At 39.3% G+C, this 56828-nt stretch carries 50 protein-coding genes; all 50 read right to left on the minus strand.

The window, feature by feature from the left end; genetic code table 11:
* Nucleotides 1-77: 77 nt before the first annotated feature.
* The 50 genes from V7161_RS23230 to topA all read right to left on the minus strand — a co-directional run bounded on the left by V7161_RS23230 (nt 78) and on the right by topA (nt 56552).
* Nucleotides 78-1328 carry a competence/damage-inducible protein A gene (locus V7161_RS23230; protein WP_335715210.1) on the minus strand — a complete coding sequence of 417 codons (1251 nt, stop codon included), beginning with the start codon at nt 1326-1328 and terminating at the stop codon, nt 78-80.
* A gap of 18 nt (nt 1329-1346) precedes the next feature.
* The gene (gene pgsA / locus V7161_RS23235; protein WP_223588449.1) at nt 1347-1931 is read right to left on the minus strand and encodes a CDP-diacylglycerol--glycerol-3-phosphate 3-phosphatidyltransferase; all 585 of its coding nucleotides are present in this window, start codon (nt 1929-1931) and stop codon (nt 1347-1349) included.
* Between the two features lie 69 nt (nt 1932-2000).
* Nucleotides 2001-2891, minus strand: coding sequence for a helix-turn-helix domain-containing protein (locus tag V7161_RS23240; RefSeq protein WP_335715211.1), 891 nt, complete (start codon nt 2889-2891; stop codon nt 2001-2003).
* A 21-nt stretch (nt 2892-2912) separates the two neighbouring features.
* The gene (locus tag V7161_RS23245) at nt 2913-3701 is read right to left on the minus strand and encodes a DUF3388 domain-containing protein (protein WP_223588453.1); all 789 of its coding nucleotides are present in this window, start codon (nt 3699-3701) and stop codon (nt 2913-2915) included.
* A gap of 153 nt (nt 3702-3854) precedes the next feature.
* Nucleotides 3855-4106: a DUF3243 domain-containing protein gene (locus tag V7161_RS23250; protein WP_223588455.1), complete on the minus strand. Its 252-nt coding sequence runs from the start codon at nt 4104-4106 to the stop codon at nt 3855-3857.
* A gap of 80 nt (nt 4107-4186) precedes the next feature.
* Nucleotides 4187-4909, minus strand: coding sequence for an elongation factor P 5-aminopentanone reductase (gene ymfI / locus V7161_RS23255; protein WP_335715212.1), 723 nt, complete (start codon nt 4907-4909; stop codon nt 4187-4189).
* A 68-nt stretch (nt 4910-4977) separates the two neighbouring features.
* Nucleotides 4978-6273, minus strand: a complete 1296-nt coding sequence (yfmH, locus tag V7161_RS23260; protein WP_335715213.1) for an EF-P 5-aminopentanol modification-associated protein YfmH — start codon at nt 6271-6273, stop codon at nt 4978-4980.
* Nucleotides 6273-7553: an EF-P 5-aminopentanol modification-associated protein YfmF gene (gene yfmF / locus V7161_RS23265; protein WP_335715214.1), complete on the minus strand. Its 1281-nt coding sequence runs from the start codon at nt 7551-7553 to the stop codon at nt 6273-6275. Before yfmF ends, yfmH begins: the two co-directional genes overlap by 1 nt.
* 406 nt (nt 7554-7959) lie before the next feature.
* Nucleotides 7960-8919, minus strand: a complete 960-nt coding sequence (locus V7161_RS23270; RefSeq protein WP_335715216.1) for an ABC transporter permease — start codon at nt 8917-8919, stop codon at nt 7960-7962.
* 1 nt (nt 8920) lies between these two features.
* Complete coding sequence (locus V7161_RS23275; RefSeq protein WP_335715217.1) at nt 8921-9970, minus strand: ABC transporter permease; 1050 nt, start codon at nt 9968-9970, stop codon at nt 8921-8923.
* Complete coding sequence (locus tag V7161_RS23280; protein ID WP_335715218.1) at nt 9963-11498, minus strand: ABC transporter ATP-binding protein; 1536 nt, start codon at nt 11496-11498, stop codon at nt 9963-9965. Before V7161_RS23280 ends, V7161_RS23275 begins: the two co-directional genes overlap by 8 nt.
* Nucleotides 11499-11710: 212 nt before the next feature.
* Nucleotides 11711-12796, minus strand: coding sequence for a BMP family lipoprotein (locus V7161_RS23285; RefSeq protein WP_335715219.1), 1086 nt, complete (start codon nt 12794-12796; stop codon nt 11711-11713).
* Between the two features lie 93 nt (nt 12797-12889).
* Complete coding sequence (locus tag V7161_RS23290) at nt 12890-13615, minus strand: GntR family transcriptional regulator (RefSeq protein WP_223588467.1); 726 nt, start codon at nt 13613-13615, stop codon at nt 12890-12892.
* A gap of 324 nt (nt 13616-13939) precedes the next feature.
* The gene (locus V7161_RS23295; protein WP_335715220.1) at nt 13940-16285 is read right to left on the minus strand and encodes an FtsK/SpoIIIE family DNA translocase; all 2346 of its coding nucleotides are present in this window, start codon (nt 16283-16285) and stop codon (nt 13940-13942) included.
* A gap of 106 nt (nt 16286-16391) precedes the next feature.
* Nucleotides 16392-16628 carry a YlzJ-like family protein gene (locus tag V7161_RS23300; protein WP_335715221.1) on the minus strand — a complete coding sequence of 79 codons (237 nt, stop codon included), beginning with the start codon at nt 16626-16628 and terminating at the stop codon, nt 16392-16394.
* A complete protein-coding gene (locus V7161_RS23305; protein ID WP_335715222.1) occupies nt 16625-17380 on the minus strand; it encodes a ClpP family protease in 756 nt (251 codons plus the stop codon). Before V7161_RS23305 ends, V7161_RS23300 begins: the two co-directional genes overlap by 4 nt.
* Nucleotides 17381-17500: 120 nt before the next feature.
* Nucleotides 17501-19168, minus strand: coding sequence for a ribonuclease J (locus V7161_RS23310; protein ID WP_335715223.1), 1668 nt, complete (start codon nt 19166-19168; stop codon nt 17501-17503).
* A 131-nt stretch (nt 19169-19299) separates the two neighbouring features.
* Nucleotides 19300-20172, minus strand: coding sequence for a 4-hydroxy-tetrahydrodipicolinate synthase (gene dapA, locus V7161_RS23315; protein ID WP_335715224.1), 873 nt, complete (start codon nt 20170-20172; stop codon nt 19300-19302).
* Nucleotides 20173-20204: 32 nt separating this feature from the next.
* Nucleotides 20205-21449 carry an aspartate kinase gene (gene dapG, locus V7161_RS23320; protein ID WP_335715225.1) on the minus strand — a complete coding sequence of 415 codons (1245 nt, stop codon included), beginning with the start codon at nt 21447-21449 and terminating at the stop codon, nt 20205-20207.
* Between the two features lie 34 nt (nt 21450-21483).
* Complete coding sequence (asd, locus tag V7161_RS23325) at nt 21484-22530, minus strand: aspartate-semialdehyde dehydrogenase (RefSeq protein ID WP_335715226.1); 1047 nt, start codon at nt 22528-22530, stop codon at nt 21484-21486.
* Nucleotides 22531-22717: 187 nt separating this feature from the next.
* A complete protein-coding gene (gene dpaB, locus V7161_RS23330) occupies nt 22718-23317 on the minus strand; it encodes a dipicolinate synthase subunit B (protein WP_335715227.1) in 600 nt (199 codons plus the stop codon).
* Nucleotides 23314-24216: a dipicolinic acid synthetase subunit A gene (gene dpaA, locus V7161_RS23335; protein ID WP_335715228.1), complete on the minus strand. Its 903-nt coding sequence runs from the start codon at nt 24214-24216 to the stop codon at nt 23314-23316. Before dpaA ends, dpaB begins: the two co-directional genes overlap by 4 nt.
* A 160-nt stretch (nt 24217-24376) precedes the next feature.
* A complete protein-coding gene (locus V7161_RS23340) occupies nt 24377-24619 on the minus strand; it encodes a YlmC/YmxH family sporulation protein (RefSeq protein WP_223588482.1) in 243 nt (80 codons plus the stop codon).
* Nucleotides 24620-24715: 96 nt separating this feature from the next.
* Nucleotides 24716-25954 carry a M16 family metallopeptidase gene (locus V7161_RS23345; RefSeq protein WP_335715229.1) on the minus strand — a complete coding sequence of 413 codons (1239 nt, stop codon included), beginning with the start codon at nt 25952-25954 and terminating at the stop codon, nt 24716-24718.
* 98 nt (nt 25955-26052) lie between these two features.
* Entirely contained in the window at nt 26053-27000 is a 948-nt protein-coding gene (locus V7161_RS23350) for a polysaccharide deacetylase family protein (protein ID WP_335715230.1), read from the minus strand.
* A 172-nt stretch (nt 27001-27172) separates the two neighbouring features.
* Nucleotides 27173-29290, minus strand: coding sequence for a polyribonucleotide nucleotidyltransferase (gene pnp, locus V7161_RS23355; protein ID WP_335715231.1), 2118 nt, complete (start codon nt 29288-29290; stop codon nt 27173-27175).
* Between the two features lie 242 nt (nt 29291-29532).
* Nucleotides 29533-29802 carry a 30S ribosomal protein S15 gene (gene rpsO, locus V7161_RS23360; RefSeq protein WP_308172179.1) on the minus strand — a complete coding sequence of 90 codons (270 nt, stop codon included), beginning with the start codon at nt 29800-29802 and terminating at the stop codon, nt 29533-29535.
* Nucleotides 29803-29972: 170 nt separating this feature from the next.
* The gene (ribF, locus tag V7161_RS23365; RefSeq protein WP_335715232.1) at nt 29973-30926 is read right to left on the minus strand and encodes a bifunctional riboflavin kinase/FAD synthetase; all 954 of its coding nucleotides are present in this window, start codon (nt 30924-30926) and stop codon (nt 29973-29975) included.
* A 31-nt stretch (nt 30927-30957) separates the two neighbouring features.
* A complete protein-coding gene (truB, locus tag V7161_RS23370) occupies nt 30958-31878 on the minus strand; it encodes a tRNA pseudouridine(55) synthase TruB (protein ID WP_335715233.1) in 921 nt (306 codons plus the stop codon).
* A gap of 208 nt (nt 31879-32086) precedes the next feature.
* Nucleotides 32087-32458: a 30S ribosome-binding factor RbfA gene (gene rbfA, locus V7161_RS23375; protein WP_289982268.1), complete on the minus strand. Its 372-nt coding sequence runs from the start codon at nt 32456-32458 to the stop codon at nt 32087-32089.
* A gap of 17 nt (nt 32459-32475) precedes the next feature.
* Nucleotides 32476-32757, minus strand: a complete 282-nt coding sequence (locus tag V7161_RS23380; RefSeq protein WP_335715234.1) for a DUF503 domain-containing protein — start codon at nt 32755-32757, stop codon at nt 32476-32478.
* A complete protein-coding gene (gene infB, locus V7161_RS23385; protein ID WP_335715235.1) occupies nt 32754-35081 on the minus strand; it encodes a translation initiation factor IF-2 in 2328 nt (775 codons plus the stop codon). The genes V7161_RS23380 and infB overlap by 4 nt, the downstream gene beginning before the upstream one ends.
* Nucleotides 35082-35103: 22 nt before the next feature.
* Nucleotides 35104-35406, minus strand: coding sequence for a YlxQ family RNA-binding protein (locus V7161_RS23390; protein WP_335715249.1), 303 nt, complete (start codon nt 35404-35406; stop codon nt 35104-35106).
* A gap of 8 nt (nt 35407-35414) precedes the next feature.
* On the minus strand, nt 35415-35687 hold the full coding sequence (gene rnpM / locus V7161_RS23395) for an RNase P modulator RnpM (protein ID WP_335715236.1): 273 nt from the start codon (nt 35685-35687) through the stop codon (nt 35415-35417).
* Between the two features lie 17 nt (nt 35688-35704).
* Complete coding sequence (nusA, locus tag V7161_RS23400) at nt 35705-36826, minus strand: transcription termination factor NusA (protein ID WP_223588502.1); 1122 nt, start codon at nt 36824-36826, stop codon at nt 35705-35707.
* Nucleotides 36827-36861: 35 nt separating this feature from the next.
* Nucleotides 36862-37332, minus strand: coding sequence for a ribosome maturation factor RimP (gene rimP / locus V7161_RS23405; RefSeq protein ID WP_335715237.1), 471 nt, complete (start codon nt 37330-37332; stop codon nt 36862-36864).
* A 377-nt stretch (nt 37333-37709) separates the two neighbouring features.
* Nucleotides 37710-42035, minus strand: a complete 4326-nt coding sequence (locus V7161_RS23410) for a PolC-type DNA polymerase III (protein ID WP_335715238.1) — start codon at nt 42033-42035, stop codon at nt 37710-37712.
* A gap of 330 nt (nt 42036-42365) precedes the next feature.
* Nucleotides 42366-43628: an RIP metalloprotease RseP gene (gene rseP / locus V7161_RS23415; protein WP_335715239.1), complete on the minus strand. Its 1263-nt coding sequence runs from the start codon at nt 43626-43628 to the stop codon at nt 42366-42368.
* 17 nt (nt 43629-43645) lie between these two features.
* The gene (gene dxr, locus V7161_RS23420; RefSeq protein WP_335715240.1) at nt 43646-44788 is read right to left on the minus strand and encodes a 1-deoxy-D-xylulose-5-phosphate reductoisomerase; all 1143 of its coding nucleotides are present in this window, start codon (nt 44786-44788) and stop codon (nt 43646-43648) included.
* Nucleotides 44789-44807: 19 nt separating this feature from the next.
* Entirely contained in the window at nt 44808-45602 is a 795-nt protein-coding gene (locus V7161_RS23425; RefSeq protein ID WP_335715241.1) for a phosphatidate cytidylyltransferase, read from the minus strand.
* 33 nt (nt 45603-45635) lie between these two features.
* Complete coding sequence (locus V7161_RS23430) at nt 45636-46415, minus strand: isoprenyl transferase (RefSeq protein WP_335715242.1); 780 nt, start codon at nt 46413-46415, stop codon at nt 45636-45638.
* Between the two features lie 217 nt (nt 46416-46632).
* Nucleotides 46633-47190 carry a ribosome recycling factor gene (gene frr, locus V7161_RS23435; RefSeq protein WP_223588514.1) on the minus strand — a complete coding sequence of 186 codons (558 nt, stop codon included), beginning with the start codon at nt 47188-47190 and terminating at the stop codon, nt 46633-46635.
* A complete protein-coding gene (gene pyrH, locus V7161_RS23440) occupies nt 47190-47915 on the minus strand; it encodes a UMP kinase (RefSeq protein WP_335715243.1) in 726 nt (241 codons plus the stop codon). The genes frr and pyrH overlap by 1 nt, the downstream gene beginning before the upstream one ends.
* A 91-nt stretch (nt 47916-48006) precedes the next feature.
* Nucleotides 48007-48891, minus strand: coding sequence for a translation elongation factor Ts (tsf, locus tag V7161_RS23445; protein ID WP_223588517.1), 885 nt, complete (start codon nt 48889-48891; stop codon nt 48007-48009).
* A gap of 133 nt (nt 48892-49024) precedes the next feature.
* Nucleotides 49025-49729: a 30S ribosomal protein S2 gene (rpsB, locus tag V7161_RS23450; RefSeq protein WP_289982282.1), complete on the minus strand. Its 705-nt coding sequence runs from the start codon at nt 49727-49729 to the stop codon at nt 49025-49027.
* 200 nt (nt 49730-49929) lie between these two features.
* Complete coding sequence (gene codY / locus V7161_RS23455; protein ID WP_335715244.1) at nt 49930-50709, minus strand: GTP-sensing pleiotropic transcriptional regulator CodY; 780 nt, start codon at nt 50707-50709, stop codon at nt 49930-49932.
* Between the two features lie 80 nt (nt 50710-50789).
* Nucleotides 50790-52193: an HslU--HslV peptidase ATPase subunit gene (gene hslU / locus V7161_RS23460; protein ID WP_335715245.1), complete on the minus strand. Its 1404-nt coding sequence runs from the start codon at nt 52191-52193 to the stop codon at nt 50790-50792.
* A gap of 21 nt (nt 52194-52214) precedes the next feature.
* Nucleotides 52215-52757, minus strand: a complete 543-nt coding sequence (hslV, locus tag V7161_RS23465) for an ATP-dependent protease subunit HslV (protein WP_335715246.1) — start codon at nt 52755-52757, stop codon at nt 52215-52217.
* 262 nt (nt 52758-53019) lie between these two features.
* The gene (trmFO, locus tag V7161_RS23470) at nt 53020-54327 is read right to left on the minus strand and encodes an FADH(2)-oxidizing methylenetetrahydrofolate--tRNA-(uracil(54)-C(5))-methyltransferase TrmFO (protein WP_335715247.1); all 1308 of its coding nucleotides are present in this window, start codon (nt 54325-54327) and stop codon (nt 53020-53022) included.
* A 146-nt stretch (nt 54328-54473) separates the two neighbouring features.
* Nucleotides 54474-56552 carry a type I DNA topoisomerase gene (gene topA, locus V7161_RS23475; protein WP_335715248.1) on the minus strand — a complete coding sequence of 693 codons (2079 nt, stop codon included), beginning with the start codon at nt 56550-56552 and terminating at the stop codon, nt 54474-54476.
* Between the last annotated feature and the right edge of the window lie 276 nt (nt 56553-56828).

Below are 56828 nucleotides of genomic sequence, written 5' to 3' on the forward strand. Positions count from 1 at the left end.
TTACCTTCCGAATGCTTTTTCCACTCACACGGGCAATGAAACGCCAAATTTATCCATAAAAAAATCACAGAACCTTATTAAGCATTCTGTGATTCTTTCAACTTCTTTATTAAATAATAGCATCCATACTTAACAGCACGGACCCTGTTTGCTTCCCGAGTGCCAGCAAGCACAAGCTTTTCAACCGCTGTTGGCATTCCTTTTATCGAGATTCCAATGTAAACCGTACCTACCGGCTTACCCTCTAACTCATCAGGACCGGCCACACCGGTAAAACTAATCCCAATATCCGCACCAAAAATCGACGCTGCGTTTTCCGCCAATTCCAAAGCACATTGTTCACTTACGGCACCAAACTTATCAAGTGTCTCAGCCGAAACCTTCATAACCTGATGCTTTACTTCGTTTGAATAGCAGACTACACCGCCGTTAAAAACAGAGCTAGCTCCTGAAACCGAGGTAATTTCCTTTTGGAACATCCCGCCTGTTAAACTCTCAGCAGCCGTTATCGTTAATTTCTTATCTTTTAACATTTTGGTCAATTCATTTAAAAGAGAAGTTTTGTCATAGCCATATAAAAACTCGCCAACGCGCTGATTTATCTTACGTTCCACATCATCAAGCATTGAACCTGCAACAGTTTCATCCACATGCTTAGCTGTTAGCCTTAAGGTAACCTCTCCATCTCCTGCAAGAGGAGCAATCGTTGGATTGCTTTGCGCGTCAATTAAATCCAATATCTCCGTTTCCAATGCCGCTTCACCTATACCGAAAAACCGCAAAACTCGCGAAACAATCTTCTCATTGGAATCCCCATCAGGAGAAAGTGCTTTCCTTCCATAATGAAGGAACATCGGCTCCAATTCCTTTGGAGGCCCTGGCAGCAGCATATAAATATGTGCGTCCTGCTCGAGTACCATCCCAGGCGCCATCCCATGGTCATTCGGTAAAATATGCGACCCCGCTAATACAAGAGCCTGCTTTCGGTTGTTTTCAGTCATTACCCGGTTTGTCCGCTTGAAATAATCCTCAATCGAAGCTAAAGCCGTTTCATCCATTGCCAGTTCTTTGCCTAGATGGCGGGCAATCGTTTCCTTCGTCAAATCATCTTTAGTGGGTCCGAGACCGCCAGTAAAAATAATGATTTGCGAACGCTTTTCAGCAATTTCAATCGCGCTTTTAAGCCTGTCCGGATTATCACCAACGACTGTATGAAAATAAACATCCACACCGAGCCCAGCTAATTGCTGAGACAAAAAGCGCGCATTCGTATTCACAATTTGACCGAGCAGCAGCTCTGAACCAACCGCGATAATCTCAGCATTCATTATAAACCGCCCCCAAGTCTATTTAGAATTTTTTAAAACATGACTGTTTTTAGCAAAATAGTCCCAGCCGGACCAAATCGTAAATATCATTGCAACCCATAACGCAACGATATCAAAACGAAATGGAATCATAGCAAAAATAATATTATGTAATAAAAGCGAAGAAATCGCGATAATCTGCGTCCAGGTTTTAATTTTTCCAAGCATATTCGCTGCCACTACTTCCCCTTCTCCTGCAAGCAAGAGGCGTAGGCCTGTTACAGCAAATTCCCTGCTGATAATAATGATGACAATCCACGATGGTGCATAGATATCATTAAGCTCAACGAGAACAATAAGTGCCGCTGAAACAAGTAATTTATCAGCAAGCGGATCAAGAAATTTCCCCATATTAGTGACAAGGTTCAATTTACGGGCATAATGACCATCAACCCAGTCGGTTGTCGACGCAATGATAAAAATCAAAGCTCCAACAAAATGAGTTACAGGCATGTCTGCTCCAAGAAAAGTCATGTCACCCCAATCAAAAGGGACAAGCATGATAATCAAGAACAATGGAATAAGCAATATTCTTGAAACCGTAATTTTATTAGGTAAATTCATTTGTGTATCCTCCTATATAAGCAACCGCAACAACCATTAGGCACGCCAAAAATAGTCATCATTTGATGACTATTGGGTTTTGGGAACATATTGAATCGTAATGTTCTGTACATTTTGCGTCGGTGCGATAGCGTACTCGAGTTTTTGGTCATTCACATAGATTTCAACGCCCGATGCGTTCCCAACCCGAATAACAGCATTGCTTTCTGCTGTCAAATCTACTGTTTGGCTTGGAAGCTTATCTTTATCAAGAGTCCATTGATAAACCATTTTCCCCGTGCTATTTTTAACACCAACCCAAGATTTCCCGGTTGCTACCAATTTCACAATAAACTTTTCTGCATTTTTCAAAGAATAAGTAGAATTCCTTCCACTGCTTTGAACAACTGATAATTCCTGCTTAGGTGCTTCAACGACTGGGGGCTTCTCTTCTTCTTTTTTCGTTCCCTTTACTTTTTCAGAATCTTTCTTCTCAAGCTCATTGGCTTTTGCTTTTTCGAGATTCTCTGATTTAACGAATTTAACTTGTTCGTTATCTTTGCTTAACGATTCATTGGAATTCTTACCAGCATGATTATAAAGAAAATAATATAATAGACCAGCAACGCCAAGGACAAAAACACCAATTAATACTTTCGGAAGGATATCAAAGATTTTTGAATTCCCTTCCGAAATAGCTTTATGGGTTTTAACCCTAGAAAGTTGAGGGATTTCATCATTTAAGCTTGCAGGAATTTCACTTTTATATGTTTCAAAAATTTCATCAGGATTTAGGTTAAGTGCCTCTGCATACTGCTTAATGAAAGCACGGACATAAAAATTCCCTGGCATACTTGAATAGTTGCCTTCTTCAATGCCGATTAAATATCGTTTTTGAATTTTCGTCATTGTTTGTAAATCATCTAAACTAAATCCTTTTTCTATTCGGGCTTCTTTTAGTCGATTCCCTAGTTCAGTCACTTTATTAACACCTTCCAATTTTTAAAAATCAAAATCTCCAAAATCAGATCCGGAGAATAAATTATTCTGGTCCACTACTTCATATGTAATCTCTTCATCAACATTATTCCTCAACTCGATAATATAGTCAAAATCATCGAGGGTGTACTCTGAGTTTTGGACAAAGATATCAGGGTGTTCAATTACTTTAACAGATGGCAATCGCATAATTTCACGAACAAGCTGCCAATGGCGTTCGTTTGCCCGGCGGGTAGAAACGATTCCATCCAGAATGAATAGGTTGTCTGCATTGTACTCATCTTCAATTAGTTGATTCCGAATTGTTTGTTTTAAAAGGGTAGAAGAGACGAATAACCACCTCTTATTGGCACAAACACTTGAGGCTACAATTGATTCTGTTTTTCCGACACGAGGCATGCCGCGAATGCCAATTAGCTTATGCCCCTCCTGCTTAAACAATTCTGCCATAAAATCAACTAATAATCCAAGCTCATCCCTTACAAAGCGGAATGTTTTTTTATCATCTGCATCTCTCTGAATATATCGGCCATGTCTAACAGCCAGCCGATCTCGCAGTTTTGGTTCCCTTAGTTTTATTAATTTTATTGTGTCCATTGTATTTAAAATTGACTCAAGGCGTTTAATTTGATCGTCATCTTTTGCTAAAATCAAAAGACCGCGCCTGCCTTCATCTACTCCGTTGATGGTTACAATATTAATAGAAAGCATTCCTAAGAGGGATGAAATGTCGCCTAAAAGTCCAGGCCGATTTTTTTGAATCTCATATTCTAAATACCATTCTTTTTTCATAAAACTGCTTACCCCCTAAAGAAGTTTCGACAAATTTTTCATATATCTTTATCTAAACCTTATCATAAATGATTTTGATGTAAGATGAAAGAAAAAACATGGAATATATTTCTGAAATAAAAAGAGAGGAGCTGCCTCCTCTCTTTTTAATGATTATCCATTATTCTTAATAAGTTTAACCATCATATTGGCAATTGCCTGCTGCTCTTGTGGGTCAGCAACTGACCAGAGGTCTGATAGAATTCTTTCTTGCTCATTTTTTGGCTCGACTTGATTTGCTAAATAATCACCGATTTGATAAGCAAGTTTGCTAATTGCCCCCTCACTCATTCCCTCATCTTGCGCATGATGGAGACGATTAGCAAGAAAGTCTTCCCACTGTTTCCAGTTATCTAAAACTGACATAGTAAATTACCTCCTTTAAAATGGTACACGGTTATTTTGTGATGGGGAGGCATGAACTATACATCGAAACTTGTGAACTTTTATGTATACCAGCCGCCATTAACGGCAAGGACTTGGCCGGTGATATAACTTGATTCTTCTGAAAGCAAAAAGGCAACACTTTTAGCAATTTCCTCAGGCTGCCCCAATCTTCCCATTGGAATTTCAAATTCAATTCCTTTTACCTCATCCTCTGAAAATCCTTCCATCATTGGCGTATTAATTGCTCCAGGGGCAATGGCATTAACCCGAATGCCATTTAAGGCTACCTCCTTACTAAGCGCCTTTACAAAACCAATCTGAGCACCTTTGGCCGTTGAATAGGCTACCTCACAGGCAGCACCAGTTTGCCCCCAAATAGAAGTAATGACAATAATACTGCCTGACCCTTTACTTAAAAGTTTGGGGAGAAGTTCTTTAGTCAGCATTAACGGATTAAGGACATGTACATTTAATAAGGCTTCTGCATCCCTTTGTTCCAAATCAACAAGGAGGCCGTACTGACTGTTCCCGCCGCAATGGATCATCGCATCCAGCGAAAAGATATGAGGGCAAATTTGTTTATAACCATCCGGGGTAGAAAGGTCCGCACTTATCGGCATGTATTCTCCGCCAAATTGAACGAGCTTGTCTAATAGTGCTTTAATGGAGTCTACGTTTTGATTGTAATGCAGGTATAAGCTGTACCCATTTGCTGCTAGAATATATGCCACTGCTTGGCCGATTCCGCCGCTCGCCCCCGTGATCAATGCATATTTTTTCATTCTCGTCACTCTCTCTAAATAATTGACAAAGCGAAAAAGCGCCTGCTTGTGCGGCGCCTCCGCTTTTCTTATTTCTTGTTTTTCGGAATAACTTGACATACAGAAAAACGTTCTTCCGAAATAACCTCTGATGCCAGTGATTGTACATCTTTTAAGGTGATTTTTTCAAGCGTTGGGACAACATCAAATAAATTCATATCGTTAAATGCATATCGTGTAAATTGATTTGCAATGTATTCTGGTGAATTGACGGCACGTAAAAATGCTCCGATTTTTTTCTTTTTGGTCCTCTCTAACTGTTCTTCCGTGAAAGCTGCTCCATTCTTTGCCTCAATAAGCATTTTTTCTAGCTTTTCCGCAAGCTTATCAGGTTCGCCAGTATCTCCGCCAATCATCGCAAAGCCAAAGCCTTGTTCCTGGGTATAATCATAGGAAAACGTTTCATCAATTAATCCTTCATTATACAGTTGATCAAAATTTGCTGAGCTTTTTCCAAACAGTAAATCAAGGAGGACATTCATCGTTAATTCATTTTTTAACATTTCATTGCCTGATTGATCCACGTGAAGCGCTTTAATTCCCACTAAACATTTAGATGTTTGAACATTCATTGGCAGCACCTGTTTTTTCTCTGCTGCACCAGATGGTTCTTCATCAAATTTACGCCTGATTTCTGGCATATCTTTGTATTCTTTTTTGGCTTGGTTTTCTCTTACTTGGGTCATAAAGCGTTCCGGGTCCACTGGCCCAACAATAAACAGCAACATGTTGCTTGGATGATAAAAGGTATTGTAACATTCATAAAGCCAATCCTTGGTGATATGGGAAATTGATTCGATCGTTCCGGCAATATCAATTTTAACAGGGTGATTCTTATAAAGGTTTTGGATTAAACCAAAATATAAGCGCCAATCAGGGTTATCATCATACATGGTAATTTCTTGACCGATGATACCTTTTTCCTTTTCCACTGTTTTTTCAGAAAAATAAGGATCTTGAACAAAATCAACCAATGTTTCTAGGTTCTTTTCGACATCTGATGTACTTGAGAATAAATAAGCCGTCCGGGTAAACGAGGTAAAGGCATTGGCAGAAGCTCCCTGCCGGCTGAATTGCTGAAATACATCCCCGTCTTCCTTTTCAAATAATTTATGTTCTAAAAAGTGAGCAATTCCATCGGGAACTGTTACAAACTCATCCTTGCCCAGTGGGACAAAGGTATTATCGACCGAGCCATACTTTGTCGTAAAGGTCGCATAGGTTTTATTAAAACCCTTCTTTGGCAAAATATAGACGTGTAAGCCATTGGGCAATTTTTCATGATATAGCTCTTCCTGAAGCTGGTCAAAATTTATTTTTTCCATTATGCACCCGCCTCCGATCCTGTTAGGAAATAAATCGTATCAAGCTCAATTTTTTTCGCTACCGCAGTAATTTCTTCCTTCGAAGTCTTTTGCATTTCAGAAAGCCATGTGTCAAGACTAATATCAGAATCCGAAATGACATTATGATATAAAATTTCCGTTAACCCTCTAGAGGTATCAATGGTTTCGAGAATTTGATTTTTGATGACAGCTTTCGTTTGATCCAATTCCTGATCCGAAAAATCTCCATTTTTCATTGCTTCCATTTGTTCGTTAATAATACCAACGGCTTGATCATAGTTCTTTAAATCAATCCCTGACATAACCATCATCAAGCCTTTATGACTTTCAAGCCGGCTTGCTGCATAATAGGCAAGACTTGCCTTTTCACGGACATTGATAAACAATTTGGAGTGTGAAAAGCCACCGAAGATGCCATTGAACACTTGCAGGGCAAAATAATCAGGATCGCCATAGACAATATTGGTTCGATAGCCCATATTTAATTTCCCTTGCTTTACATCCTGCTGTTCCTTAACCTCATTGACCTTTTCAGTTTTTGATACTTCCTGTTTTGCACACTCTTTTGGCTTCCGATTTTCAAATTGAAGCAATTCTGAAGCAAATTTTTTAACTTCTTCTTCTTTTACATCACCAATAATATAAAGGTCCATTTCATCTTCTAAAAAGACTTGTTTATAAAACTCATATAAATTTTCTGGGGTAATTGCATCAACATCCTGGGCTTCCCCATTTACCTGGAGGGCATACGGTTCACCCTTGCACATTTCCTCTAATAACCGAACATTCGAGTACCGCATTTTATCATCATATACGGACTGGATCCTCTGCTTTAGGGTCCGCTTTTCTTTTTCAACGGTATCTTTATCAAAGGCGCTACCTGAGGTGTTTGGTTTTGTTAATACTTCCGCCAATAATTCAAATCCCTTTTTTAATAAAGGCTCTGAATCACTTAAGAATTTCTCATTGGCGATTTCCAAAGAGAAGCTCATTACATGGTATTCGCCTTTCTTAGCTAAATCCACGAACAAAGTGGCACCATATAGTTCATCTAAATAAGAACGTAAGGCTGTCGTGGAAGAATATTGGGCCGTGCTGCTTTGTAAGACCTGTGGCAGAAGTGCCCTTTTTGTCACATCCTCTTTTGTTAAAGGAGCTTTCATCCTCCATACAAAAGTATTGGTTTTATATTTATCTGTTTCAACAATATGGAGTTTATAACCTTGCATTTCGATTACTTTTTCAACTGCACCCTCCATTAACTTTCCTCCTTAATATGTAAGAACAGTTTTCTTTATATCTTTTCCTTTCAAAAGAAACCTATACTTTTTACTATAATTTGCCAAGCTTGGTCAATTCAAGCGTTAATTCTTATTTCTTAAACTTTTATGTTGATTTGTGCTCCAGGCGCTTCGCTTTCCGCGGGCGGTCCGGGGAGCCTCCTCGGCGCTAAAGCGCCTGTGGGGTCTCCCCTGCCCCGTCCTCCCGCAGGACATTGAATTGCATCCTCGAATCCGCCCACGCACGAAGGAAATGCGATAGCATTTTCGAGGAGTCTCGCACCTTCCGCTCCAATCAACGCGTTTCATAATTAAGAATTTCATTAAACTTCTTTATAAAAAAATAAACCCACAGTTCGCATGGAACTGTGGGTTTGAATTTGTTTTAACGGCTTCCTTTAATATAGTGTGTACCAACTGCTTTTGGTGCATCGGCACGACCGATGAATCCGGTTAATGCTAAGATAGTTAACACGTAAGGAGCGATTAACAAATATACATTTGGAATTTCTTTTAGGAATGGCAAACTTGAACCGATGATACTAATACTTTGTGCGAAGCCAAAGAATAATGCCGCACCAAGAGCACCAAGCGGATGCCATTTACCAAAAATCATTGCTGCTAGCGCCATGAAACCCTGACCACTAATCGTAGAGTGGCTGAAGTTTGAAGTAATGGATTGTGCATAAACAGCACCTCCGACCCCACCAAGAGCTCCTGAAATGATAACGCCAAGATAGCGCATTTTCGTAACGTTGATTCCCATTGTGTCTGCTGCCATTGGGTGTTCACCGACAGAACGAAGTCGAAGACCGAATGGAGTTTTAAATACAATAAACCAGACAATGATGGCAACTATTATTGCTAGAAAAGATGTCCAATACGTATTTTGGAAAAAGATTTTTCCGATAACAGGGATATCCTTTAAGATCGGGATATCAATCTTTCTGAAACCTTGGCTGATAATTCCAGTTTCACCTTTATCATAAATTAATTTGACCAAGAACAGGGTAAGTCCTGTTGCAAGTAAGTTAATCGCAACACCCGAAACGGTATGGTCAGCACGGAATGTGATTGATGCAACGGCATGAAATAAGGAAAATACCGCACCTGCTGCCATGGCAACGATTAAAGCAATCCAAGGAGTTGCACTTCCGAAGGTATCTACAAAGGTTAAGTTAAAAACAATCGATGAAAAGGCTCCGATTACCATTAAACCTTCAAGTCCAATATTAACTACCCCTGAACGCTCCGAGAAAATTCCGCCTAATGCAGTGAAGACAAGTGGAGCTGCCCACAACAACGTGGATGGAACAACAATCATTAAGATATCCATTAAACTCAACTTACTTCACCTCCTTTTTACTGAATCGATCAAGAAATATTCTTATGATGTAGCTTGATGCCACGAAGAATACAATTAAGGCAATAATGATACTTACAAGTTCATTTGGTACACCCGCTTCAAGAGGCATGTTCAAAGCTCCAACCTCTAAAATACCGAATAAGATAGCGGAGAAAAATACACCTAGAGATGTGTTAGCCCCTAATAGAGCAACAGCAATTCCTTCAAAGCCGACACCGGTAAAGCCGCCTTTAACTGCAGCATAGCCGAACGTGCCGAGCCCTTCCATTGCACCCGCAAGGCCTGCAAATGCACCTGAAATTAACATGGAAAGTATAATATTTTTATTAACACTCATCCCTGCGTAATGTGCTGCATGCTGGTTAAATCCAACAGCCCTTAGTTCAAAACCTCTTGTTGTTCTTTCAAGTAAAAACCACATAATAATACAACAAACAATTGCGATAATAATTCCCCAATGAAGACGTGAGTAATCCGTAATACTTTGAAGAAATTCTGAACGCAGTGATGCGGACTCATGAATTTGTTCCGTTTTGTCACCGCTTTTTGCAGCAAGTACGTTTCTAATAATATAGTTGGTTGTATGAAGAGCCACATAGTTCATCATGATTGTTACAATTACTTCATGAACACGAAAACGTGCTTTTAAAAAGCCAGGAATAAAGGCCCAAAGTGCTCCCGCAACCATCGCTGCTAAAATAGCAAGCGGCAAATGGATAACACGCGGAAGATCAAACGCTACACCGACCCATACTGAAGCCAGCCAGCCTACAATAAATTGTCCCTCAACTCCGATATTAAATAATCCTACACGGAAAGCAAATGCTACCGCTAAACCAGCTAAAATATATGGTGTAAATTGTCTGATTACTTCCCCAACATAATAGGTTTCGCCAAAAGCCCCATTCCATAAGGCGGTGTAGGCGTCTACGGGATTATACCCGCTGGCTAGCATAATAATCGTTCCGACAATAATACCCAATAAAACTGCAATAATTGGCGTTAAAATGCCTGTTAAGCGTTTAGACATGCGTTCCTTCACCCGCTTCCTTTCTATTCGATCCAGCCATCAATAATCCTAGTTCTTGTTCAGTTGTATCTTTTGGATTAACAACAGCTACGATTTTCCCCTCGTATATAACGGCAATCCGGTCGCTGACATTCATAATTTCGTCTAATTCAAAGGATAGAAGCAAGACTGCTTTTCCATTATCCCGCTGTTCAATTAAGCGTTTGTGAATAAATTCGATTGCACCAACATCCAAGCCCCGGGTAGGCTGTGCAGCAATTAGCAAGTCTGGATTGCGGTCCACTTCCCGTCCGATGATCGCTTTTTGCTGGTTTCCTCCTGAAAGAGCACGAGCTAAGGTATATTCACTTGGAGTTCGAACGTCAAATTCGCTAATTATTTTCTTGGCCTGTTTATATATTTCTCGGAAGTTAAGAACTCCATTTTTGGAATATGGCTTTTTATAATAATTCTGTAAAACTATGTTCTCGCCAATTGGATAATTTAAAACTAGTCCATGTTTATGGCGGTCTTGAGGAATGTGACCAACGCCAGATTCGGTAATTTTTCTCGGTGTCATATTCAATAATTCTTTTCCATTTAATTTGACGCTGCCACTTTCTGATTTGCGCAGACCAGTAATGGCCTCAATTAATTCTGATTGACCATTTCCATCAATACCTGCAATTCCGACAATTTCTCCAGCTCTTACATCAAGAGTTAGGCCGTTAACAATCGATACGCCGCGGGTATCCTTCACGACTAAATCATTCACTTCCAGAACATTTTGTTTTGGTTCTGCTTCCTTCTTTTCCGTTTTAAAGACAACCTCACGCCCTACCATAAGGCTTGCTAGTTCATTTGGATTGGTTTCACTTACATTCACAGTTCCAATCCCTTTACCTTTACGAATAACGGTACAGCGATCCGCCACTTCCATAATCTCTTTTAACTTATGGGTAATGAGAATAATGGATTTTCCTTCCTTTATAAGCGTTTTCATGATTTGCATTAATTCTTTGATTTCCTGAGGAGTTAATACAGCCGACGGCTCGTCAAAAATGAGAATTTCCGCGCCACGATAAAGGGTTTTTAAAATCTCAACCCTTTGCTGCATACCAACTGTAATATCAGAGATTTTGGCTTGCGGGTCCACCGCTAATCCATATCGTTCAGAAATTTGCCGTACTTCTTGTTCTGCCTTTTTAATATCAATCCTGCCGGCAGTTGTAACTTCCCGTCCAAGGATAATATTTTCAGTAACGGTAAAGGTATCTACAAGCATAAAGTGCTGGTGCACCATTCCAATCCCTAATTCATTCGCGATATTAGGATTGGTAATGTTAACTTGGTTACCTTTCACTCGGATTTCACCTTGTTCTGGCTGATAAAGTCCAAATAGCACGTTCATTAAAGTGGATTTACCCGCTCCATTTTCACCGAGTAAAGCATGAATTTCTCCCTTTTTCAATTGAAGGGTAATGTTATCATTCGCAACAAAGCCGCCAAACTCTTTACGGATGTTAAGCATCTCAATTACATATTCCATTTTTTCTCACTCCCTGTGATAAAGGTAAAAGGAAATTTCGACCAAGAGTAGTAAGAGGTCAGACCTTTCAAATGTTTTAAAAAAACAGGGAAATTTTCCCCCATAAAAAATCTTAAATGAAAAGTAGAATATCATTCTACACTTCAGTTAGGATTTTCATTAAGAAGGAATAAGCAGGAAGGTTTTTATCCCACTTATTCCTTTTATGTCAATTATTTTGCGCTAAAATTCTTTAATTCATCACGAGTTCCAGGAACTTTTACAGCACCTGATTTAATTTTTTCAGACCAATCTTTAATGGCTGCTTCAATTGCATCTTTGTTGGAAGCTTTGCTGTTAATTGGGGCTAAGCCTACACCATCCTCAGCCATACCGTAAAGTGCGATTTCACCGCCAGGGAATTTGCCGTCCATAGCCTTCTTAGAAAGGTCTTGCACCGCTACGTCTACACGCTTAAGAGCTGAAGTAAGAACTACATCTGGACCCATGTCGTTTTGGTCACGGTCTACACCAATGGCCCAAATTTCTTTGCTAGGGTCTTTTGCCTTACGGTCAACTGCTTCTTTGAATAATCCGTTTCCAGTAGCGCCAGCTGCGTGGAAAATTACATCCGCGCCAGAAGAATACATTTTAGATGCGATGGATTGTCCAAGTTCCGCTTTATCAAATGCACCAGAATATTGAACATCCACTTTAACCTCAGGTTTAGCTGCCTTTACACCAGCTAAGAAACCAGATTCAAAACGTTCAATTACAGGGATTTCCATACCACCGATGAAACCGATGTGGTTAGATTTTGTTTGAAGTGCAGCTGCTACACCAGCAAGGAATGCTGCTTCTTGCTCTTTGAAAAGTACGCTCGCAACATTTGGTTGTTTAACTTCAGCATCGATGATGGCGAATTGTGCATCCTTTTGCTGTTTCGCGATTTCTTCAACTGCAGCCTGCATTAAGAAGCCGATTCCGTATACTAAATCGAAATCTTGACGTACAAGAGTGTTTAGGTTTGTAGAGTAATCTGCGTCAGATTTGGATTGAAGGTAATCATAGCCGCCCTTACCTTTTTTCATTCCGTTGTCTTGACCGAATTTTTGGAGACCTTCCCATGCAGATTGGTTAAAGGATTTGTCATCGACACCGCCGACATCAGTAACCATTGCTACAGAGAATTTCTTTGCCTTTTCTCCACCTTTAGATGTTTCGGTACCTTTGTTATCATCACTTTTTCCACAAGCACCTAAAAGTGTTCCAGCAGCAAGAACTAATGATAGCGCCATTCCAACTTTACGCATTTTCAAGTTATTGTACCCCCTAAGAAATTTTTGATTGGTTTTTAGTAGAAATGTCCGAAAAGCAAGACTGTTTGCGTTTTCATGAACCTGTAAAAAAATTTAAGTTCTTTTTCTTAATACATGAAAACTAAACTTATCAGCTTTAAAATAGTTTACCGAAAATAGGATAGGTTCATCCATTTCATCGAAATGCATTTGTTTTAATACCAACAATGCTGTTTCCGGATCACATTCTAGAATAGGAGAAATTCGTTCATGATATCCTATTGGCTCGATTTTGGCAACCGCATAGGTAATCCTGCGGTTTGCTTCTCCATCCAATATGTTGAAGAGAGATTCTTCACCATGGGAAAAGGTATCTGGCAAAATACGTTCAGGTACTTTGTCGATACAATAAACGACAGGTTCCCCATTTGCCGTCCTGACCCTTTCTATCACGACCATTTCCTCATCAGCAGAACATGAGAACCGACGAATATCCTCTTCGGTTGGACCCTGAGTTGATGAACTTAAGAAAATCGTTCCAGGTTTCATACCAGCCTGTTTAATCATGTCAGTGACACTATTAAGCTGTTCAATCCCTGAGGTAAACAATGGCTTTGCATTAACAAAGGTGCCAACCCCATGGCGCCTGATAATAACGTTTTCCTCTTCAAGGATGCGTAGTGCTTCCCTGAGGGTCGCCCTGCTTACACCAAGTTGTTTTGCAAGATCAAATTCAGAGGGTAATTTTTCTTTTTCTTTATATTCCCCTCGTTCAATATCCTGCTTTAAACGATCAATCACTTGCAAGTATAAATGTCGGTTATCTGACTTAATAGACATTGCTGTTTCCTCCAGCTCTTTTCCTAAGACATCAGACCTCTGATATCATTCCTACTAATCGAAATTTATATTAACATTTTTTAAGTGATAAATAAATAGATATTCAAAATTTTGTCGAAAAAAGGCATGAAGTTTAAAATTGTCACAAATTCACCTAAAAACACGGGAAGAAATCTGATATAATAAATATCTTGATTTTGGATAATAGGAAATTTTTAGGTGAAGTATAGGAGATTTTACATATACCAAAGAAAAACGCATCTACTACTATAGTATCAAATATTTCTCAAACTACTATAAAAAAAAGAGCCCTGGGGCCCTTTTTTAAGAACTCTGTTCCTCTTTAGGTTTTGACTGCAAAACAGCTCTTGGTTTACTTCCTTCATAAGGGCCTACTACGCCCCTTGCTTCCATCTCATCTATTAGACGGGCAGCTCGAGTATAGCCTATGCGAAAACGACGCTGAAGCATTGATACAGATGCTGTTTGCATATCAATAATTAATTCAACTGCTTCATCGTATAATTCATCCTCTACGGCACCTGTTACCTCAGGAATATCATCTGGAATCATCTCTTCTTGGTATTGTGCCTTTTGCTGTGAAATGACAAATTCAACGGTTTCTTCAACCTCTTGATCAGATAGGAATGCCCCCTGTACACGAACAGGCTTAGAAGCACCCACTGGCAAAAACAGCATATCCCCTCTGCCGAGAAGCTTTTCAGCCCCTCCCATATCTAAGATCGTTCTTGAATCTGTGCTGCTCGAAACCGCAAAAGCAATTCTCGATGGAATATTTGCTTTGATTACCCCTGTAATGACATCCACCGAAGGCCTTTGTGTAGCAATGATTAAATGAATACCTGCCGCACGTGCCATCTGAGCCAGCCGGGTAATTGAATCCTCTACATCGTTCGATGCTACCATCATTAAATCGGCCAACTCATCTACGATGACAACAATATACGGTAATAGTGGTTGTTTATCATTCTCTTCAAGGTTATGCCTTTTAACATGGTCATTATATCCTTCAATGTTTCGAGTTCCCGTATAAGAGAATAATTCATATCTTCTTTCCATTTCACTTACTACCTTTTTTAATGCCTGAGACGCCTTTTTAGCATCTGTCACAACAGGAGCAAGTAAATGAGGGATTCCATTATAAACATTTAATTCAACCATTTTTGGGTCAATCATCATTAATTTGACTTCATGTGGCTTGGCACGCATCAATATACTGGTGATAATGCCATTTATACAAACACTTTTTCCACTTCCAGTTGCTCCGGCAACAAGCATGTGGGGCATTTTGTTTAATTCAGCAAGGACCGCTTCTCCTGTAATATCTCTGCCCAAGCCAATCAGCAATTTCGCTTCTGGCTTATCATTTTGTGTTGCCTCAAGTACCTCCCTGAGGGATACCATCGCTACTTCTGAATTTGGCACTTCAATTCCTATGGCTGATTTACCTGGAATTGGGGCTTCAATTCGGATGTCCTTTGCAGCAAGTGCTAATGCTAAGTCATCACTCAGGCTGACAATTTTACTTACTTTAACCCCTACATCTGGATGAACTTCATATTTCGTTACAGCAGGACCTAAATGTACTTGGGTTACACGGGCTTTAACTCCAAAGCTTTGAAAAGTTCGTTCAAGCTTGGCAGCATTTGCATGAATGAGTTCATATTCTCCGCTTTGATCAGTCTTCTTCGGATGTTTAAGAAGTCGTAAAGGAGGCAGTTCATAGGCTATATTTTCGACTTCTGTGAAGGTTATTGGCGGAGAATTGTCATCATCGTCTACTTTTGATGCTGTTGTTTTTCTTTTAGACTCTTTGGGATTTCTTTGAATCGTTTCCTCTTCGACATATGCTCGATCAGCAAAACTGGATATAATTGGTTCCGGAATAATCATTTCTTCTTCTACAGCCTGAGGCTGTGCACTTATAAGAGGCTGACTTTCGGTTTGAGGATTTTCTTGTTGCTGCTGACGTTGTGTCCTCCTCTCGTTCCGGCGCTCTTGTTGTTTTTGCTTCCACTCAGACATATCCGTTGTAAAAGCTTCCCATTGATTTTTCGTAAAACCAAACAAAGTAACCATAATTTTTCCGACAAAATCGCCAAAGGATTTACCGGTCAATAAAATAAATCCGATTAATATAAAGATAAAAGCGATAATTTTTGTACCGGTTTCTGCGAATAAGTAATGAAATAATGCAAATAAAATAGCTCCTAAAATTCCGCCTCCCAGATCGGTTGTGCTCGTTTCACCTTTTAAGTCCATCTTAAATAATTCCCATGTGTTACTAATGACACTTGGATCATTAAATTTCCCATCATTCGTTAACAAATGAAAAAGGGTTACATGGCTTAAGAGCAAGAGAGCAGAAATAATAAAATAGCTCCCCACTAATTTAATATGGAAGAAAAAAGGAAGCTGACGTTTCCACATTAAATATATGCTTAATAAAACTAAGCCGATTAAACCAAGCATATACCATTCACCCATCCAGAATCGGAAAAAGAGAACGGTCGCTTTTCCTACTGCTCCCAGCTTTGCAATCGAAATGATCGCTAACGCTAATAGGGCTAATGCTGATAATTCATATTGAAGTGTCCGTTTAATTTGATTATCTCTTCTTTTAGGTTGTCTTCTCTTTTTTTTAGCCATCTGATCACCTTGTATATAAATTATGGAATATTTAGAACGGTAAAAAGGAAGAAAGCAGCCTGATTGGCTGCTCTTGTCTATTTAACCTGATTATACCATAACTTCTTTAGAAAGCGGACAATCCTTCAAGGCTGGCAAAAGAAATTTTTGAACCAGGGCATATTCTCTCATCTAAATAGTGCTGAGGATCACTGCTTAAAATGCGAACAACCTGGACATTTTGTTGATCTGTAAATTCTACTAATAGCGGGATTCCTTGATAAGTGATCATCTGCTGCTTCTGGAACGGTTCTGTTTCATAGGGAAAAATAAGTTCCTGCGGCATCATCGTGTATAAGATCATTGAATCAACCCTTCGATTTTTTCTTTATTCATATCAATCATTGCATTTAATTTCTTCATTGCCTGTCCAAGTCCGCCCACTTCATCAATTAATCCACTTTTTACAGCGTCGACGCCAATAACATTTGTTCCGATGTCTCTAGTTAGGTTCCCCTTTGCAAACATTAAATCTTTAAAAGTTTCCTCTTTAATTTTTGAATGCTTTGTCACAAAGTTAACAACGCGTTCCTGCATTTTATCCAAATACTCAAACGTTTGCGGGACACCTATGACTAATCCTGTCAGCCTGATTGGATGGATGGTCATTGTCGCGGTTTCAGCAATAAATGAATAATCACAGGAAACGGCAATTGGCACCCCTATTGAATGCCCTCCACCTAAAACTATTGAAACTGTAGGTTTTGAAAGAGTTGCCAGCATTTCAGAAATAGCCAGTCCTGCCTCCACATCTCCTCCAACAGTATTTAATATGATAAGAACCCCTTCAATTTTTGGATTTTGTTCAATTGCTACGAGTTGCGGTATCAGATGCTCGTATTTCGTAGTCTTGTTTTGCGGTGGAAGGGCTAAATGCCCCTCAATTTGCCCGATAATGGTCAAACAATGAATTCTTGAATCTGTTGAGAGTTGGGGAACATTTGTCTGACCAAGCTGTTGTATTTTCTCTATTAAAGGAGAAGTAGTTTTTTCCTCTTTTTGAGGCTCTGTACCTTCCCCATTGCCATTTTCATTTTTTTGAAAGTTATTATTCATCCTAATACTCCCTTCAAGCATGATATCATTTAGTATTTACCACCTATACAAAATCATGCCATTGAAATTACACATCGAAAAAGGCACTGGTTTCCCAGTACCTTTTCGACTTTGCATTTATTATACTTCCATTATGATTGGCAGAATCATTGGGCGTCTTTTGGTTTTTTCAAATAAAGAACGATTTAAGTCATCTCTTATTTCCTGCTTTAGGCTCGCCCATTCAAAGGTGTCCTTTGCAATATTTCTTTCGACGATATCACGGACTAATTTTGTAGATTCCTCCATCAATTTTTCCGATTCACGGACATAAACAAAACCTCTTGAAATGATTTCAGGTCCTGCTGCTATTTTCTTTTCTTGTTTTGTTAAGGTTACAACGACGATTAGAATGCCATCTTGTGATAATAGTTTTCGGTCGCGCAGTACAATGTTTCCTACATCGCCAACACCGATTCCGTCGATCAGGACATTCCCAGAAGGAACCTTCCCAGTGATCGCTAGTTTTTCTTCCTTCAGTTCAACTATATCTCCACGATCCGGGATCAAAATTTGTTCATCTTTAAGGCCACAATCGAGCGCCAATTTTCGGTGAGCCTTTAACATTCGATATTCCCCATGAACAGGAATAAAGAATTTTGGCTGCATAAGGTTAATCATAAACTTCAATTCTTCTTGACTGCCGTGACTCGAGACATGTATTGTCCGTTTGCCGGAGATGACATTTGCTCCCGCTCTGAACAGCATATCCACCGTTTTAAATAAAAACACTTCACTTCCGCGAAGCGGGGATGCCGCGATAAGAACCGTATCACCAGGTTCTATGTTCACTAGCTTATGAGCTTGTTTGGCCATTTTTTGCAAGGCTTCGATTGGTTCTCCCTGACTTCCTGTCATCAGAACAACAATCTCACGATCAGGGTAATCCTTTATTTCTTGGATTGGAATGATTAAATCCTCTTCAACCTCTATATACCCTAAATCGAGGGCGATATGGTAAATTCGTTCAAGACTTTTGCCAACCACCGCAACTTTACGCTTGTTTTCTGCAGCAGCATCAAAAATATGCTGCATTCGATTAATATCCGAGGCAAAGCAGGCTGCAATAATTCTTCCTGGAGCATTATAAAAGGCATTGGACATTTCCCGCTCCACAATGGCTTCAGATGTAGTATAACCAGGTTTTTCTGCTTCGGTGCTATCAGACATTAAGCAAAGTACACCCTGTTCCCCGATAGAAGCCATTTTCCCAATCTCAGGCTTGTACAGCTTAGTGGCAGCTTGGTCAAATTTAAAATCACCTGTATAAACGATAATACCTTCTGATGTATGGATACAAACACCAACCGAATCAGGGATACTGTGATTAGTACTGAAAAAGCTTACATTAACTGAATCTAAATCTACGATTGTATTTGAATCCACCTCAATGAAATTTGCTTTTCCATTAAAGTCCTGCTCTTTCAATTTCGCATTTGCAAGAGCTAAAGTTAGTTTTGTGCCATAAACCGGTACGTCGATTTGTCTTAGCACATAGGAAAGTGCGCCGATGTGGTCTTCATGTCCATGTGTTAAAAAGATTGCTTTTACCCGATCTTTATTTTCCTTTAAATATGTAATATCAGGAATTACCATATCAATGCCAAGCATTTCTTCCTCGGGGAACATTAAGCCGGCATCAATTATGAATATGTCCGTGTCTACTTCAACGAGATACATATTCTTTCCGATTTCTCCAATACCACCAAGTGTTATAAACTTGATGGAGTTATTTTTTTTCTTTATCACGTTCCGTTTCCTCCTATGCTGAATTGACCCGATCGAAATCAGTTATGATTATTATACTTGAAATTAGAAAACCTTTACAACATAAAAAAGAAAAGCCAACCGAACTCATCTTTCGGCTGGCTTAAAAAAAGTTATTTATTCTGTAAAATTGAAATTAATGTTGCTCGTTCTTGTTCTGTTAATCCCACTAGCGGCAGTCGTACAGATCCGACGTCCAATCCTTTTAGCTGCAACGCTGTTTTAACGGGAGCAGGACTAGGAGCGGCAAACAGCCCCTTCATGATTGGCAGTAGTTCCTGATGAAGTTTGGCAGCTTTTTTATTTTCGCCTTCAAAGAACGCTGTAATCATTTCTTGCATTTCATTTCCGATTACATGTGATGCAACCGAGACTACACCCGTACCTCCAATAGCAAGTACAGGAAGTGTTATGGCATCATCACCGCTATATAAGAGAAAATCATCATCCGTGTTAGCAATAATGTGTGTAATGGCATTTAAATCGCCGCTTGCTTCCTTCACTGCAACAATATTAGATATTTTTGCAAGGCGTATAATTGTCTCTGGAAGAATATTAACAACCGACCTTGCCGGAATATTATAGACCATTACCGGCAGGGAAGTTGCCTCAGCAACAGTTTTGAAATGCTGATATAAGCCTTCTTGATTGGGTTTATTATAATACGGAGCAACCACCATAATACCATCAACACCAAGCTGCTCTGCTTTTTTAGTTAATTCCACTGAAGCATAGGTATTATTGCTACCTGTACCGGCAATTACCGGAACACGTTTATTAACCACCTTCACCACATGAGCAAACAGGGCCAATTTTTCCTCTTTTGACAGAGTAGGTGATTCACCAGTAGTACCAGCTATTACAAGTGATTCTGTACCATTTTCAATTAAATAATTAACTAATTGTGTAGTTTTGGCAAAATCTATATGCCCTTTATTATCAAAAGGAGTAACCATTGCCGTGGACAATCGCCCAAAATGAACCATTTTTTTTCTCCTTTCAAACCCCTAGTAAGAAATTATAAATCCGAAAGTTTAAATTCAAGGGACTCTTCTTCTAATTGAAAGGCATCATGTAATGCATTTACTGATTTAACTAAGTCATCTTGTTTGACTAAAACCCAAATTGTAGTATGGCTGTCTGCGGATTGTAAAATTCGAATTCCCTGATCGGATAATGCCGTTACGATTTTGGAAGTTACCCCTGGAACACCTGCAATTCCTGCTCCAACTACGGATACCTTCGCGCAATGACGCTCCACTTGCGGGTCATGACCCATTTCCTTTAATACCTTTATGGCCAGATCCGACATTTCATCTGTAACCGTATAGACAACACCATTTGGCGAGATATTGATAAAATCAACACTAATTTTTTCATTGGCCATTGCTTTAAAGACTTCTGCCTGCAAGTAATATTGATCTTTCTTTGCAAACACCTTTATCTGGGTGACATTTGAGACGTGGGCAATCCCCGTAACAGTCCGTTCACTTATGTCACTGCCGCGATTATCTTTATTTAACGTTGTCACCAACGTACCCAATGTATCAGTATAGGTTGAGCGAATCCGAATTGGCACTTTTGCCTGCATAGCAATTTCAACTGCTCTTGGATGGATGACCTTTGCACCCTGATAGGCCATATTACAAACCTCTGTATAGGTGACAACAGAAAGTGGGCGTGCATTTTCAGCGATGCGGGGGTCAGCTGTCATGATCCCTTCTACATCAGTAAATATATCAATCCATTCAGCATTTAGGGCAGCACCAAGAGCCGCTGCTGAAGTATCACTTCCGCCTCTGCCAATGGTTGTTACATCCCCATTTTTAGCGGCACCCTGGAAGCCGGCAACCACAACAACATCGTTATTTTCTAATTCTCTTAAGAGACGGTCGCATTTCATTTCGTTTATTTTTGCATTGGTGTGGTCATTATTAGTTTTGAACCCTGCTTGAGCCCCTGTTAAGGCTGCAGCATTTATACCGCTTTCCAATAGCATATTCGTAAACACAATACTCGAAATTACCTCTCCGCAGGACAATAATAAATCATGTTCCCGTTTTGAGATTTTGCTTAAGTTCCCGCCAATTAATGATAAGAGTGTGTCAGTCGCATAGGGATCTCCCTTTCTCCCCATCGCTGAAACCACTACTACCACTTTATAGCCATCCGCTAAAGCTTTTTCAATATGTCTTTGAGCATGTTTTCGGCTTTTCTCATCCTTAACAGATGTCCCGCCAAATTTTTGTACAATAATCTTCATGGTAACACCAAACCCTACCTTTTTTGAGGTAACTTTATTTTACTAGACCTAATTTTACTAAGCTTTCGGCAATCTGGACTGAATTCCAGGCAGCTCCCTTTAGAAGATTGTCAGAAACTACCCACATATGGAAACCGCGGTCTTCATCGATATCCTTTCTAATCCGTCCTACAAATACATCATTTTTCCCAACACAATCAGCTGGCATTGGATAAATTTGATTTTCAGGATCATCCTGCAAGATTACCCCTGGTGCGTCCTTTAAAAGTGCTTTAATGTCGTTCGCACTTACACCCTCTGCTTCAACTTCAAAATAAACGGATTCAGAATGCCCTACTGCAACTGGCAGACGTACACAAGTAGCAGATACCTGTAGCTCAGGAAGGTGCATAATTTTCTTCGTTTCATTAATCATTTTCATTTCTTCATAGGTATAGCCATTATCTTGGAATTTATCAATTTGCGGAATCGCGTTAAAAGCAATTTGATAATGATTTTTATCTGATTTTACAGGTAAAATAGCTGGATCATATGACTCTTCATTTAAAATAGCCTTTGTTTGATCCATCAATTCTTGAATTGCTGCCGCACCTGCTCCAGAAACAGCTTGATAGGTTGACACAATAACTTTTTTCAATCCGTATTTTTGACGAACAGGTTCTAATGCGACTACCATTTGAATCGTAGAGCAATTTGGATTCGCAATAATTCCATTATGTTGATGTAAATCAGCTTCGTTTACTTCTGGCACAACCAGCGGAATATCTGTATCCATCCGAAACGCACTAGTGTTGTCCACGACGATGGCGCCTCGTTTTACAGCTTCGGGAGCAAGTTCCTTGGAAACACTGCCGCCCGCACTGAAAAGAGCAATATCTACACCTTCAAAGCTTTCAGGCTTTGCTTCCTGAATTGCTATTTCTTGACCATTGATCTCTACTATTTTTCCTGCAGAGCGTGCAGAGGATAGTAAGGATAATTTTCTAATAGGGAAATTTTCTTTTAATAAAGTTTGGATCATTTGTTGTCCAACCGCTCCTGTTGCCCCTACCACCGCAACGTGATATCCATTTTGATTCATGCTAGTTCCCCTTTCATATCGACTGGCGGGTTATTTCCTTCAGTTAGTTCTTTAGCCAGCTTGTCGTAATATAGTATAGTTAAACTCGAGCAGTGGGTTAATCTTTAAACCCACTGCCAGAGAGATTAATTTATTTTATCATATTCCCAGAAAGAAATAACCTTTTTTGCCGAAAGAGGTCAGTTATTTAGTCATCATCTTTATAGCGTTCCACTAGCACCGGTTGAATTTGTCTACCTTCGATAGCTGCTTCCACTGTTTCTGATAGCATCGTCATTCGCGCCACCATGGAATTAGGCTTCTTAATAGGATCATCTTGACCATATGGTATAAAAAAGATATTTTTCGTGGCCATTAATCTCATTAAGTTTACTCCATTTAAGCCAAGAGCATCATTTGTAGAAATTCCGAGAACCACAGGCTTTAGGTTCCTTAATGTTGCTTTCGCAGCCATTAATACGGGGCTGTCATTCATGGCGTTGGCAAATTTACTCATGGATACACCAGTCAATGGAGCAATAACCATGCAATCTAATGGTATTTTTGGTCCTAAAGGTTCAGCCTTAACGATTGAATCAATAACCTTGTGACCCGTTAAATCTTCAATTCGCTCCACCCAATCTTCACCTTTTCCAAATCGGGTCTCTGTATTTTTTACAGTAAAAGTCACAACTGGCAGTACCTCTGCGCCCGCGAGCACCAGCTTTTCGATTTCTGGAAAGACAGCATCGTAAGTACAATGGGAGCCGGTTAAACCAAAGCCAATTCTTTTACCTTTTAAACTCATTTCACTTTCCCCTTTCGCCTGTGTAAATCTTCTTCTAGAAGTTGGGCAAGGACATTTGCCAGTATTTGACCTGCTGTTTTTGGTGCGACAATACCAGGAAGCCCTGGTGCAAGCAAGGCTTTGATGCCTCTTTTTTCGGCATACCGGAAGTCAGTTCCACCTGGTTTTGAGGCAAGATCAATAATGAGCGTGTGTGAAGGCAATTGTGATATTACTAAAGCTGTTACGATTAAATGTGGTGCTGTGTTTATCAGAATATCGGTATCCTTCACTTGATTGACAAGATCATTTAAATGGAATGGAGTTAAACCCATTTCTGTGATACGTGCCAAATGTTCGCTTTTTCTTGCTCCAACCTTCACCTTAGCTCCTAGTGCTGCAAAGGTTCTTGCCACACTCATACCACATCTTCCGAGTCCTAAAACGGTAATATGGGACCCGTGAATGGTAAAGTCCGTATGCTGAATGGCCATCATAATGGTTCCTTCTACGGTCGGAATTGAATTATAGATAGCCACGTCATCCCGTTCGAATAATTGCACGAGAGGGCGTTTGCTTTGTTTCGTAATTCCATTCAAATAGCCGTTGCTAATTCCTGAATAAATCGTACAGTGTTCAGGTGTTTTTCCGAGCATTTCTTCTGTGAGAACAACCTTTTCATTTGAAAAGATCGTTTCCACCTGTCCTTCTAAATTTGTCCCGGGCACCGGTAAGATGATTGCGTCTATATTTGAAAAATCAACTTCATCCAATTTTTCCTTAACCGCACCCGTAAAGGCATGGTCTAGCTGCTCGAAACCAATTAGCGATATTCTCGCATCTAATTCAGTTAACTTACGGATGATTTCCAGCTGTCTGGCATCTCCACCAATCACGGCTATCTGCATCCCTGTCAGCATGAAAACATTCACCTTCTTTTTAAAAAAATCCCTTTAGGATTCCTTTTCTTCTTATCACTTCAACATCTTATGTAAGTCGCTTAAAATCGGTGAGTTTTCCACCCATAGTAAAATAAAAAAAGCCCAAGCAAGGTTTTTTTTGCTTGGGCTTTAAGAATATCTATTCATTTTCTGGAACATCAATAATGATCATATCGGATCCTATTTTTTTAATATGGTCCCAGGGGACTCTTATTTCTTCACCTTGTTTGCGAAATCCAAACCATTTTACTGAAGGAATGAGAAGTGCTTGGATTTGTCCTGTACTTACATTAATTTCTAAATCGGTTTGACCAAGAACACCGAGGCGCTCTGCCTTTTTTACATCGACAATTTCTTTTCCGCTTAATTCACTTAACCTCATTTAAAAGAACTCCCCTCTTCTCCCTTTACTAATAGTTTATAGATGGAGTTCTGTATTTAGAATAAAGAAAAAAACAGTTCGTACAGGAACTGTTTTTTAAGCAAGTTTATTTGGGAATTCTCCATCTGGACTAATTAAGGTCACAGAATACTTATCATTAAATACTTGTCTGGCCATTTCATCGACACTGTTTTTTGAAACTAGATCAATTTGTTCGATAATTTCATCCAATGAACGATGGCGTTTTAACAGCAGTTCATTTTTACCATTGCGGCTCATTCTGCTATTGGTGCTTTCTAAGCTTAGCATCAAGCTTCCTTTTAGCTGTTCTTTACTATTAATTAATTCTTTTTCGGTAATGCCGTTTTGTTTCAATTTATCCAGGGTTTCTTGGATCGTCTCAAATAACACATCCAGTTGTTTCGCTCCAGTTCCACCATATACCGTTACAACGCCGCTATCCTGATAGGCTGAGTGATACGAAAAAACGGAGTAAGCTAAGCCTCGTTGTTCACGAACTTCTTGGAACAATCTTGAACTCATGCTGCCGCCTAATATATTGTTCAGGGTAATAAGACTGTAAATGTCTTCATGCCCCACCTTTAAGCCTTCAAATCCAATACATAAATGAGCTTGCTCTGTTTCCTTTTTTCGCGAAATACGATTGGAATGAAAAGCGGGAATATTCTCTGGGGTTTCCTTGGCCCCTCCTTGATACGAGCCGAAATAGTTCTCAACTTCTTGAATAAATGCTTCTGATACATTACCTGCAATTGAAATAACAACGTTTTCAGGAGTGTATCTTTCTTTAATATATTCTTTAAGTGTCTCACCACTAAAGGTATTTAATGTTTCTTCCGTACCTAAAATGGGATATCCAAGCGGATGATCTTCATATATAGCCCTGCTTAATAAATCATGAACAATATCGTCTGGTGTATCTTCATACATTTTGATTTCTTCCAAGACAACATTTTTCTCTTTCTTTAATTCCTCTTCCACAAAAGTGGAATTAAAAAACATATCTGCTAATACATCTAAAGCAAATTTGGAATGGGTATCAAGAACCTTTGCATAATAGCATGTGTACTCCTTTGAAGTAAAGGCATTTACCTGGCCTCCAATGCTGTCAAAGGACTCAGCAATTTCCTTAGCAGTACGTGTAGATGTTCCTTTAAAGAACATGTGCTCCAGGAAATGAGAAATACCATTTTTCGCAGGATCTTCATTCCTAGAACCAGTTCCAATCCAAATTCCAATTGCAACAGATCGTACGGTAGGAATATTTTCTAATACAATTCTTACTCCATTTTGGCAAGTGTATTTATTTATCATCGACTTCCTCCTGTCTCTAAACAGCAGATGTTACTATCCAATTGTTAATTATACTTTTAATGTCTATTTTCTCCAAACTTTTGGAACTCTTACTTTATTTATTTTATGATTCTATTTTCACTCATTAACTCCGAAACCGTACCAATCTTAAAATTTTTTTGTTCAATTAGCGTGATTAATCGATCCAGCGATTTTGCGGTGGATTCAGTTGGATGCATGAGAACCATAGAACCATTATCAATTTTTGTTATGACCCGATTAATTAATACTTCAGGGGAAGGCTTTTGCCAATCAATAGTATCAACAGTCCACATGACTGTTTTCATGTGTAATTCATTGGCTACCTTTATTGTTTCATCCCTGTAACTTCCGCTTGGAGGAGCAAACCATTCAACTTTTTCACCGGTAGCTGCTTCAATCACTTCATTTGTCCTGATTAATTGCTGCCTTGCCTGAGCGGCAGTCAGTCTTTTCATATCAGGGTGGGAATAGGAATGATTGCCTACCTCATGACCAGCACTGACTATCATTTTTGCAAGCTCTGGATTGTTTTTGACCCAATTACCTTCCAGAAAAAAACTGGTGGAAATATGATGTTCTTTCAGCGTTGCGAGCATTTGTGATAAATATTCATTGCCCCAGGCAACATTGATGATAAAGGAAACCATCGGTTTATCTGGGTTGCCTTTATAAATTGGGGAAGGCGGCAAATCATTAAGGTGAACCTTTGGTTTAATTTGTGTAAAAACCAGTTTATTCTTATCAAAAATGCCTTTTGGTTTCATATTTTTATATGAGGCTGCAATATCTACCTTCAGCCCATTATATCCAGGAATGGCCTTCCAGACTGGATCTATTTTGGCATCGGAAGGTGAAATTTCATATGTAGGCGCCTTTTTCTCAATTGTTTGATAAAGAGAATCGGTCTGTTTTGCTGCCGGAAGTGATGTTTCCGTCAACTTGGCAACATATCTGTTTACAAATGGATTGTTTACTGATATCCATGCAATTAAAATAATAATCATCAAAATAAATGACTTTCTCATCAGCGCTCTTCCCCCTTCCATAAAGAATATGTACAAAGGGGACAAGGTAGAACGAAAAGCGAAAGCGCCTTGATCAGGGAAAAAAATAGTTCATTTTTTCCTAGGCGATGAAGCTAGACATACAAACGAAAAGTCAGGAGCGCCCCCCTGACTTTCCTATTTGATAAATGTATTATTTTGATTCTTCCGCTTTTTCCTTCTGTTCCTTTAAAACGGCCTTCCGTGATAGGTTAACCCTGCCTTGCTTATCTATTTCTGTTACTTTTACTAACAGTTCGTCGCCGATTTTTACAACGTCCTCGACCTTGCCCACACGCTCTTCGGCAAGTTCAGAAATATGGACCAAACCATCTTTTCCGGCAAAAATTTCGACGAATGCACCAAATTTTTCAATCCGCTTCACTTTTCCTAGGTACATCTGTCCTACTTCCACTTCGCGAACAATATCCTCAATGATTTTCTTCGCTTTTTGGTTCATTTCTTGGTTAGCGGAGGCGATGAAGACTGTACCATCCTGTTCAATGTCGATCTTAACACCAGTTTCTTCAATAATTTTGTTAATTTGCTTTCCGCTTGGTCCAATAACATCACGAATCTTATCAGGGTTGATGGCCATCGTTAAGATTTTTGGAGCAAATTGTGAAAGTTCCGCTCTTGGTTCCGCTAATGTAGCAAGCATGGAGTTTAAAATATGCATTCTTCCAACCTTCGCTTGCTGCAGAGCCTCTTCTAAAATTTCACGGGAAAGACCTTCAATTTTTATATCCATTTGCAATGCTGTTACGCCTTTTGCAGTTCCAGCTACCTTAAAATCCATATCTCCAAGATGATCTTCCATACCTTGAATATCGGATAAAACGGTATAATGTTCCCCGGATTTCACGAGACCCATCGCAATTCCTGCTACAGGTGCTTTAATTGGCACCCCGGCATCCATCATTGCTAATGTGCTGGCACAAATACTTGCTTGGGAAGTTGAACCGTTTGATTCAAGAACCTCAGATACAAGACGGATTGTATAAGGAAAATCCTTTTCTGAAGGTACGATTGGTTCAAGTGCTCGTTCTCCAAGTGCACCGTGACCAATTTCACGGCGGCCTGGTCCGCGGATTGGGCCAGTTTCCCCCACACTAAAGGATGGGAAATTATAATGATGCATGAAACGTTTTTCTTCCTCTATTCCTAATCCATCAAGGATTTGGACATCACCCATTGCGCCAAGCGTACAAATGCTCAAGGCTTGGGTTTGACCTCGAGTAAACAAACCTGAACCGTGAGTACGCGGCAAGATGCCTACTTGAGAAGATAACGGACGAATTTCATCTATTTTACGGCCGTCTGGACGGACCTTTTCAACAGTAATCAAGCGGCGAACTTCACCCTTAACCATCTTGTCCAAAATTTGTTTCACTTGTTTCAAATCTTCATCTGTTGCTTCTTGTTCCTCATATTTTGCAATAACTTGATTTTTTACTTCTTTTATTGCATCTTCACGGGCATGCTTTTCTTGAACTTGAATGGCATTTACCATATCGGCTTCACAAAGTTCTCTAACTTCTGCTTCAAGTTCTTTATCAATTTCATAGAGCGATATTTCTCTTTTTGGCTTGCCAATTTCAGCGACAATTTTTTCTTGGAATTCAATCAAGCGTTTAATCTCTTCATGACCAAACATAATTGCTTCCAGCATGGTTTCTTCCGGCACTTCAAGCGCACCAGCTTCAACCATGTTAATCGCATCCTTCGTGCCGGCTACCGTTAAGTGAATATCGCTTTTTTCTGCCTGCTCGACAGTTGGATTGATGACAAATTCATTGTCAACACGGCCAACTACAACACCGGCAATTGGACCTTCAAATGGAATATCTGAAGTGCTAAGTGCCAAAGATGAACCAAACATTGCAGCCATTTCTGTCGAACAATCTTGATCGACACTCATCACAATGCTAATCACTTGAACATCATTGCGGAATCCATCAGCAAAAAGCGGGCGTATCGGACGGTCAATTAATCGGCTTGCTAAAATCGCCTTTTCACTTGGACGGCCTTCACGTTTAATAAAGCCCCCTGGGATTTTACCAACTGCATATAACCGCTCTTCGTAGTTAACTGTTAATGGAAAAAAGTCTAAATTTTTAGGTTCTTTTGATGCTGTTGCAGTACTTAGGACTGCTGTATCCCCATAACGAACAAGGACTGCACCATTTGCCTGTTTTGCTAATTGTCCAATTTCGACAGATAACTTTCGGCCAGCCCATTCAATGGAGTACTCGTGTTTCGTTTGTTCCATATTTTTACCCCTCTCTATCTAAATCACTTAGGAGGATGATGCGAAAGAATTACTTTCACTGTAATCATCTTACTAAATCTTTTAATTATAAAAAAAGCCTAAAAAAGCTTATGTTATCAAGTCAATCACATATAATAGTATGCACAAATAAGTCCAGTCTTAAAATATGTATAAAAAATTCTTTATTATTTATTCTTTAAAAAAACCTAATAAAAAAGCGGGAAAAATCCCGCTTCTGTAGACTAACGACGTAGGCCAAGCTTATTGATTAACACACGGTAACGTTGTACGTCTTTGTTACGTAGGTAAGTCAAAAGATTACGACGTTTACCAACCATTTTCAAAAGACCGCGACGTGAGTGGTGATCTTTCTTGTGAGTACGTAAGTGGTCGTTCAAATTGTTGATTGATTCTGTAAGGACAGCGATTTGAACTTCTGCAGATCCAGTGTCGTTCTCATGAGTTTTATACTCATTGATTAGTTCATTTTTACGTTCTTGAGTGATTGCCATCCAGTTCACCTCCTAAATTTACAAATCCCCATTTACCGAGCAAGCGTTGGTGATTCGCCTTGCCAAGCAAAGGTTATTTTTAATACGTATTTAAGAATACAACCTTTTCCGTCAAAAAGCAAGCTAAAACCTTAATATAATGTAGGAAAAACTTCTAAGAACGACCAAACTTAAAAAGAATGTCGATTTCTTTCAAAGTAGGCTAATGCCGTTAGCTTGTCTCTTTCAATTTGGGTAACAAGCTCCTCAATTCCGGAAAATTTTTGTTCCTTTCGAAGGTATGGATGCCACTCGATAACCACTTCTTCTCCGTAGATCTCTTGATTAAAGTCAAACAAATGAACCTCAACGGAAACTCTTAAAGATTCTTTATTAAAAGTAGGCTTATATCCCACATTACACACACCGTTAAACCAAAGATGCTTAACCTTCATTCTTACTGCGTAGACACCAAGCGGAGGGATGATATATTCTTCATTAACTCCTATATTAGCAGTAGGAAACCCAATGGTTCTTCCCCTTTTGTCTCCATGAATCACTATTCCAGAAGTTGTATAAAACCTTCCAAGTAAATTTGGCAGATCCTCCATATTCCCTTCCTTTAACATCTTACGGATTCTTGTTGAGCTTACCTTTTCATTCCCTTCTGAAAACTTGGGAACGATGGTATAGGAAAATTCCTCTCTAGAATGAAAGGGCAAGGTTTCCATTGTCCCTTTTCCCATCCGGCCATAAGAAAAATCAAATCCAGCTACAACATGTTTCACATTTAGACCAATCACAAATTGATCAATAAATTCTTGAGGTAGAAGATTGGCAAATTCAGCCGTAAAATGGACGATAAATAGGTAATCAATCCCTAACCCCTCAATAATTTTAATTTTTTCTGATAACGGAGTAATGTATTGTACATGCTGTTCACCTTTCCCTAACACAACGGAAGGGTGGGGGTCAAAGGTCATGACCGCACTTTGAAAACCTTTATCTTCAGCCTGTTTTTTTGCCTCTAATATGACCTGCTGATGACCGCGGTGTACACCATCAAAATACCCCAAGGCCATCGCAAGAGGCGGATAATCGTGTTTTTTTAAATTGAATGGAAAACTAAGCTTCTTTACTTCCAAATGAAACTCACCTTTTCTTATACCGTAACCTTTACACTATCTCATTTCTTAAGACTTTAACTGGTTTTAGCAGCTCTGGCTTATTTGGATGTTTGGAATAAATTGCAAGAGCCAGTCCCTCTGTAGTTTCAGCGATAATAGGTCCGTTACTTGTTTTTAAATGTTCTGGTATTTTTAATAGTGCACCATTTTTCACTTTCTCTGCTACTGTATCATTAATCAGTAATTTCGGCAAATGAGAAAGTGCGGATTCTAAAGGCTTCAAAATCTCTTCGATTTTTCCAGCTACCATAAACTGTTCAATTTCATCAAAGGTAAAACAATCCTTTAATTCAAAAGAGGCCGATTGGATTCTAGTAAGCTTAGACATATGCGCTGGGTATCCTAGGGCTTCACCAATCATTACTGCTAACGTGCGAATATATGTCCCTTTGCTGCAGCTGACTCTAAAGCGGAACTGGATCGTCTCTCCAGAAAATTCATTCCGATCATCCAGGAGGTCAATGGAATAAATATTTACCTTCCTGGTCGGCCTTTCCACTTCTATGCCTTTCCGTGCATATTCATAAAGACGGACTCCCCCTACCTTTACAGCAGAATACATTGGCGGAGTCTGTTCAATTTCGCCAGTCAGCGACTCAAGAACCTTCATAATTTCTTCGCGGTTAATGGTCCTATCTAATTGCTTCTGTTCAACTATATCTCCAGATGCATCTTCAGTTGTTGTCGAAAAACCAATAGTTACTTCACCTTCATAAGCCTTACCGGCATCCGTAATATACTCGGCAACTTTGGTTGCCTTTCCGATACAAATAGGAAGAACCCCTGTCACATCTGGATCAAGTGTTCCCGTATGTCCTACCTTTTTTGTTTTTAATATCTTCCGTAATTTAAAAACACAGTCATGAGAGGTTAATCCTGCTGGTTTAAATAATGCTAAGATTCCTTCCAATTAATTCTCTCCGATCTAAAATTAATAAAATGAAGGCTGTGTAAACATAGTTGTTGATTTGCGCTCCAGGCGCTTCGCGCCTGCGGGGTCTCCCCTGCTCCGTACTCCCGCAGGAGTCTTGCGCCTTCCGCTCCAATCAACATAGTTTCAACCAATATTTATCTTTAACACAGCCCAATTGAAAAAGGATAGACAAATGTCTATCCAGTTATTCTTCTTCATGTTTTTCCATTGGTTTATCGCTGTCGTGTAATTGGTGAAGAAGCGTTTCAATCCGATTTCCATAATCGATTGATTCATCAAATTCAAAAATGATTTCAGGTGTTTTACGCAAACGAATACGATGGCCAATTTCAGTCCGGATAAACCCTTTTGCTTTTGCCAGGCCTTTTAACGTATTCTCTCTTTGCTCGTCATCACCTAATACTGAAATAAAAACTTTTGCTTGTTGGAGATCTCCTGTTACTTGAACGTCTGTAACGGTAACAAAGCCAATCCGTGGATCCTTGATTTTACGGCCGATGATGTCACTTAGTTCTTTTTTCATTTGTTCTCCCACACGATTTGCTCTGTGGCTCATGAAATTCACCTCTTAACTTAAAGCCAATCTATATCGGTGATCGTTCTTTCTATTTCAGGAAAAGAGTCGATTAGTTTTAATGCGGACTGCAATTCCTGTTCAGTCGATACCCTATTAGAGGTGACCGCAACGATAGCAATTTTTGTCCGCTGCCATACATCTTGGTAGTCCACCTCTGATACGGATATATTATATTTTTGTTTTAAGCGGGATATTATTCGCTGTAAAACGGCTCGTTTCTCTTTTAAAGAATGAGCATCATATATGATACATTCACAAACGGCCGAGCCAATTATCATTTACGCTCAATTTCTTCCATAACGAAAGCTTCAATAATATCTCCTTCTTTAACATCATTGAAGTTTTTAATGGTAATACCACATTCGTAGCCTTGTGCCACTTCTTTGGCATCATCCTTAAATCGTTTTAGGGCATCGATTTGTCCTTCAAAGATAACTACACCATTACGAATTAAACGAATACCGCTGTCTCGGGTAATTTTCCCATCGGTTACATATGAACCAGCAATTGTACCCACTTTGGAAACCTTGAAGGTCTGACGAATTTCTGCCTGCCCAATAATTTTCTCTTGGAATTCTGGGTCAAGCATTCCTTTCATGGCGGATTCCATTTCTTCGATTACTTTATAAATGATCCGGTGAAGTCTTACATCAACCTTTTCTGCTTCTGCTGCACGCTTGGCGTTTGCATCAGGACGAACGTTAAAACCAATTACAATCGCATTTGAAGCAGCGGCAAGACTAATATCAGATTCATTAATGGCACCAGCGCCACTATGAATAATCTTAATGTTAACACCCTCAACATCAATTTTTTGCAAGGATGCTGCAACAGCCTCTGCTGATCCTTGAACATCAGCTTTTAAGATGATGTTTAGATCCTTCATTTCCCCTTGCTTTAATTGATCAAAAAGAGTTTCCAGGCTAACAATTGATTTTTCGCCGCGTTGAGCTGCTAATGCTGTTTGAGCACGTGCTTCCCCAACTTGACGAGCTGTTTTTTCGTCTTCAAAAACAACAAATCGGTCGCCAGCTTGTGGAACGTCATTAAGTCCGGTAATTTCAACAGGAGTTGATGGGCCAGCTTCCTTCACACGTCTGCCAAGATCATTGACCATTGCACGAACACGACCGAACGTATTACCTACAACAATTGGGTCACCAACTTTTAGAGTACCATTTTGGACTAACAAAGTGGCTACTGACCCACGGCCTTTATCCAATTGTGCCTCGATAACAGTTCCGACTGCTTTACGATCTGGATTTGCTTTATATTCTTCCACTTCACCTACTAGAAGAATCATTTCAAGGAGATTGTCAATACCTTCTCCTGTTTTTGCAGATAGGGGAACGAAAATGGTCTCACCGCCCCATGCTTCAGCAACTAATCCATGTTCGGTTAATTCCTGCATAACTCGGTCTGCATTTGCAGCTTCTTTGTCCATTTTATTTACCGCTACGATAATTGGCACTTCAGCTGCTTTGGCATGGTTGATTGCTTCCACTGTCTGTGGCATAACACCATCATCGGCAGCTACAACTAAAATGGTAATATCGGTAATTTTTGCACCGCGTGCACGCATTGTTGTGAAAGCAGCGTGTCCCGGTGTATCAAGGAAGGTAATTTTCTTACCATTCTCCACAACTTGGTACGCACCAATATGTTGAGTAATACCGCCTGCTTCGCCTTCTGTCACTTTTGTGTTTCTGATGGAATCAAGCAGAGTTGTTTTCCCATGGTCAACGTGACCCATAATCGTTACAACTGAAGGTCTTTCAACAAGTAATTCAGCTGAGTCTTCTGTAAAGTATACTTCAAGGTCAGTTGTATCAACTTTAATTTCTTCTTCAACCTCAACGCCATACTCACCTGCAATCAATTCAATTGCATCTTTATCTAAAACTTGATTGATAGTCGCCATGACGCCAAGTAAAAAGAGCTTTTTAATAATTTCTGATGGCTCACGATATAATTTCTTAGCAAGCTCTGCAACCGTAAGTGATTCACTAAAGGTAATTTTAGCAGGAAGCTCTTTTTCCTTTTTCTTTTGCGGTTGTTGTGTTTGCTGTACATGAGTATGATTTCTCTTTTTATTATTATTATTATTATTGTTATTATTACGATTTTGATTATTGTTGTTATTAAAAGGCTTATTCTTAGCTTTTCCAGAATTAAAGGCTTTATTTTCTTTTGACTGATATTCCTGGTCATGCTTTTTGCCTTCTTTATTCTTTGGCGCTGTCGCTACTTTCACCTTACTAGGTACAACAGTTTTATCATCATCATCCTCAAATGCTTTAGGTGTCGACTTTACCTGGACTTGAGGCTTATTAGTTTGCTGCTGTTGTGCAGGGCGTCCGTTTGTTCGGTTTGCCTGCGATCCCGTTCCATTGCTCTGCTTTTGCTGCGAGCTATTTCCCTGCTTTTGCTGCTGTGCATTCTCTTTGTTATTGTAAGTAGCGTCCAGCTTTTTAATGTCTGAATCCTCTAAAGTTGCCATATGGTTTGAAACCTCAATATTCATTTCTTTTAGTTTTGTAATAATTTCTTTACTTGAAATATTATGTTTTTTTGCATATTCATAAACGCGTAGTTTACTCATTTTTTTTTCACCCCCGCAAGATTTAATCGAGCAACGTTACCAGTTTCTTAGCAAATCCATCATCCATAATAGCTACAACAACGCGGGCTTCTTTGCCAATCGCTTGACCTAGGAGAAAACGGTTCTCCACTAATTTATATGGAACCTCATATGAATTACATTTGTCTGTAATTTTTTTAGTTGTATTTTGAGATGCATCTGCGGATAATAAAATGAGTTTAGCTTTACCGCTCCGTATCTCCTTCACAGAAAGCTCCTCACCCGATATGATTTTGCGCGCTCGATTGGCCAAGCCAAGCAATGACATCCATTGATTTTGATTCATTTGGATAGTCAATTCTCCTTCTCTATTAGCTCAAGTAATTCATCATATATCGAATCATTTATTGTAACCTCTAAATGATTTGATAAGGTATTTTTCTTCTTGGCTAGTAAGATTGCTTCTTTGTCCTTAGAAAGGTATGCCCCCCTGCCGGATTTTTTTCCCGTCAGGTCGATGGAAACTTCCCCTTCTTTAGAGCGAACGATGCGAACGAGTTCTTTTTTCGGTTTCATTTCACCGGTTGCCACGCATTTGCGCATAGGAACTTTTTTCTTATTGTTCACGATCATTCACCTCTACTTTATTCCAATTCTTCATCATAGTTGAAATCATCATCAACTTGATCGTCAAAAAGTCTTATTGTTTCTTCTCTTGGATAAATCCCAATTTCTCGTGCTTCGGTTTCAGATTTGATATCAATTTTCCAGCCAGTCAGCTTGGCTGCCAAACGGGCATTTTGTCCGCGTTTCCCAATTGCCAGTGATAGCTGATAGTCAGGAACTACGACAGTGGTTGCTTTCTCATTTTCATTTACCATTACATCTAAAACTTTAGATGGGCTTAGTGAATTGGCAACAAAGACCACTGGATCATCAGACCATTTTACGATATCAATTTTTTCACCTTTTAATTCATTTACAACCGCTTGTACCCTGGTTCCCTTAGGACCAACACAAGATCCTACTGGATCGACCTCATGGTTTTCGGAATGGACAGATATTTTTGAACGATCCCCAGCTTCTCTGGCAACCGATTTGATTTCAACAGTTCCGTCATAAATTTCAGGAACTTCAATTTCAAATAAGCGTTTGAGTAATCCTGGGTGGGTCCTAGATACAAAAATTTGTGGACCTTTTGTCGTTTTTTCTACCTTTGTTATAAATACTTTAATCCGATCATGCGGCTTATATCTTTCATTTGGCATTTGTTCATTTACCGGCAGCAAGGCTTCAATTTTTCCAAGGCTTACATAAATAAATTTGGAATCAAGACGTTGAACAATCCCCGTCATAATGTCTTCTTCACGGTCGATAAATTCTGAATAAATAATTCCGCGTTCAGCTTCCCTTACACGCTGAGTGACCACTTGCTTTGCCGTCTGAGCGGCAATTCTGCCAAAATCCTTTGGTGTTACTTCCATTTCTACGACATCTTCAACCTGATAGTTAGGATTAATCCTTCTTGCATCTTCGATTGAAATTTCCAGTCGCGGGTCGAATACCTCGTCAACCACTTCTTTTCTAGCAAACACTCGCATAGAGCCTGTTTGTAAGTTTAGATCAATTCTTACGTTCTGCGCTTGATTGAAATTACGGCGATAAGCCGAAATCAATGCGGCTTCAATAGCTTCAATTAATATATCTCTGGAAATACCTTTTTCTCTTTCCAGTATCGTAAGAGCATCTAATAATTCGCTGCTCATCTGTTTGTATCCCCCTAATCCTCTTCAATTTATTGCTACGAAAAAATAACAGCCAGTCTGGCACTTGCCACTTTTTCATAGGGAATTTCAATAGTTTTCTTTCTTGTTTTGATTTTCACTTCGATTTTTATAGTTTGACCATCAAATTCTAAAAGCTGACCTTCGAAGCTTTTTTCACCATCAATTGGCTCATAAGTTTTGATAAAGACATTTTTGCCAATCGCTTTTTCGAAATCCTTCGCTTTTTTTAATGGTCGTTCCGCCCCTGGAGACGACACTTCAAGAAAATAGTTATGTGGGATTGGGTCTACTTCATCAAGTTTTTCACCTAACTTTTCACTGACCACTCCGCAATCCTCTATATCTACACCAGACTCTTTATCGATATATACGCGAAGAAACCAGCTTTTTCCTTCTTTGACATACTCGATTTCGACTAATTCTAAACCAAGTTCTTGAAAAATTGGTGCAGCAAGCTCTTCAACCACTTCCGTTACTTTGCTCATGCTATACCTCCCTTTCCAAATATTTCACCCATATTTTATGTAGTTCACGGAAAGTTTTATCAAGTTACTCTGTAAAAAACCTTTATAACAAAGACGAAAGAGTGGGAGGATTCCCACTCTTGTACACGAGAGTATTTCTTAGTATTTCCAATAAAACTATAACATAACCATGATTGATATGCAAACCAAAACCAAAAGCGGAAGCGACTTCGGAACAAGCTCCGCTTGTTCCTGGGAAGCTTATCCTCTAAGAAGCTTTCCTTAGTGTTCAGGGGCGACAAGCATAAGACAAGCACTGACAGAAGGCGCTTTTTGCCTTCCGAAGTGATTGGCTTAGACTTTCGCCCCTAGGCGCTGTAGCTAGACGTTAAAAAAAGTTAGAAAAGGGATAACTGGTTTTGTTCTGGTAGAGATTTTAAACAGCCTTGTTTATCTAAATACTCCAGTATGGTTTTTGATACCTTGCCGCGCTGCTGCAGGTCTTCTTTTGATAAAAACTCTCCATCTCCTCTTGCCTTCACAATATTAAAGGCCGCATTCGTTCCAAGTCCAGGAATCGAATTAAACGGTGGAATTAGTGTATTTCCTTCAATGATAAATTCTGATGCATCAGATTTGTATAAATCGTAATTTTGGAAGGAAAAGCCTCTTTCAGTCATCTCAAGCGCCAGTTCCATTACGGTCAATAAGTTTTTCTCCTTGTTAGAAGCCTCTAGACCCTTAGCATTGATTTCTTCGATTTTTGCCTTAATGGCTTCTGAACCGCGTGACATTGCCTCAATGTCAAAATCCTCCGCACGGACTGTAAAATAGGCAGCATAATAAAGGAGAGGAAGATGAACTTTAAAATAAGCAATCCTGACAGCCATTAATACATAGGCTGCAGCATGGGCTTTCGGGAACATGTATTTTATTTTCTTACAAGAGTCAATGTACCATTCCGGCACTTCATTCTTCCGCATTTCTGCTTCCATTTCTTCGCTTAAGCCTTTACCTTTACGAACTGATTCCATAATCTTAAAGGCAAAAGACGGCTCAAGGCCTTGGTAAATGAGATAGACCATGATATCGTCACGACAGCCGATTACTTCACTCAGATTACAGATCTTATTATGGATTAACTCCTGGGCATTTCCCAGCCATACATCCGTTCCATGTGATAGACCTGAGATTTGGACCAATTCTGAAAACGTCGTTGGTTTCGTATCCTCAAGCATCTGACGAACAAAACGGGTACCGAATTCAGGGATACCAAGTGTTCCTGTTTTACACATGATTTGATCCTCGGTTACACCTAATGATTCCGTACCGCTAAAGATTTTCATGACTTCTGGGTCATCAGTAGGAATCGTTTTTGGATCCATTCCGCTCAAGTCCTGAAGCATCCTAATGACCGTAGGGTCGTCGTGACCAAGGATATCAAGCTTTAAAACATTATCATGGATGGAATGGAAATCAAAATGGGTTGTTTTCCATTCAGAATTTCTATCATCCGCAGGAAATTGAATCGGTGTAAAATCATAAACATCCATATAATCCGGAATAACAATAATACCGCCGGGGTGCTGTCCCGTTGTTCTCTTTACTCCTGTGCAGCCTGAAGCGAGGCGCTCCACTTCCGCACCGCGGATTTGCAGATTATTGTCTTGCTGATAAGCTTTAACGTATCCAAATGCCGTTTTATCCGCAACCGTGCCAATTGTTCCGGCACGGTAAACATATTCTTCACCGAACAAGACTTTTGTATAGTTATGAGCACGCGGCTGATATTCTCCCGAGAAGTTCAAATCGATATCGGGAACCTTGTCCCCCTTAAATCCGAGGAAGGTTTCGAACGGGATATCATGACCATCCTTACGGTATTTATCACCGCAATTTGGACAATTTTTATCAGGCAAATCAAAACCAGATCCTACAGATCCATCATTAAAGAACTCCGAGTGTTTGCAGGTTGGGCAGACATAATGTGGCGGCAATGGATTTACTTCGGTTATTTCGGTCATGGTTGCGACAAGTGAAGAACCGACCGATCCTCGAGAGCCTACAAGGTAACCATCATCTAAGGATTTTTTCACGAGTTTGTGTGAAATCAAATAAATAACGGCAAACCCATGGCCGATAATACTTTTTAATTCTTTCTCAAGTCTGGCTTCCACAATTTCTGGCAGGGTATCCCCGTAAATACTTCGTGCCATGGCGTAACTCATCTCACGCATTTCCTCATCAGCACCTTCAATTTTCGGGGTATATAAATCGTCTTTAATAGGTTTTATAACTTCAATCATATCAGCAATTTTATTGGTGTTTGTCACGACAATCTCTTTTGCTTTCTCTTTGCCGAGGAACGAGAATGCTTCGAGCATTTCATTCGTTGTTCGAAAATGAACGTCCGGCAGTTCATGACGATTAAGAGGATTAGCTCCACCCTGTGAATTAATTAATATTTTTCGATAAATTTTATCATTTTCATTTAAATAATGGACATTCCCGGTTGCAACAACTGGAATCCCTAATTTATCACCGAGGGCAACAATTTTTGAAATAATATCTTCCATGGCCTTTTCATCACGGACCAATTCCATTTCAATCAATGGAGCATTAACTTCCTTTGGCATAACTTCAAGATAGTCGTAGAATCCAGCAAAAGCCTCTACTTCTTCCGGAGACTTCTGCATCATCCCTTCAAACACTTCGCCTTTATTACAGGCAGAACCAACAATAATACCTTCTCGATATTTTTGAAGAACAGACCTCGGAATACGTGGAACTCTATAAAAATATTCGATATGAGAAATCGAGATGAGTTTAAATAAGTTCTTTAAGCCTGGTTCGTTTTGTGCTAATAAAGTGCAGTGATAAGGACGAGCCCGCTGATAGGCATTTCCTTTTCCCATATTATCGTTAAATTCATCATGGTACTCAATTCCTTTTTCAAGGGCATCCTTTAACATTTTTAATAACAAATATCCAGTTGCTTCCGCGTCATAAATTGCACGGTGATGCTGTGTTAATTCAATATCAAACTTCTTGGTTAACGTATTTAAACGATGGTTTTTTAATTCTGGATAAAGGAAACGACCAAGCTCGAGTGTATCAATAACTGGATTTTTTGCTTTTTCCAAGCCAATTTGTTTATAGCCTACATTCAAAAACCCCATATCGAAGGAAGCATTATGGGCAACAAGGACTGAATCTCCAACCCAATCATGGAATTTCCGCAATACTTCTTCGACCTCAGGAGCATTTTGCACCATATCATCGGTAATTCCAGTTAAGTTGATTGTCGTTGCTGAAAGCCGGTGATGCGGATTAGCAAACGACTCAAAGCGATCAATGATATCCCCATCCTTCACTTTAACGGCTGCAAGCTCGATAATGGTATCATAAACAGCAGAAAGTCCAGTTGTTTCAACGTCAAAGACAACAAACGTATCTTCAGCCAATAGTCGGTGGGCATCATTATAAGCGATTGGTACACCATCATCTACTAGGTTCACTTCTACACCGTATAAAATTTTGATATCATTTTTCTTTCCGGCGCCGAATGCCTCTGGGAAGGATTGAGCAACGGCATGATCCGTAACAGCAATAGCCTTATGGCCCCATTTTTTTGCTTGGGCAATTAGCGTACTTACTGGTGTAACAGCGTCCATTTGACTCATAGGTGTATGCAGGTGAAGCTCAACACGTTTTTCCCCTTCAGGAGCAGTATCTTTCCGCCCTTCAGGTTTAATTTCATTAATATCGTTTCCAATCATAACGAGGTCACGGACAAAGGTGTCATTTTGAATACTTCCGCGTACCCTAACCCACATACCTTTTTTTACAAGCTGGAACAGCGCGGCATCCTCTTTGTCACGCGAGAACATTTTTACCATGATTGAGCTGGTATAGTCGGTAACTTTAAAGGTTAACAATGAACGACCGCTTCTTAATTCACGAATTTCAGCATTAAAAATGTAGCCTTCAACCGTAACTCGTCTTTCTTCATCCACGATTTCAATCATGCTGCGAAGGTCGCTGTCATCCTTGATCGTAAGTCCAATCGAAAGCGGTCCTTCCGGTACTTCTCCGCTCGCTTGTTCCTTTTCCGCTTCTTTCTTCTGCAATTCTACCATTGCCTGAAGTCCGCGTTCCTGGTCTTCTTTTTGCTTAGCTAGCAGGAATTGCTGATATTCTTCATTTTTATCTTCACTTTTAATTTCTGTCTCAATCGATAAATTCGGAAAACCATAGGTTTGAAAAATATCAGCGATGATTCCACCGTATTTTCGTTTTAATGCTTGACCTTCTGTATCATTACGGACAGAAATAGTTATCTTATTTCCATTCACTTCTGGAATTTGTTCATTTAATAGCTTTATTAACGGGGGAGCAATGCCATCTATTTGCTGAATGCCGTAACTCCAATAGTCACGTATTAATTCTGCCGATATGGTTTGGTCAATTACGCGAATTTCATGTGAGATGGTGGCAATATTTGCAAAGGTTCTTTCGAGTTGTGAAGCGAATAAAACATATACATTATATGGAAGGATTTTCTCGAATGAAAATTGAAAATGCCACTTCCTTGCTTTTTTTTCAACCAATAATCGTTCAATTTGGGCATTGTTGAAATGCACTACTACAGCATCCTCGATCAATTTCAGCTGCTGGAGCAAGAGTTGGAATCGCTCTTTTTTGCCTAAGGCATGTTCGCTCATCGTACCCTCTCCCATCTATTAAAAATCATATTATCTCTTTGTCAAAAAATAATTATATCACATCATAGAAAACTATTCGGCTTTATTCGACAGAAAACTTCATCCATTTTGTAACCACTTTTACCAAATGGATTAAACTTGGATGTTGATTTACGCTCCAGGCACTTCGCTTTCCGCGGGCGTGCCGGTGAGCCTCCTCGGCGCTAAGCGCCTGTGGGGTCTCACCTGTCCCGTACTCCCGCAGGAGTCTCGCGCCTTCCGCTCCAATCAACATTTTCTTTGAAAAATGCAACTAAAATAAATAAGGGACCGCAATTACGGTCCCGTTGTTTATTTTAAGAAAAATCTTTGAATGTCATTCCAAGTCACGACGAGCATGAGTAACATGAGGAGGGCAAATCCAATAAAGTGGACCATGCCTTCTTTTTGTCTGTCGATTGGCTTTCCTCTGACCGCTTCAACAGCAAAAAACATTAATCTTCCGCCGTCAAGGGCTGGAATAGGCAATAAATTCATAATTCCTAGGTTTATGCTTAAAATCCCTGCCCATTTCATTAAATAGTAAATCCCCGATTTAGCAACTTCATCAGTAGACTTATAAATTCCCACAGGACCCGAAAGAGCATCAATGGAAAACTGACCTGTAACTAATTTTCCAACCATCACAAAAATTTGCTTTGTCCAGAAATACGTTTCCTTTGCACCGGCAGTAATTGCTTTTACTGGAGATTTCTCAAAGGGACTGTATACACCAATTAACCCCATTTTTTTACCTTCAACCGTTTTTTCTAGAGGAGTTACTTGAATTTCTTTCTCTTTTCCATCACGGATAATTGAGAAATCCAATTGCTCATTAGGGTTTTTTCTAATGATTTCAACAACATCAGACCAGCTTGAAATTTCAGAGCCGTTGATACTTTGAACAACATCTCCTTTTTGAAGGCCGGCTGCTTTAGCGGCGCCATCAGGTGTGATTTCCCCTAATTTCGGTTCATTAGTCGGTACACCCTGTAATAATGCGATAAGGGAAAAAACAATAAATGCCAGAACAAAGTTCATCATAGGTCCTGCAAAAATCGCCATAAATCGTTGCCCTAACGTTTTCGAACCAAATTGACGGTCAATAGGGGCAATTTGTGATTCCACGCCGTTTTCCACGATAACAGCCTGCGGATGAATCGTAAAGGTTCGAATGTTTTCTTCGTCATCTTCTGGAAAACCTTTAATAATTAGTTCTTTTTCAATATCCGCATATTCTACTTCAACAATCCGGCAATTTGGATATTTTTCTTTATTATTCAAGATTATTTTGCTTACTTTATCTGCTTTATCAAATAATAGGCCAATCCGGTAGCCTGGCTTAATTTCAACCATCTCTGGATCTTCGCCTGCCATCCTGACAAAACCGCCGATGGGTAGTAAACGAATGGTGTAAGTAGTTTCACCTTTTTTATGAGTAAATACTTTTGGGCCCATACCGATCGCAAATTCACGGCAGAGGACACCTGCTCTTTTCGCAAAAATAAAATGACCTAATTCATGAAAGAAGACGAGTGCGCCAAAAATCACAATAAAGGCAATAACAGTACTCAATAATAAAACCACCTTTTTTATAGAAGTGAACGTACATATTCTCTCGTTTCTTTATCTACCTGATGAATCGTTGTTAAGCTTGGATGTTGAATCGTTTGATGAGCGCTTAGTGCCTTCTCGATCAAATCTTCAATCTGTAAGAAACGAATTTTACCTTCTAAAAATGCAGCCACAGCTACCTCGTTCGCAGCATTCAATACGGTCGGCATCGTTCCGCCTTCTTGGCCTGCTAAGTAGGCAAAATGCAAACATCGGAACCGTTTAACATCCATTTCCTGAAAATGTAGTTTTCCTATCTGAGCCAAATTCAACCGATTTGAAGACGGAAGCGGAAGCCTGTCTGGGTAAGTGAGCGCAAATTGGATGGGCACTCTCATATCCGGTGTTCCTAATTGGGCGATTACACTGCTATCATGGAATTCGACCATGGAATGGATAATACTCTCTTTATGCAGCAGCACATCAATCTTTTCATAGGGCATTTGAAACAGCCAGTGGGCTTCAATGACTTCTAATCCTTTATTCATCATCGTAGCCGAGTCAATCGTAATCTTAGCCCCCATGGACCAGTTTGGATGATTTAATGCTTCCTTAACGGTAACATTTTCTAATTCCTCTCTTGTTCGGTCGCGAAAGCTGCCGCCGGAGGCAGTTAGAATTAATCTTTCAATATTCTTCTCCCTCTCACCTTGTAAGGCTTGGAAAATAGCTGAATGCTCACTGTCCACAGGAAGAAGCGGGACATTATTTCGTTTTGCGGCCTCAATTACTAAATGCCCAGCCGTAACAAGCGTTTCCTTATTGGCAATCGCAATGATTTTGCCGCATTCAATCGCCTGTAAAGTAGGATTTAAACCAACACTTCCTAAAACGGCATTAACGAGTATGTCTGCCTTCTCGTAAGTTGCAACCTCTATAAGCCCTTCCTCACCATACGTGAATTTCACTGCCGGAAATTCTGCTTTTAATGTATTACAATCAATATGTTCTTGTACAGAAACCAGCTTTGGCTGAAATTCAACAATGATTTTCCTAGCGAAATCAATATTATTTCCAACAGAGAAGGCTGCTAATTTAAATTCAGTTGGGTGCTCACGAATGATATCTATGGTTTGAGTGCCAATTGAGCCTGAGGCACCCATTAAACTTATGGTTTTCAAAAATGAATCACTTCCTTGCTTAATACCAAAGGTGGAATAGATGTAACAACGGCCAAACAAATAACAGACTGTCAAAGCGGTCAAGAATGCCACCGTGTCCAGGCAGGATATTCCCCGAATCTTTCACATTAAAATGGCGTTTAAAGGCCGATTGAACAAGGTCGCCTATTTGTCCAAAAACAGAAAGAACAACTGTTATTCCCATCAATGGAAGCAAGCCGACATTGATATTTGAAAGGAATCCAAACAGGATAGCGACAATAACAGCACAAACGACACCACCTATTGATCCCTCAACAGTCTTATTTGGACTAATTTCCGGCCAAAGCTTGTTCTTCCCAAGTGCTTTTCCGATAAAATAGGCACCAGAATCTGTTGCCCAGATAATAAATAAAGAATAAAAAATGAATACAAGTCCGCCTTCATCGCGGGTTTCAAAAAAGAAATAGAAGCCAATGCCTACATAAATGGCAGAAAGTAGAGAAAAAGCGGCATCTTCAAATGTATATCGATTTTTCGTTATCACAGTATACGTTAGTAACAACATGATAAACACAATACAAAGCTCTGTTTTCGAATAATAAAAGCTATCGATAATGTAATTATATTTCTCAGGGAAAAGAATGACCCAGAGAAACAAAAGAGATAGTAATCCATGAACGGAAAAAATGTTAAGATTTTTCATTTTTAACAATTCATATAATCCAATTGTCGCTAAAAAATAAGATAATATTACAACTGGAAGCCCGCCATAAAAAACGATTGGCAGAAAAAGGGCTGCAGCTATAACTCCTGTAATAATTCTTTGCTTCATTTAATAGTTCAACACCTTTATGATCTTTGAGGTCTACAATATTCCACCAAAACGGCGCTGGCGTTTTTGGAATACTTCAATGGCTTCTAATAAATGTTCTTCACTAAAATCAGGCCATAATACATCCGTAAACCAAAACTCAGAGTATGCCAATTGCCAAAGCATAAAATTGCTCAAGCGGATTTCACCACTGGTTCGAATTAAAAGATCCGGGTCGGCGAATTCTGATGTCATTAAATAGGAAGAAAATACTTGTTCGTCCAGCTCGTTCTCTTTTAATATACCACTTTTGCTATCATTTAAGACCTGTTTTACTGCATCGATAATTTCAGCTCTGCTTCCATAATTTAAGGCAAAGTTTAAAACTAGTCCATTATTATGTTTAGTTTCTTCCATAGCTTTTTCAATCGCATGAAGTGTATGTACTGGAAGCTGATTTTTATATCCCATCATTTTTACTTGAACATTATTTTCAACTAATTCAGGAAGAAAGGTGCCCAAAAATTCTTCAGGTAATTTCATGATATATTCCACTTCGTTTTTTGGACGTTTCCAATTTTCTGTTGAAAATGCGTATAAAGTCAACGTTTTAACCCCTAAATCATTTGCCAGCATTGTTGTTTTTCGGACAACCTTCATGCCTTCATGATGACCGGCAATCCGTGGCAGGGCTCTTTTTTTAGCCCAACGACCATTACCATCCATAATAATCGCTACATGTTCAGGAACAGGTAATTTTTTTATTGCTTCTATTTTATCTCGGAGTGTGGAAGAGTTATTTTGGTTCTTCCAAAGCCTTATTTTATTAAACATAACATTGCTCCTCCAATTAATTAATCAGTTCCTCCGATATAAAGTGAAACTTCATATGTATGTATGCTTTAAGGTAGTCTGCTATTATCATACCAAAAAAGCAGGAATATATCTCTATTAAATACCTTATGTAAAATAAAAGGAATTAAGAATAATGTTATCCCTAATAAATAGTGAAAAAAACCCCCTTTACAGAGGGTTCAATATATGTTTAATCTTACACTTCCATAATTTCTTTTTCTTTGTCTTTTGTGATTTGATCAATTTTATTGATATGTTCATCGGTTAACTTTTGAATATCATCAGAATATCCACGAAGGGCATCTTCGGTAATTTCCCCGTTTTTCTCAAGCTTCTTCAAATCGTCATTTGCATCCCGGCGAATGTTTCGAATAGCAATTTTAGCTTCTTCAGATGCCTTTTTTACCACTTTGACAAGCTCCTTACGGCGCTCTTCTGTTAATTGCGGGATGGCAATACGAATAATCGATCCGTCATTGCTTGGATTTAAGCCTAAATCAGATTTAAGAATGGCTTTTTCTATCTCACCAAGAATGGATTTGTCGTAAGGCTGAATCACAAGTAATCTTGCTTCTGGTGTTGTAATCCCTGCCAACTGATTCACAGGGGTTGGCGCACCATAATAGTCAACAGTTATTCTGTCTAATAGAGATGCACTCGCTCTTCCTGCACGGATACTGGCAAGCTCACGAGTATAGGATTGAATACCTTTTGTCATTCTTTCTTTCGTCTGGCTGATGACTTGTTTTGGCATTAGTTTTTCCCCCTAACTATTGTTCCAATTTTTTCACCCATAACGGCTTTTTTAATATTACCTTGTTCCATAATCGAGAATACAATAAGCGGAATATCATTATCCATACATAAAGAAGAAGCGGTTGAGTCCATAACTGCTAATCCTTCCTTTAGTACATCAAGGAATGATAAATCATCATATTTAACAGCATTTGCATCTATACGCGGGTCTGCAGAATATACTCCATCAACATTATTCTTTGCCATTAAAATAACTTCCGCATCAATTTCAGCTGCACGCAGAGCAGCAGTAGTATCTGTTGAGAAATATGGATTTCCTGTGCCTGCTGCAAAAATAACAACACGTTTTTTCTCCAAATGTCGGATTGCCCGGCGTCTAATATAGGGCTCAGCAACCTGACGCATCTCGATTGAAGTTTGCACACGTGATTCAATACCAAGGTGTTCTAAACTGTCTTGAAGCGCTAATGAATTCATAACAGTAGCCAGCATTCCCATATAATCAGCAGTTGCCCGATCCATCCCCATTTCACTGCCAATTTTACCACGCCAAATATTGCCGCCGCCAACTACGACTGCTACTTCAACACCTAATTCTGCTATTTCTTTCACTTGTACTGCGATCGATTTGATAACAGAAGGTTTAATTCCAAAGCTTGATTCACCTGCAAGTGCCTCACCGCTTAATTTTAAAACAACGCGTTTGTACTTAGGACCGCTCATATAAACCTCCGTAATTATGTAAATTAGCTTACTCTTTAAAAATAGGGAACACAACGTGTCCCCTATTTAAAAACTATTTCTGTAACTTTGACTATTGTTTATTAACTTGATTCATAACTTCTTCAGCAAAGTTATCTTCACGCTTTTCGATGCCTTCTCCTACTTCGTAACGAATGAACTCACGAACAGTAGCACCTTTTGATTCAACAAATTGACGGACCTTTTGGTCAGGGTTCTTAACAAAAGTTTGGTCCAGTACACAAACATCTTCAAAGTACTTTCCAAGACGGCCTTCTACCATTTTAGCAACAATATTTTCAGGCTTACCTTCGTTAAGTGCTTGTTGTGTTAGAACTTGACGCTCGCGCTCAATTTCATCCTGTGAAACTTGGTCACGAGAAACATATTTTGGATTTAATGCAGCAATATGCATGGATACGTCTTTTGCTGCACTTGCATCAGTTGTACCCTCTAGAACTGTTAATACAGCGATACGGCCGCCCATGTGAAGGTATGCACCAAATGCATCGTTATCTGTTTTTGATACTAGAGCAAAACGGCGAAGTGAAAGCTTTTCACCAATTTTTGCAATCGCTGCATTGATGTGCTCTTCAACAGTTGTTCCGTTTTCCATTTTTTGTGCAGTAGCTTCTTCAACAGTAGCTGGCTTGTTTTTAAGAAGGTGTGCAGAAAGCTCTTGAACAAGAGTTTGGAAACCTTCATTTTTCGCAACGAAATCTGTTTCAGAGTTTACTTCAAGGATAACTGCATCGTTACCTTCCACAGAAATAGCAGCTAATCCTTCAGCAGCAATACGGTCTGCCTTCTTAGCAGCTTTTGAAATACCTTTTTCACGTAACCAATCAATTGCTTGATCCATATCTCCATTAGTTTCTGTTAGCGCGTTTTTACAATCCATCATTCCTGCGCCCGTTTTTTCACGAAGTTCTTTTACCATTTGAGCAGTAACTGCCATAATTTTTTTCCTCCTTTAATTACTATGTACTATACTCATATCTTAGCCATTCAAACTAAAGATAAACATTCTTTAAAAAAAGGTGATAAAGGGTCTCCCTCTTATCACCTTTTAATTTGATCACTTCATTTAATTAAGCTTCAACTGCTACTTCTTCACCTTGTTTTGCTTCAAGGATGGCATCAGCCATTTTACCAGTTAAAAGTTTAACCGCACGAATCGCGTCGTCATTCGCAGGGATAACTACGTCGATTTCGTCTGGATCACAGTTTGTATCAACAATACCTACGATAGGAATGTTTAATTTCTTAGCTTCAGCAACTGCGATGCGCTCTTTACGAGGATCAATGATGAATAATGCATCTGGAAGCTGCTTCATATCTTTGATACCGCCTAAGAATTTTTCAAGGCGTTCTTGTTCTTTCTTCAATTGAACAACTTCTTTTTTAGGTAATACTTCGAAAGTACCGTCTTCAGACATTCTTTCGATATCTTTTAAGCGGCCAATACGCTTTTGGATTGTTTCGAAGTTTGTTAAAGTACCACCTAACCAGCGTTGGTTTACATAGTACATACCAGAACGGCCAGCTTCTTCTTTAACAGAATCTTGAGCTTGCTTCTTAGTACCAACGAAAAGAATTGTTCCGCCGTTACCAGCAAGATCCTTTACCCAGTTATAAGCTTCTTCAACTTTTTTAACTGTTTTTTGAAGGTCGATGATGTAGATACCGTTACGCTCAGTGAAGATATATTTCTTCATCTTAGGGTTCCAACGGCGAGTTTGGTGTCCGAAATGTACACCAGCTTCAAGCAATTGCTTCATTGAAATTACTGACATTTGTTTTTCCTCCTAGTGGTTTGTTTTCCTCCGCTTGTCTCATTTTTAAACAGAAACTGTAATTTACAGCACCATCTGCTTAAATCAACAGGCGTGTGTATTAACACCATGAAATAATATAGCATATGTGACTCATACAATCAAGGGAAAGTTTATTAAAATTAAAAATCCCCGGCAAAGGCCGGGAATTTTTTATCTAATTAATTAGACTTTAATTTATCAAGCTCAACAAGAAACTTATCATTTAACACTTTGATGTAAGTTCCTTTCATTCCAAGGGAACGTGATTCAATTACTCCGGCACTTTCAAGCTTTCTTAATGCGTTAACAATCACAGAACGTGTAATCCCAACACGATCTGCAATCTTGGAGGCAACTAATAAGCCTTCATGACCATTAAGTTCTTCAAAAATATGTTCAATCGCTTCAAGCTCACTGTATGATAATGAACTAATCGCCATTTGAACAACAGCTTTACTTCTTGCTTCTTCTTCAATTTCTTGTGATTTTTCATGTAAAATTTCTGTACCAACAACAGTTGCACCATATTCCGCAAGAATAAGATCATCATCATGAAACTTCTCATGTAATCTTGCCAAAATTAACGTTCCTAGGCGCTCCCCTCCACCAATAATTGGTACAATCGTGGTTAATCCTTCACGGAATAAATCTCTATTTTCAACTGGAAAAGCTGTATATTGGCTTTCAATATCAAGGTTCGAAGATGTTTCTTGAAGATTGAATAAGCTGTTTGTATATTCTTCAGGAAATTGACGATCTTCAAACATCTTTTTCATTCTTTCATTTTCGATTTGCTGATAAATCGAATAACCTAGGAGCTTTCCGCGGCGACTAACGATGTAAACATTTGATTCAATAATTTCACTTAAAATTTCCGACATTTCTTTAAAGTTTACAGGCTTCCCTGCTGCTTTTTGCAATAAAACATTAATCCTTCTTGTTTTTGTAAGTAAATCCATCTGTTTTTCCTCCTAATTAACTACAACCATTATTAAATTTTTTATTAAAACGATTACTGCAACCTATTAGGCAATTCGCTCTAAAGAATAAATTGACTTAAATCTTTATTTTTAGAAATAGCTCCAAGTTTTTCTTCTACATATTGCGGCGTGATGCTGATTTTCTCCATCGAAATTTCTGGAGCTTCAAACGAAAGATCTTCTAAAAGCTTCTCTAAAATCGTATGAAGTCTTCTTGCCCCAATATTGTCTGTATTTTGATTCACCTCGTAAGCTACTTCGGCTATTCTACGAATAGCATCGTCAGAAAATTCAATTTGTATACCTTCTGTTTCCAATAATGCTTGATATTGTTTAATTAATGCATTATCTGGCTCGATTAGAATCCGAAAAAAGTCCTCAACCGTTAATTTTGTCAGCTCAACGCGGATTGGAAAACGTCCTTGAAGCTCGGGAATTAAATCTGAAGGTTTTGCCATATGGAAAGCGCCCGCAGCAATAAATAAAATATGATCAGTTTTAATCGATCCATATTTTGTTACCACAGTGGATCCCTCAACAACAGGCAAAATATCCCTTTGAACGCCTTCTCGTGACACATCCGCAGAAGAACCCCCTGAATTTTTGCTTGCAATTTTGTCGATTTCATCGATGAATATGATACCTGTTTGTTCAGCTCGATAAATAGCTTCGGAGGATACTTCGTCCATATCAATTAGCTTTGAAGCCTCTTCATTTGTTAAGACCTTTCTTGCTTCACGAACAGTTAATTTTCTTTTTTTGCGTTTCTTCGGCATAAAACTGCTTAAGGCATCCTGCATATTCATTCCCATTTGTTCAATTCCTGAGCCTTGAAGCATATCAAACATCGACGGAGCCTGCTCTTCAACTTCAACCGTAACGATTTCTTCCTCAAGCTGTCCGAGTGCCAGCTTTTCTTTCACAATTTTCCGCTTTTCTTGAATAGAATAATCTTCTTGATGATTTTCCTGCTCTCCAGATGAACTACCGCCTCCGAATAACATTTCCAGAGGATTCTTATAGTTATTAGACTTTTTTGCAGAAGGAACAAGCAAATCGACAAGTCTTACATTCGCATTTTCTTCGGCACGTTCTTTTACACTATTCATTCGATCTTCTTTTACCAAGCGGACAGAGGTTTCAGCTAAATCGCGGACCATTGATTCCACATCACGGCCTACATAGCCTACTTCGGTAAATTTAGTGGCTTCCACTTTGATAAATGGTGCACCCACCAATTTAGCGATTCTTCTTGCGATTTCGGTTTTTCCAACACCTGTAGGACCAATCATCAAAATGTTTTTAGGAATAATCTCATCCCGAAGCTTTTCATTCAATAAGCCTCGTCTGTATCGGTTCCTTAACGCAATTGCAACTGCCTTCTTAGCATCCTTTTGCCCAATAATATATTGATCCAGTTTTTCAACAATTTGTCTCGGGGTTAAATTAGTTGTTCGTCCCATTTATTTCAAGTCTCCTTTCCGTTATAGCTCTTCCACGATAATATTGTGGTTCGTGTAAACACAAATTTCAGCAGCTATTTCTAAAGAAGCTTTGGCAATTTCTTTTGCAGATAGATGCTCTCCAGCATATTTCTTTAAGGAACGTCCTGCAGATAAAGCGTAATTTCCACCCGAGCCTATGGCAAGAATCCCATCATCAGGTTCGATTACTTCTCCAGTTCCTGAAACAAGCAGTAAATTTTCTCGGTCCATGACAATTAGCATAGCTTCAAGCTTTCTTAAAATCTTATCGTTTCTCCACTCTTTCGCAAGCTCAACAGCTGCCCTTTGAAGATTGCCGTTAAATTCCTCTAGTTTCCCTTCAAATAGTTCAAAAAGAGTGAAAGCGTCTGCAACTGAACCCGCAAAACCGGCTAAGACTTTGCCATTAAATATCTTTCGCACTTTTCTTGCTGTGTGTTTCATCACAACAGCATTTCCAAATGTCACTTGACCATCACCGGACATTGAACATTCCCCATTATGATGGATAGCAAATATAGTTGTCGCATGAAATTGATTCATACCAATCATCCTCCTTCAGGAGTAGTCAGATATACATAAAATAAAAAATAATTATGTAACTGTAAATACATACGCAAATAACCTATAGGAAATCACTGATATCATGATGATAATGTTCAATTTTATATTGTGCGTAATTCCTCTTTAATTGTAAATACTCCTTAAAAAACTTTAATAAAAGATTCACAATTGCTTTTCCTTAGGGCTTACTTCACAAGGGCTACTAAATAGTAACATAATTCAATAGCCCTTGCAATAAATTTTACAAAACTTTCACAAAGTTCTGAATTGTTTCTAACGCACGATTTGCATGTTGTAAATTTCTTTCCTGCTTTCCTTTTATCTTTACAGGAAGCTCCGGAAATAATCCAAAGTTCGCATTCATCGGCTGAAAATTATCTGGATTTGCCGTTGTGATATAACGAGCCATACTGCCGATAGAGGTTTCAGCAGGAAACTCGATTGTTTCCATTCCTTCTACAAGACGAGCGGCGTTTATTCCAGCAATTAATCCGCTGGCAGCCGATTCCACATATCCTTCTACTCCCGTCATTTGACCAGCAAAAAATAAATCTTCGCGATTTCGGAATTGGTAGGTAGCCTTTAATACCTTCGGTGAATTAATAAACGTATTCCGGTGCATAACTCCATAACGGATAATTTCTGCATTCTCCAGCCCTGGAATTAATTGAATGACTTCCTTTTGGGCGCCCCATTTTAAATGTGTTTGAAAACCGACAATATTGAAAAGAGTTCCGGCGGCATCGTCCTGCCGCAGCTGTACAACTGCAAATGGTCTCTTCCCTGTTTTCGGATCCTCAAGCCCAACTGGTTTTAATGGCCCAAACAGCATGGTCTTCCTTCCTCTTGAAGCCATGACTTCAATCGGCATACAGCCTTCAAAAAAGATTTCCTTTTCAAATTCCTTCAATGGGACCGTTTCTGCAGCGATTAACGCTTCATAAAAACGATTAAACTCTTCCTCTGTCATCGGGCAATTTAAATAGGCAGCTTCACCCTTATCATATCGAGATTTCAAATACACTTTCTCCATATCAATGCTGTCTTTTTCAAGGATAGGGGCTGCAGCATCATAAAAATAAAGATAATCTTCTCCGGTAAGGTTTTTTAATTGCGCTGAAAGGTCAGGACTAGTCAGCGGCCCAGTTGCAATTACAGTTGGGCCAGATGGAATCTCTGTTACTTCTTCATTCATAACGGTTACATTTTCATGGTTTTTCACCATTTCCGTCACTTTCGCAGCAAATTCATGGCGGTCCACCGCCAACGCGCCCCCCGCCGGGACAGAGCAGGTATCAGCAGCCGCAATAATAACAGAATCCAGCCTCCTCATTTCCTCTTTTAATACACCCACTGCATTAGTTAATGTATTCGCTCTTAATGAATTGCTGCAAACTAATTCAGCGAATTTATCGGTATGATGTGCAGGGGTTTGTCTAACAGGACGCATTTCGAATAAACGCACCTTTACTCCTCGTTTTGCAATCTGCCATGCAGCTTCACTGCCGGCAAGTCCCGCACCAACTACGTTAACTGTTACATCTTTCATATATAAACCTCCTGAAATCTTGCTGATGGAATATGTATATCAATAACCTTCCCTCATTTAAGTCCAACTTGCATTGTACTATACGAATCAAAAAGAAAAAAGTTTTAAATACCAATAAAAATAAAAGAGCGGGCTTTGCCCACTCTTTAGCTTTGCGGTTCTTCCTTGTAATCACAACTTACACATTGAACTTGGACACCCTTTTTTAATTTCTTTTCTACAAGGAGTCCTTCGCATTTAGGACAAGTTCTTGGCAGTGGTTTATCCCAGGAAATAAACTCACATTCCGGATAATTGGTGCATCCGAAAAACAGTCTTTTTTTCTTGCTTTTACGTTCGATAATTTGCCCTTCTTTACATGTAGGACAAGTTACCCCGATTTCTTTGACAATTGGTTTTGTGTTGCGGCAATCAGGGAAATTGCTGCAGGCCATAAACTTACCGTACCGTCCCATCTTAAAAACCATCGGACTGCCACAGTTCTCACAATCTTCTCCTGCCGGTTCGTCTTTTATTTCTATTTTTTCCATTTCCTGTTCCGCTATTTTTAAATGTTTCTCGAAATCAATGTAAAATGCATCAATCAGTTTTACCCACTGCATTTTTCCATCTTCAACATAGTCTAATCCTTTTTCCAATCTGGCTGTAAATTCCACATCTATGATTTCTGGAAAAAATTCCATCATCACTTCATCGACAATTTCTCCAAGCTCAGTTGGGACAAAACGTTTGTTATCAAGAGCAACATAACCGCGTTTTTGAATTGTATCTAATGTTGGAGCATATGTGGACGGTCGTCCAATTCCGAGCTCCTCTAACGTTTTGACAAGCCTTGCTTCTGTGTACCTTGGCGGCGGCTGCGTAAAATGCTGTTTAGGGTCAATATCCTTTTGAAATATTTCGTCCCCTTCTTTTAGGTCAGGGAGCATCTTATTCGGACCATCCACTTGATCATCGGTTCCCTCGACATAGACCTTCATAAAGCCCGGAAACTTTATTTTTGAGCCAGTGGACCGGAATAGGACATTGCCATTTTGCAGATCAACACTCATCGTATCCATTACTGCTTGAGCCATTTGGCTTGCTAAAAATCGGTCCCATATTAACTTATATAACCGAAATTGATCGCGTGAGAGAAACTCTTTTATGCTATCTGGGTTCCTAAAGGTACTTGTTGGACGAATCGCTTCATGTGCATCCTGGGCATTGGCAGATTTTTTTTCTTTCTTTTGCTCATCTTTTAAATAATTCTCACCAAATTCTTCTTTAATATAATTTGCTGCCTCAGTTTGAGCCACTTCGGAGATTCGGGTGGAGTCTGTTCTCATGTATGTTATGAGACCAACCGTTCCTTCTTTGCCAAGCTCGATTCCTTCGTATAGCTGCTGCGCAAGCATCATTGTTTTCTTAGCACGAAAGTTTAGCTTTCTTGCGGCTTCCTGCTGCAGTGAAGAAGTGATAAAAGGAGGCGCCGGATTGCGTTTCCGCTCTTTCTTAGTAACGGAGATAACCTTAAACTTATTCCCATCGATTTCCTTAAGGACCGTTTTAACATCCTGCTCTGATTTAAGTTCTGTTCGTTCCCCGCCAACAAGAGAATGAAAACCACCACTAAAATGATCTTTTCCCTTATGAAATTCTGCTTCAATTGTCCAATATTCTTCAGGAACAAAAGCTTTTATTTCTTTTTCCCGATCAATAATCAGTCGGACAGCAACAGATTGAACCCGTCCAGCGCTTAGCCCCTTTTTGACTTTTTTCCACAAGAGTGGGCTGATATTATAACCGACGAGACGGTCTAATATTCTTCTCGCTTGCTGGGCATCAACTAAATCCATGTTTATTGGCCGGGGCTGTTTAAATGATTCCTTAATCGCATCCTTTGTGATTTCATTAAAAACCACACGACAGTCAGAGTGAATATCGACATCCAAACTATGGGCCAAATGCCAGGCAATTGCTTCCCCTTCGCGATCAGGGTCAGCTGCCAGAAAGACTTTTTTTGCTTTTTTAGCTGCTGTCTTTAATTCTTTTAAAACGGGCCCTTTTCCGCGTATGGTAATATATTTTGGTTCAAAATGGTTTTCTGCATTAACACCCATTTGACTTCGTGGTAAATCCCGTACATGCCCCATGGATGCTTTTACTTTATATTTATTGCCTAAATATCGTTCAATCGTTTTCGCTTTTGCTGGCGATTCGACGATTACAAGAAAATCTGCCATTCAAATATCCTCCTTAGAGGGAAGTATGAAAGCGCCTTGAAGACGGCAAAAAGCCAGTTTCTAAGAGGCTTACAAGTTGAGTAGTTTTTCTAAATTCCAGTTATGCCAATTTAACCGGATAAAATACTTAATAAAACTGCCCTATCCCATGTTTTTCAATTCTATATAAAATGATTTTTATTTATACTTATTTTAAATATTCTTTTTTTCGAACGTCTGATGGAAAATGTATAACATATTAGAAATAATTTCAACCTTTTTTAGCTAATTTCTCCA

Origin of the sequence: Neobacillus drentensis, assembly GCF_036965425.1 — a bacterium.
GTDB lineage: Bacteria > Bacillota > Bacilli > Bacillales > Cytobacillaceae > Neobacillus > Neobacillus drentensis_F.

Bases quoted from the DNA above. Each gene is read 5' to 3' on its own strand.
- hslU (WP_335715245.1), bottom strand. From the start codon at position 52,193: ATGGGACGAACAACTAATTTAACCCCGAGACAAATTGTTGAAAAACTG.
- dapG (WP_335715225.1), bottom strand. From the start codon at position 21,449: ATGAAGATTATTGTACAAAAATTTGGCGGGACATCTGTTAAGGATGAG.
- V7161_RS23390 (WP_335715249.1), bottom strand. From the start codon at position 35,406: ATGAATCAAAATCAATGGATGTCATTGCTTGGCTTGGCCAATCGAGCG.
- trmFO (WP_335715247.1), bottom strand. From the start codon at position 54,327: ATGAAAGATGTAACAGTTAACGTAGTTGGTGCGGGACTTGCCGGCAGT.
- codY (WP_335715244.1), bottom strand. From the start codon at position 50,709: ATGGATTTACTTACAAAAACAAGAAGGATTAATGTTTTATTGCAAAAA.
- V7161_RS23425 (WP_335715241.1), bottom strand. From the start codon at position 45,602: ATGAAGCAAAGAATTATTACAGGAGTTATAGCTGCAGCCCTTTTTCTG.
- V7161_RS23300 (WP_335715221.1), bottom strand. From the start codon at position 16,628: ATGATCTTATACACGATGATGCCGCAGGAACTTATTTTTCCCTATGAA.
- rpsB (WP_289982282.1), bottom strand. From the start codon at position 49,729: ATGTCAGTAATTTCAATGAAGCAATTGCTTGAAGCTGGTGTACATTTC.
- nusA (WP_223588502.1), bottom strand. From the start codon at position 36,826: ATGAGCAGCGAATTATTAGATGCTCTTACGATACTGGAAAGAGAAAAA.
- ymfI (WP_335715212.1), bottom strand. From the start codon at position 4,909: ATGAAAAAATATGCATTGATCACGGGGGCGAGCGGCGGAATCGGCCAA.
- V7161_RS23380 (WP_335715234.1), bottom strand. From the start codon at position 32,757: ATGATAATTGGCTCGGCCGTTTGTGAATGTATCATATATGATGCTCAT.
- V7161_RS23250 (WP_223588455.1), bottom strand. From the start codon at position 4,106: ATGTCAGTTTTAGATAACTGGAAACAGTGGGAAGACTTTCTTGCTAAT.
- topA (WP_335715248.1), bottom strand. From the start codon at position 56,552: ATGGCAGATTTTCTTGTAATCGTCGAATCGCCAGCAAAAGCGAAAACG.
- V7161_RS23350 (WP_335715230.1), bottom strand. From the start codon at position 27,000: ATGAGAAAGTCATTTATTTTGATGATTATTATTTTAATTGCATGGATA.
- V7161_RS23230 (WP_335715210.1), bottom strand. From the start codon at position 1,328: ATGAATGCTGAGATTATCGCGGTTGGTTCAGAGCTGCTGCTCGGTCAA.
- asd (WP_335715226.1), bottom strand. From the start codon at position 22,530: ATGAATCAAAATGGATATCACGTTGCGGTGGTAGGGGCAACAGGAGCG.
- frr (WP_223588514.1), bottom strand. From the start codon at position 47,190: ATGCCAAAACAAGTCATCAGCCAGACGAAAGAAAGAATGACAAAAGGT.
- yfmH (WP_335715213.1), bottom strand. From the start codon at position 6,273: ATGGAAAAAATAAATTTTGACCAGCTTCAGGAAGAGCTATATCATGAA.
- V7161_RS23245 (WP_223588453.1), bottom strand. From the start codon at position 3,701: ATGAAAAAAGAATGGTATTTAGAATATGAGATTCAAAAAAATCGGCCT.
- hslV (WP_335715246.1), bottom strand. From the start codon at position 52,757: ATGAATCAATTTCATGCGACAACTATATTTGCTATCCATCATAATGGG.
- dpaB (WP_335715227.1), bottom strand. From the start codon at position 23,317: ATGAGTTTAAAAGGTAAAAGAATTGGCTTTGGTTTAACCGGCTCCCAT.
- rimP (WP_335715237.1), bottom strand. From the start codon at position 37,332: ATGAGCAAAGTAACGGAAGTGGTTGAAGAGCTTGCTGCACCAATTTTT.
- rbfA (WP_289982268.1), bottom strand. From the start codon at position 32,458: ATGAGCCACAGAGCAAATCGTGTGGGAGAACAAATGAAAAAAGAACTA.
- rpsO (WP_308172179.1), bottom strand. From the start codon at position 29,802: ATGGCAATCACTCAAGAACGTAAAAATGAACTAATCAATGAGTATAAA.
- tsf (WP_223588517.1), bottom strand. From the start codon at position 48,891: ATGGCAGTTACTGCTCAAATGGTAAAAGAACTTCGTGAAAAAACGGGC.
- pyrH (WP_335715243.1), bottom strand. From the start codon at position 47,915: ATGAGCGGTCCTAAGTACAAACGCGTTGTTTTAAAATTAAGCGGTGAG.
- infB (WP_335715235.1), bottom strand. From the start codon at position 35,081: ATGAGTAAACTACGCGTTTATGAATATGCAAAAAAACATAATATTTCA.
- V7161_RS23305 (WP_335715222.1), bottom strand. From the start codon at position 17,380: ATGAATAATAACTTTCAAAAAAATGAAAATGGCAATGGGGAAGGTACA.
- V7161_RS23410 (WP_335715238.1), bottom strand. From the start codon at position 42,035: ATGAGCGAACATGCCTTAGGCAAAAAAGAGCGATTCCAACTCTTGCTC.
- V7161_RS23340 (WP_223588482.1), bottom strand. From the start codon at position 24,619: ATGAGGTTAAGTGAATTAAGCGGAAAAGAAATTGTCGATGTAAAAAAG.
- dpaA (WP_335715228.1), bottom strand. From the start codon at position 24,216: ATGCTGACAGGGATGCAGATAGCCGTGATTGGTGGAGATGCCAGACAG.
- dapA (WP_335715224.1), bottom strand. From the start codon at position 20,172: ATGGTTCATTTTGGGCGATTGTCCACGGCAATGGTTACTCCTTTTGAT.
- V7161_RS23345 (WP_335715229.1), bottom strand. From the start codon at position 25,954: ATGATAAATAAATACACTTGCCAAAATGGAGTAAGAATTGTATTAGAA.
- pgsA (WP_223588449.1), bottom strand. From the start codon at position 1,931: ATGAATTTACCTAATAAAATTACGGTTTCAAGAATATTGCTTATTCCA.
- pnp (WP_335715231.1), bottom strand. From the start codon at position 29,290: ATGGAACAAACGAAACACGAGTACTCCATTGAATGGGCTGGCCGAAAG.
- V7161_RS23290 (WP_223588467.1), bottom strand. From the start codon at position 13,615: ATGTCTATTAAGTCAGATAACCGACATTTATACTTGCAAGTGATTGAT.
- V7161_RS23280 (WP_335715218.1), bottom strand. From the start codon at position 11,498: ATGGAATATGTAATTGAGATGCTTAACATCCGTAAAGAGTTTGGCGGC.
- V7161_RS23430 (WP_335715242.1), bottom strand. From the start codon at position 46,415: ATGTTTAATAAAATAAGGCTTTGGAAGAACCAAAATAACTCTTCCACA.
- V7161_RS23275 (WP_335715217.1), bottom strand. From the start codon at position 9,970: ATGTCTAAACGCTTAACAGGCATTTTAACGCCAATTATTGCAGTTTTA.
- V7161_RS23295 (WP_335715220.1), bottom strand. From the start codon at position 16,285: ATGGCTAAAAAAAAGAGAAGACAACCTAAAAGAAGAGATAATCAAATT.
- yfmF (WP_335715214.1), bottom strand. From the start codon at position 7,553: ATGGAGGGTGCAGTTGAAAAAGTAATCGAAATGCAAGGTTATAAACTC.